A 56,819-nucleotide genomic window follows, 5' to 3' on the forward strand; every position below is an offset into this window, starting at 1 on the left:
CACGTGCTTCTTCGCCGACCGCGCCTCCGAGATCAACCTCGTCAACCTCCACAACGACAAGCTGTACGTCGAGGCCAGCAATCTGCTGGCCACGGACGCCGGGCTGCGTACGGGCACGACCTTCACGGGGATGCGCGGCGCGACCTCGGGCAACGGCCTGTTCACCACGACCATCGAGGGCACGGGCCAGGCGGCCCTGATGTCCGACGGTCCGGCCGTGGTGCTCCGCGTCTCGCCGCAGTACCCGCTGATCGTCGACCCGGGCGCGTACATCGCGCACCAGGGGAACGTCCGCCAGTCCTTCCAGTCCGGCGTGACCTTCCGCACCTTCATGGGCGAGGGCGGCGGCGAGGCCTTCCAGGTCCGCTTCGAGGGCGACGGGCTCGTGTACGTGCAGCCGAGCGAGCGGAACACCATCGGAGGAGACGTCTGATGCCGTTCCGCGAGATCAACTCCAAGATGATCGAGGCCACGGTCGGCCCCGGCCAGAAGCTCTTCTCCCAGCGCGGCGCGATGCTCGCGTACAAGGGAGAGGTCTCCTTCACGCCCAACATCCAGGGCGGGCAGGGCGGTATCGGCTCGATGATCGGGCGGCGCGTGGCCGGCGAGGCCACCCCGCTGATGACCGTCGAGGGCAGCGGCACCGTGATGTTCGGCCACGGCGGCCACCACATCCAGGTGATCAACCTGACCGGCGACACCTTGTACGTCGAGGCCGACCGGCTGCTCGCCTTCGACGGGACGCTCCAGCAGGGCACGATGTTCATGGGCTCGCAGGGCGGGGTCATGGGCATGGTGCGCGGCCAGGTGACCGGCCAGGGTCTGTTCACGACCACCCTCAAGGGGCACGGCGCGGTCGCGGTGATGGCGCACGGCGGGGTCATCGAGATCCCGATCACCCCGCAGCGCCCGGTGCACGTGGACCCGCAGGCCTACGTCGCCCACCACGGCGACGTACGCAACAAGCTGTCCACGGCGCTCGGCTGGCGGGACATGGTGGGGCGCGGCTCGGGTGAGGCGTTCCAGCTGGAGCTGTCCGGCAGCGGTGCGGTGTACGTCCAGGCCTCGGAGGAGAAGCTGTGAACACCCCTATGGGCGCGGGGCCCGTGGTCCACGACCCGATGACGCTGCCGAGCGACGACAACGTGAACGCGTACACCTTCTGCGTGGAGCTCAAGGGCAGCCAGTGGTTCCTCCAGAAGGGCAAGATGATCGCCTATTACGGGTCGATCGAGTTCAACGGGATCGGGCACGGACGGCTCGACCGCCTGGTCCGTACGTCCTTCCACTCGCCGCTGCACGCGAGCGACTGGGTGGTGGCCGAGGGCAGCGGCAAGATGCTGCTCGCCGACCGGTCCTTCGACGTGAACTCGTACGACCTGGACAACGGCAACCTGACGATCCGCTCCGGGAACCTGCTCGCGTACCAGCCGACCCTGGCGCTCAAGCAGTCGATCGTGCCGGGCTTCCTGACGCTGATCGGCACGGGCAAGTTCGTGGCCGCGTCCAACGGTCCGGTGGTCTTCATGGAGCCGCCGATCCGCGTGGACCCGCAGGCGCTGGTCGGCTGGGCGGACTGCCCCTCCCCGTGCCACCACTACGACCACGGGTACATGTCGGGCGTGATGGGCGGCGTCCGGGCGCTGACCGGGATCGGCGGGGCCTCAGGTGAGGAGCACCAGTTCGAGTTCGTCGGGGCCGGGACCGTGCTGCTCCAGTCCAGCGAGGCGCTGATGGCCGAGCAGGCGACGGGGCACGTGCCGCACCAGGCGGGCGTGCCGGGTGGGGGCGGCACTCCGGGGCAGGCCGGCATTCCGCGGATGCCGGGGCAGCTCGGGGATCTGCAGCGGCGGTTCGGGCTCTGATGTCCGCAGCTGCGGCTCGGCCTTGACGGCCGGGGATCCGCAGCGCGCTTCGGGCGCTGACGGCCGGAGATCTGCAGTGGCGCTTGGGGCTCTGACGGCCGGAGATCTGCGGTGACCGTCAAGGCTCGGAGCGTGAACGGTAGTCTGCGGAGTGTGACGTCGAACGCGTGCGCCCACGCGCGCGTGCACCCCCTGCCACCCTCCACGGAACCGAATCCATTGGTTCAGTATTCAACTTTCTAGGTAGAATCGATTCATGGAGACCGACAACGCCACCCCCCGCTGGCTCACCGAGGACGAGCAGTGCGCCTGGCGCACCCATCTCGCCGTGAACCGGCTCCTCACCTATCAGCTGGAAAAGGATCTCCAGCCGTTCGGCCTGACCTACAACGACTACGAGATCCTCGTGAACCTCTCGGAGTCCGAGTCCCTGCGGATGCGGATGAGCGACCTGGCCACCGCGACCCTTCAGTCCAAGAGCCGGCTCTCGCACCAGATCACCCGCATGGAGAACGCGGGCCTGGTCCGCCGCGAGAACTGCGAGTCCGACCGCCGCGGCCTGTACGCGGTGCTCACCGACGAGGGGCTCGCGACCATGCAGAAGGTCGCGCCGCACCATGTCGCCTCGGTGCGCAAGCACTACATCGACCTGATGACCCCCGAGGCGCTCGCCACCCTGCGGGCCACGCTCGGACCGATCGCCGACCACCTGCACGCGCAGCGCGGCAAGGCGTGACCCGCGGCCGGCGGGGCCTACCGGCCTTCGTCGAGCGGCAGTTCCACCCGGAAGAGCGCTCCGCCCTCCTCTGAGACGCCGACACTCAGCAGGCCGCCGTGGCGCTCCACCACATCACGGGCGATCGCGAGCCCGAGTCCGGCGCCGCCTTCGTCGCGCGTGCGGGCGTCGTCGAGGCGCACGAACCGCTCGAAGATCCGGGCGCGTTCGGCCTCGGGCACGCCCGCGCCGTCGTCGGCGACGGTGAGCACGGCGTGCGCGCCCTCCTGCCGCAGCGCCACGGTGATCCGCGTACGGGCGTGCCGCTGCGCGTTGTCCACCAGGTTGCCGAGCACACGCGCCAACTGGCCGCGCGATCCGGCCACTTCGAGGACCGCCTCACGGCTTTCCCCGGCCTCCACCCGTACCGGAATCCTGTCCGCCACCCGCTGCGAGACCTCCTCGCGCACCAGGGCCGCGAGGTCCACCCGCGCGTCTCCGGGCCGCTCCCCCGCGTCGAGGCGGGCGAGCAGGAGCAGGTCGGCGGCCAGGTCCTGGAGCCGTACGGTGTCCTCCACCGCGCCGTCGAGGTCGAGCAACTCCGGGTGTGCGGCGGCCACTTCGAGCTGGGTCCTGAGCGAGGCGATGGGGCTGCGCAGCTCGTGCGAGGCGTCGGCCACGAAACGGCGCTGGCGCTCGACGCTCGCCTCGAGGGCGGCCAGCGTCTCGTTGGTGGTCCGCGCGAGCCGGGCGATCTCGTCGTGCGTGTCCGGCTCGGGGACGCGCCGGCTGAGGTCCTCGGACGCGGTGATCGCGGCCATCTCCTGACGGATGCCCTCGACCGGACGCAGGGCGCGCTGGGTGGCGAGCCAGGTGACACCGCCGACGATCAGCACCAGGGCGGGCAGGCCGATCAGCATCGAGGTCAGGGCGGTGCTCGCGGCGCCCTCCGTGGCGCTGAGCGGCGCGCCCGCGTACACCTCGACGGTGGTGTCCTCGCGGGTGGTCACCTCGACGGCCGCGAACTGGTAGTCCCCCTTCTCGCCGTCCACGGTCGCGCTGCCGCGGCCGAACCACACCCGGTCGGAGATCTCCCCGACCTCCGGGTCGTCCTGGTCGCGGTCGTCCTCCTCCTCGTCCTGGTCGGGCGCGAGGGACGGGCGCGGCTTCACCGCGGCGATCCCGGTGCCGCTGATCGCCTCCAGGTCCTCGCTCGCCGCCCGCAGCCGGTCCTCGCGGTCGATGACCTGGATCGGGTGGTCCTCGCTGTCGGGGAGTTCGAGATTCTCGTACGGGGTGCCGGCGGCGAGCTGGGCGGCGACGCGGCGGGCGGCGGCCTCGGCGGAGGCGGAGGCCTGCTGGGTCAGGTTGGCGCGCAGGGACAGGAAGACCGCGGCACCGGCGCCGATCAGGGCGACCGCCACGACGACGGTGGCGCCGATGGTCGCGCGGGCGCGCACGGAGGAGAAGAGGCGCCTCACCGTGCGGCCTCCAGGCGGTAGCCGGCCCCGCGCACGGTCTTGATCAGGGCGGCGCCGAGCTTGCGGCGCAGGGTGCTGACGTACACCTCGACGATGTTGGGATCGCCCTCGTACGCGAAGTCCCAGACGTGTTCGAGGATCTCGCTCTTGGAGACCACCTCGCCGGCCCTGAGGGACAGCTGCTCCAAGACCGCGAACTCCTTGGCGGTGAGGACGATCTCCTCCTCGCCGCGGTGCACCCGCCGGGCGGCGGTGTCGACGCGGAACTCGCCGAGCTCGATCACGGGCGAGGCGCTTCCGGCGCTTCCCCGCCGACGCAGCAGCGCCTTGATGCGCGCCACGAGCACCACGTACGAGAACGGCTTGGTGAGGTAGTCGTCGGCGCCGGTGTCGAGCCCCTCGGCCTCGTCGTACTCGCCGTCCTTGGCGGTGAGCATGAGGATCGGCACGTCGTTGCCGGCGGCACGCAGGGTTGCGCAGACCCGGTAGCCGTTCATGCCGGGCAGCATGATGTCGAGGATGAGCAGGTCGTACGGGTTCTCGCTCGCCATGTGCAGGCCCTCGAGCCCGTCGTGCACGACGTCCACGGCGTATCCCTCGGCGGTGAGGCCCTTGGCCAGGGAGAGTGCGAGACGTTTTTCGTCCTCGACGATGAGCAGGCGCATGCGCCAAGGATCGCAAAGGACGCCTGAAGGGATCTTCAGGCTTTCGGCCGGGGCTGGGTGCGGGGCGGTGGGGGTGCGGGTGGGGCGCCTGCGGCGGGCCTTTTCCCCTACCCGCCCCTTCCCGAAACCGAGGGCTGCGCCCCCGGACCCCCGTATCGCGCCTTAAGGGCGCTCGTCCTCAATCGCCGGACGGGCTGAAATTTCAGCCCGTCCGGCGATTGAGGACATTCGAGCGAAGCTCGGATGCGGGGTCCGGGGCGCGCCCCGGTTTCGGGAAGGGGCGGGGCGGGGAAAACTCAGCCCTGCGTCAGGCCCGCCACCAGCTCGTCCGCAGCCGCATACGGGTCCAGCGCGCCCGAGGCGACCCGGTCCGCGAGGGCGGACAGGCGCTGATCGCCGCGCAGATCCGCGATCCGCTCACGGAGCGCCGTGACCGCGATCGTCTCGACCTCGCGGGCGGCGCGGGCCGTGCGGCGCTCGGCCAGCACGCCCCGCTCCTCCATCCAGGCGCGGTGCTTCTCCAGCGCCTCGACCACCTCGTCGACGCCCTCCGCACGGGACGCGACCGTCTTCACGATCGGGGGGCGCCAGTCGCCGGGGCCGCGGGACTCGCCCAGGCCCAGCATGTGGTTCAGCTCGCGGACCGTGGCATCCGCACCGTCACGGTCCGCCTTGTTGACGACGTACACATCGCCGATCTCCAGGATTCCGGCCTTCGCCGCCTGGATCCCGTCGCCCATGCCGGGCGCGAGCAGCACCACCGACGTGTCCGCCTGCGAGGCGATCTCGACCTCGGACTGGCCCACGCCGACCGTCTCGACGAGGACCACGTCGCAGCCCGCCGCGTCGAGGACGCGGATGGCCTGGGGCGCGGCCCACGCGAGGCCGCCCAGATGACCGCGCGTGGCCATCGAGCGGATGTAGACCCCGGGGTCCGAGGCGTGGTCCGCCATCCGGATCCGGTCGCCGAGGAGCGCCCCGCCCGAGAAGGGCGAGGACGGGTCCACGGCGAGGACGCCGACGCGCTTGCCCGCCCGCCGGTACGCCGTCACCAGCGCCGACGTCGAGGTCGACTTGCCGACACCGGGCGAACCCGTCAGACCGACCACGTAGGCGTGGCCGGTCAGCGGGGCCAGCGCGGCCATCACTTCACGCAGCTGCGGCGACGCCCCCTCGACCAGCGAGATCAGCCGGGCCACGGCCCGCGGCCGGCCCTCCCTTGCCTGAGCCACCAGCGAGGGGACGTCGTGCATCACAGCTCCAGTTCGTTCGTACGCAGTCGGTGAACCGAGATACGTCAGGCCTTGGGCACCCGCACGATCAGCGCGTCACCCTGACCGCCGCCGCCGCACAGCGCCGCCGCGCCCACGCCGCCGCCACGGCGCTTGAGCTCGAGCGCCAGGTGGAGCACCAGACGCGCGCCGGACATGCCGATGGGGTGGCCGAGGGCGATGGCGCCGCCGTTGACGTTCACCTTTTCCGGGGTCACGCCGAGGTCCTTCATTGACTGGACCGCGACCGCCGCGAAGGCCTCGTTGATCTCGATGAGGTCGAGGTCCTCGACCGAGATCCCCTCCTTCTTCACGGCGTGCTGGATGGCGTTGGACGGCTGCGACTGGAGCGAGTTGTCCGGGCCCGCGACATTGCCGTGCGCGCCGATCTCCGCGATCCACTCCAGACCCAGCTCGATGGCCTTGGTCTTCGACATCACGACCACCGCGGCCGCACCGTCGGAGATCTGCGAGGCCGTGCCCGCGGTGATGGTGCCGTCCTTGGCGAAGGCCGGACGCAGCTTGCCGAGGGACTCGGCGGTGGTCTCGGGGCGGATGCCCTCGTCCTTCGAGAAGATCACCGCGTCGCCCTTGCGCTGCGGGATCTCGACCGGGGTGATCTCGGCCTCGAAGATGCCGTTGGCCTGCGCGGCGGCGGCGCGCTGGTGCGAAAGGGCGCCGATCTCGTCCTGCTCGGCGCGGCCGAGGCCCAGGCGGGTGTTGTGCTTCTCCGTGGACTCGCCCATGGCGATGCCCTCGAAGGAGTCGGTGAGGCCGTCGTGGGCCATCGAGTCGAGCATTTCGATCGCGCCGTACTTGAAGCCCTCTCGAGACTTCGGCAGCACGTGCGGGGCGTTGGTCATCGACTCCTGGCCGCCCGCGACCACGATGTCGAACTCGCCGGCGCGGATCAGCTGGTCGGCGAGCGCGATGGCGTCGAGGCCGGAGAGACAGACCTTGTTGATCGTCAGCGCGGGAACGTTCATGGGAATGCCGGCCTTCACGGCCGCCTGGCGCGCCGGGATCTGCCCTGCCCCGGCCTGGAGAACCTGTCCCATGATCACGTATTGGACCTGGTCACCGCCGATACCGGCCCGCTCGAGGGCCGCCTTGATCGCGAAGCCGCCGAGGTCGGCACCGGAGAAGGACTTCAGCGAACCGAGGAGTCGCCCCATGGGCGTGCGCGCCCCGGAGACGATCACTGAGGTCGTGCTGTTCGTTCCAGACATGAGGCGTGGCCCCTTGCGAGATGAGGAGTGAACGAGGGTTTACTCGCAATGTACTGACCGGTACCCGCCTCGGTCACCGGGCGAAGAGTGTGATCGCGCGCACGTTGCGTAATCGCGGCCGAAGGCGCTGCACTAAGTGAATGCTGACGCGCATCGACCACATCGGGATCGCCTGCCACGACCTGGAGAAGACCGTGGAGTTCTACACCTCCACGTACGGCTTCGAGGTCTTCCACACCGAGGTCAACGAGGAGCAGGGCGTACGCGAGGCCATGCTCAAGATCAACGAGACCTCCGACGGCGGCGCTTCGTATCTGCAGCTCCTCGAGCCCATCCGCGAGGACTCCACCGTCGCGAAGTGGCTCGCCAAGAACGGGGAGGGAGTTCATCACATCGCGTTCGGCACGGCCGACGTGGACGCGGACGCCGCCTCCGTACGCGAAAAGGGCGTCCGTGTCCTTTATGACGAGCCGCGCAAGGGCTCGATGGGGTCGCGGATCACCTTCCTGCACCCCAAGGACTGTCACGGAGTCCTCACGGAACTCGTCACTTCCGCACCGGCGGAGTCCCAGGACCACTGACCTCGCCATTCGTCGCCCGGTAGGGTTAGGGGCGGCCGTCTGCCTTGCCGGGGGCGGCCGCTTGCCGGGGTCTCGATGCGGGGGACGGACGTCGGGGCAGCCGCCCCTGCTCCGCCGATGATCTGACACCATTCCCCGGGGGCCCCGTTCGGCGGATGGACAGGGCCCGGTTTGGAGAGTGTTGCGACCAGGGGACGGATGGGACCGCGCAGTGCGGGGCTACGAAGGCCAGGAGAGCAGGCGGCCGGCTGAGACCGACTCCCTCTCGCGGTTCGAAGCCGAGATGGACCGGCTGAAGAAGGACCGTGAGAAGGCGGTCCAGCACGCCGAGGACCTCGGCTACCAGGTCGAGGTGTTGCGCGCCAAGCTCCACGAGGCGCGCCGCAACCTCGCGAGCCGCCCTGCCTACGACACCGCTGACATCGGCTACCAGGCCGAGCAGCTCCTCCGTAATGCCCAGATCCAGGCCGACCAGCTGCGCATGGACGCCGAGCGCGAGCTGCGCGAGGCCCGCGCCCAGACCCAGCGCATCCTCCAGGAGCACGCCGAGCAGCAGGCCCGCCTGCAGTCCGAGCTGCACTCCGAGGCCGTGTCGCGCCGCCAGCAGCTCGACCAGGAGCTGGCCGAGCGCCGCAAGACCGTCGAGAACCACGTCAACGAGAACGTGGCCTGGGCCGAGCAGCTGCGCGCCCGCACCGAGCAGCAGGCCCGCCGGCTGCTCGACGAGTCCCGCGCCGAGGCCGACCAGGCCCTCGCGGCCGCCCGCGCCGAGGCCGAGCGGATCAACGCCGAGGCGCGCCAGCGCCTGACCGACGAGGCCGAGGCCGCGCGCACCGAGGCGCAGGAGATCCTGCGCCGGGCGCGCGCCGACGCCGAGCGCCTCCTGAACGCGGCGTCCACCCAGGCCCAGGAGGCCACCGACCACGCCGAGCAGCTGCGCTCCAGCACCGCCAGCGAGTCGGACCAGGCCCGCCGCCAGGCCACCGAGCTGAGCCGCGCCGCCGAGCAGCGGATGCAGGAGGCCGAGACGGCGCTGCGCGAGGCGCGCGCCGAGGCCGAGAAGCTGGTCGCGGAGGCGAAGGAGGCCGCCGAGAAGCGGATCGCCGGCGCCGAGTCCTCCAACGAGCAGCGCACCCGCGTAGCCAAGGAGCAGGTCGCCCGGCTCGTCAGCGAGGCCACCAAGGAGGCCGAGGCGACGAAGGCGCAGGCCGAGCAGCTGCTCGCCGACGCCCGCGCCGAGGCCGAGAAGCTGACCGCGGAGGCCGCCGAGAAGGCCCGCACCATCACGGCCGAGGAGTCGGCCTCCCAGCTGTCGAAGGCGGCCAAGACCGCCGAGGACGTCCTGACCAAGGCGTCCGAGAACGCGCAGGCGACCACCAAGGCCGCCCAGGAGGAGGCCGAGCGGATCCGCCGCGAGGCCGAGGCCGAGGCGGACCGGCTGCGCGGTCAGGCGCAGGAGATCGCCGAGCAGCTCAAGGGCGCGGCCAAGGACGACACCAAGGAGTACCGGGCCAAGACCCAGGAGCTGCAGGAGGAGGCGCGCCGGCTGCGCGGCGAGGCCGAGCAGCTGCGCGCCGAGGCCGTGGCCGAGGGCGAGCGGATCCGCGGCGAGGCGCGGCGCGAGGCCGTCCAGCAGATCGAGGAGGCGGCCAACTCCGCGGAGGAGCTGCTCGGCAAGGCCCGCGCGGACGCCGACGAGCTGCGCGGTGCGGCGACCACCGAGGCCGAGCGGGTCCGTACCGAAGCGATCGAGCGCGCCACGACCCTGCGCAAGCAGGCCGAGGAAACGCTTGAGCGCACCCGCGCCGAGGCCGAGCGGCACCGCACCGAGGTCGAGGAGCAGGCCGAGCGGATCAGGACCGAGGCCGAGGCGGCCGCGGCCAAGCTGCGCGAGGACGCCGAACGGGCCGTGGCGCAGCGGCAGTCGGAGGCGGCCGAGGAGCTGACCCGGCTGCACACCGAGGCCGAGCAGCGCATCACCGCCGCCGAGGCGGCCCTGGTCGAGGCCCGCGCCGAGGCCGAGCGGATCCGCCGCGAGGCCGCCGAGGAGACCGAGCGGCTCCGTACGGAGGCGGCCGAGCGCATCCGTACCTTGCAGACGCAGGCCGAGACGGAGGCGGAGCGGCTGCGCACCGAGGCCGCGTCCGACGCCTCGCAGAGCCGCGCCGACGCCGAGGCGTATGCCGTACGGCTGCGGACCGAAGCGGCCACCGAGGCCGAGCAGTTGAAGACCGAGGCGCAGGAGAGCGCCGACCGGATCCGCGCCGAGGCGCAGACCGCCGCCGAGCGCGTGGGCGCGGAGGCCGCCGAGGCGCTGCGCGAGGCGCAGGAGGAGGCGGGCCGGCGCCGGCGCGAGGCCGAGGAGCTGCTTGCGGCCGCGCGCGGCGAGGCCGACCAGGAGCGTGAGCGGGCCCGCGAGCAGGCCGAGGAGCTGCTCGCCTCCGCGCGCAAGCGCGTCGAGGAGGCGCAGGCCGAGGCCGTACGTCTGGTCGAGGAGGCCGACCGCCGCGCCACCGACCTCGTGGCCGCCGCCGAGCTGACGGCCCAGCAGGTACGGGACTCCGTCGCCGGGTTGCACGAGCAGGCCCAGGAGGAGATCACCGGTCTGCGCTCGGCCGCCGAGCACGCGGCGGAGCGCACGAGGACCGAGGCGCAGGAGGAGGCGGACCGGGTCCGTTCCGACGCCTACGCCGAGCGCGAGCGGGCCGCGGAGGACGCCGCGCGGCTGCGGTGTGAGGCGCAGGAGGAGTCGGAGGCCGCCAAGGCGCTGGCCGAGCGCACCACGGCCGAGGCCATCGCGGAGGCCGAGCGGCTGCGCACCGAGACCGCCGAGCACGCCCAGCGGCTGCGTACGGAGGCCTCGGACGCCATCGCGTCCGCCGAGCAGGACGCGGCGCGTACGCGTGCCGAGGCGCGCGAGGACGCCAACCGGATCCGCAGCGACGCGGCCGCGCAGGCCGACCAGTTGATCGGCGAGGCGACGGGCGAGGCCGAGCGGCTGCGCGCCGAGGCGGCCGAGACGGTCGGCTCCGCGCAGCAGCACGCCGAGCGCACCCGCAGCGCCGCCGAGCAGATCAAGGCCGACGCGGCGGCCGAGGCCGAACGGATCCGCAGCGAGGCCCAGTCGGAGGCCGAGCGCACCCTCGACGAGGCGCGCCAGGCCGCCAACAAGCGGCGCAGCGAGGCCGCCGAGCAGGTGGACAAGCTCGTCACGGAAGCGGTGGCCGAGGCCGAGAAGCTCACGGCGGACGCCGCCGAGAAGGCGCTCAAGACCGCCACGGACGCCGAGGCGCAGGCCGACACGATGGTCGGTGCGGCGCGGAACGAGGCGGAGCGTCTGGTCTCCGAGGCGACCGTCGAGGGCAACTCACTGGTGGAGAAGGCCCGTACGGACGCCGACGAGCTGCTGGTGGGCGCGCGCCGGGACGCCACCGCCATAAGGGAGCGGGCCGAGGAGCTGCGCGACCGGATCACGGGCGAGATCGAGGAGCTGCACGAGCGGGCGCGGCGCGAGTCGGCCGAGCAGATGAAGTCGGCGGGCGAGCGCTGCGACGCGCTCGTGAAGGCCGCCGAGGAGCAGCTCGCCGAGGCGCAGGCGAAGGCCAAGGACCTGGTCTCGGAGGCCAACTCCGAGGCGGGCAAGGTCCGTATCGCCGCCGTCAAGAAGGCCGAGCAGCTGCTCAAGGAGGCCGAGCAGAAGAAGGCCGAGACGCTGCGCGAGGCCGAGCGGGTCAAGGCGGAGGCCGAGGCCGAGGCGGAGCGCATGGTCGAGGAGGGCAAGCGCGAGCTGGACGTCCTGGTGCGCCGGCGCGAGGACATCAACGCCGAGATCTCCCGTGTCCAGGACGTGCTCGAGGCGTTGGAGTCTTTTGAGGCGCCGGTCGGCGGCAAGGACAGCGGCGTCAAGGCGGGGGCGAGCGTCGGGGCACCTCGTTCGGGTGGCAAGTCCTCGGACGGGTAGCGGGGCCGGGGCCGCGGGAGTTGGGTGCGCGGTGTGAAGGACCCGCGCTCCAGGCCACGTTCGGGTGACAATCCGGCGGCATGTCCGTGATGGCCTCGTTCGGGTGGCCTGCCCCGCAGTCGGTGGCGGGAGGCGCAAACCCCCTGCTCGGCAAGGACGTTCGACCCTGGCGCTGGCAAGCGGTCTCGGGCTCAGCCACTCAAAAGGGTGGGCATTCTCCAGATCAAACCGGCATACGCTCGATGACACGCCGCCCGGACCCCTAGGATTCCCTCTATCACCTCACCGGTCTCATTCGACAGGAACCCCATGAGCGACACTTCCCCCTACGGCTTCGAGCTTGTGCGGCGTGGGTACGACCGCGCTCAGGTGGACGAACGTATCTCCAAGCTCGTCTCCGACCGTGACAGTGCTCTGGCTCGTATCACTGCTCTGGAGAAGCGCATCGAGGAGCTCCACCTCGAGACGCAGAACGCCCAGGCCCAGGTAGCCGACGCCGAGCCGTCGTATGCCGGTCTCGGCGCGCGCGTCGAGAAGATCCTGCGCCTCGCCGAGGAGGAGGCCAAGGATCTGCGCGAGGAGGCCCGCCGCGCCGCCGAGCAGCACCGCGAGCTCGCCGAGTCGGCGGCCCAGCAGGTGCGCAATGACGCGGAGTCCTTCGCCGCCGACCGCAAGGCCAAGGCCGAGGACGAGGGCGTCCGGATCGTCGAGAAGGCCAAGAGCGATGCGGCCGGTCTGCGGGCCGAGGCGCAGAAGGACGCGCAGCAGAAGCGCGAGGAGGCGGACGCCCTCTTCGAGGAGACCCGCGCCAAGGCCGCCCAGGCCGCCGCGGACTTCGAGACCAACCTGGCCAAGCGCCGCGAGCAGTCCGAGCGCGACCTGGCCTCGCGTCAGGCCAAGGCAGAGAAGCGTCTCGCGGAGATCGAGCACCGCGCGGAGCAGCTGCGCCTGGAGGCCGAGAAGCTGCGCACCGACGCCGAACGCCGCGCCCGCCAGACGGTGGAGACCGCGCAGCGCCAGGCCGAGGACATCGTGGCGGACGCCAACGCGAAGGCCGACCGGATCCGTTCGGAATCGGAGCGCGAGCTGGCGGCGCTCACGAACCGCCGCGACTCGATCAACGCACAGCTGACCAACGTCCGCGAGATGCTCGCCACGCTCACCGGCGCGGCCGTGGCCGCCGCCGGCGCCCCGGAGGACGAGCCGGTCACGCGCGGCGTCCCGGCCCAGCAGTCCCGCTGACGCCAGGGTCGGACGTCGTCAGCACGGCTGACGTCAGAGCCGAACCTCGTCAGTCCGGCTGACCCCAGGGTCGTAGATCGTCGGGGAGCGCCCCCTGCCGCAGGGTTTCTGCGGTGGGGGGCGCTTTGTGTTGTGTGCGGGGAGGTACTTGGCGAGGTGCTCGGGCAGTAGGCCTGGGGGCTTCGGAAGCACTTCGGGTGCCGAACGACGGGCAGGGACCTGCGGGGGTGCAGGGGGCGGAGCCCCCGCAAAGGGTCCAGTGGGGCGAAGCCCGGCCATGCACCCGCGTCGCGGAGCGGCGCAGCGCCTCGGGGGTTCAGGGGGCGAAGCCCGCGGAGGGCGGGCGGAGCCTCCGCGAAGGGCCCGGGTAGGGCGAAGCCCGCCCATGCACTCGGCGTCGCGGAGCGGCGCAGCGCCTCGGGGGTGCAGGGGGCGAAGCCCCCGCGAAGGGCCGGTGGGGCGAAGCCCCGCCCATGTACCCGCGCCGCGGAGCGGCGCAGCAGCTCGGGGGTGCCCCCGCGAAGGGTCCGGTGGTGCCGAGCCGCGCCCACACCCAGGGCGGCGCGGAGCGGCGCAGCAGCTCGGCCCTGCGGGTCACGGCAACCCAAGTGGCAGCCCGGATCGTCCCGTTTTAGCGTGGCCGCATGATCGAGCTCGAGGGGCTGACCAAGCGGTACGGCGAGAAGGTGGCCGTCAACGACCTCACCTTCGCCGTGCGGCCCGGCATCGTCACCGGCTTTCTCGGGCCGAACGGTGCGGGCAAGTCCACGACCATGCGCATGATGCTGGGGCTCGACAACCCGACCGCCGGCGACGTCCGCATCGACGGCCGGCACTACGCGCAGATCAAGCACCCGCTGAAGTACATCGGCGCCCTGCTCGACGCGAAGGCCATGCACGGCGGCCGCAGCGCGTACAACCATCTGCTCTGTCTCGCGCAGTCCAACGGGATCCCCGACAGCCGCGTACGAGAAGTGCTCGACACCGTCGGTCTGACCGCCGTGGCCAAGAAGAAGGCCAAGGGGTTCAGCCTCGGCATGGGCCAGCGGCTCGGGATCGCCGGCGCACTGCTCGGCGACCCGCAGATCCTGATGTTCGACGAGCCGGTCAACGGGCTCGACCCCGAGGGCATCCACTGGATCCGCAACCTGATGAAGGGCCTCGCGGCCCAGGGCCGTACCGTCTTCGTCTCCTCGCACCTGATGAGCGAGATGGCGCTGACCGCCGACCACCTGGTCGTCATCGGCCAGGGACGGCTGCTCGCGGACATGTCCATGGCCGACTTCATCCGGCAGAACTCGCGCTCGTACGTACGGCTGCGCTCACCGCAGCAGGAGCGGCTCCGCGACGTGCTGCACGCCGAGGGCATCACCGCCGTCGAGGCCGGCAACGGCACCCTCGAAGTGGACGGCACCCCGGTGGAACGGCTCGGCGAGCTGGCCGCCCGGCACAGCCTCGTACTCCATGAGCTCAGCCCGCAGCAGGCCTCGCTCGAAGAGGCGTTCATGCAGCTCACCGCCGAATCCGTGGAGTACCACGCGCACTCCGACACCCGCGCGCCCGACACCTCCGGCTGGCAGCAGTCGAATCAGCAGTGGTCGCAGAAGAGGGAGCAGTGACCGATGTCTTCGACGCGTGTGCTGAAGTCGGAGTGGACCAAGATCAGGTCGGTCTCGTCCACGCCCTGGACCCTGCTGCTCGCCATGGTCTTCACCATCGGCCTCGGCATGCTGATCTCGTACTTCGCGTCGAACGACTTCGACAACATGGACGCGAGGGACAAGCTGACCTTCGACTCCACCGCGATCAGCTTCGCGGGCATGGGACTCGGGCAGCTGGCGATGATCGTGTTCGGTGTGCTCGTGGTGTCGAACGAGTACAGCACCGGCATGATCCGCACCTCGCTCGCGGCGGTTCCGCAGCGCGGCCGGTTCCTGTTCAGCAAGGTAGCCGTGGCGACCGCGCTCGCGCTGGTCGTCGGCATGGTCACCGCCTTCGCGGCCTTCTTCCTCGGCCAGGCGATGATGGGCGACCACAAGGTCTCCCTCGGTGACGACGGCGTCCTGCGCGCGGTCATCGGCGGCGGGCTCTACATGACGCTCATCGCGGTGTTCTCGATGGGCGTCGCCTCCATCCTGCGCAGCCCCATGCTGTCGCTCGGCATCCTGATGCCGCTGTTCTTCCTCGTCTCGCCCATCCTCGGCTCCGTATCCGCGACGAAGAAGGTCGCGCGGTATCTGCCCGACCAGGCGGGCCAGAAGGTCATGCAGGTGGTCGCGCCCTTCGACGACGACACCCCGTACGGCCCGTGGGGCGGGCTCGCCATCATGCTCGTCTGGGTCGTGGTGGCGCTGGCGGTCGGCTACCTGCTCCTGAAGAAGCGCGACGCCTAGAGCCCCTGCTGTCCCGCTCGAAGACCGGTCGCCTATCGCGTTGCGCCTGTGACCCCTGAGGTTCCCCGGATATCCGTCGGGCCGAACCTTCACAGATGGCCGGAACCGTCAACCGCTCGTTATCCTCCTTAGCTCCAAGGGGGACGAACTTTTCCGTGTGCCCCGACGACCTGTTCCTGACCTGTCGATGGGTGCAGCATGATCGAGGCAGTCGGCCTGACGAAGCGCTACGGCGCCAAGACGGCCGTGTACAACCTTTCCTTCCAGGTACGGCCCGGCGCCGTCACCGGCTTCCTGGGCCCCAACGGCTCGGGCAAGTCGACGACGATGCGCATGATCCTCGGCCTGGACAACCCGACGGCCGGTCATGTCACCATCGCCGGCCACCCGTACCGCAAACTCCCGAACGCGCCGCGCCAGGTCGGCGCCCTGCTCGACGCCAAGGCGGTGCACGGCGGCCGGCACGCCCGCAACCACCTCCTGTGCCTGGCCCAGCTCTCCGGCATCCCCGCGCGGCGCGTGGACGAGGTGCTCGGCGTCGTCGGCCTCCAGGACGTGGCCAAGAAGCGCTCCAAGGGGTTCTCGCTCGGTATGGGCCAGCGGCTCGGCATCGCCGCGGCCCTGCTCGGCGACCCGCAGGTGCTGCTCTTCGACGAGCCGGTGAACGGCCTGGACCCCGAGGGCATCCTGTGGGTCCGCAACCTCATGAAGGCGCTGGCCGCCGAGGGCCGTACGGTCTTCGTCTCCTCGCACCTGATGAGCGAGATGGCGCTGACCGCCGACCACCTCATCGTGATCGGGCGCGGGCAGCTGCTCGCCGACATGAGCGTGCGGGACTTCATCTCGGCCAACTCCGCCGACTTCGCCCGCGTCCGCACCCCCGACACCGAGCCGCAGGCCCGTGAGAAGCTCTCGGCCGCGCTCACGGAGGCGGGCGGGCACGTGATGCCCGAGACCGACGGCGCGCTGCGGGTCACGGGACTTCCCCTGCCGCGCATCAGCGACCTCGCCCACGAGTCGGACGTACGGCTGTGGGAGCTCTCCCCGCACCAGGCCTCGCTGGAAGAGGCGTACATGCGGATGACGCAGGGCGCGGTGGACTACCGCTCCACGGCCGACCAGAAGGCCGGCCTTCAGCAGCAACTGCCGGTGCAGCAGCCGCAGTTCCAGCCGCCGGTGCCCGGCCAGGGCCAGCACGGCTGGTACGCGCCTCCGCCGCCGCAGCAGGGTGGCCAGCCGTTCGCGATGCCGCAGGGCGCGCCGGGACAGCCCGGTGCTCAGGCGCCGAACCCGTACGCGCAGCCCGCCGGCGCCCCCGCGCCCCAGGCACCCGCCGCCCCGGCTCCCGCGGCCCAGGCTCCCGCCCCCACGGTGACCGCTCCCCCGGCGGCAGCTCCCTCCGTGCCGGCCGCCCCCGCGGCGCCCGCGCCCGCCGCGCCACCCGCCGACCTGACCAAGCCCGAGAACGACGAGAACGGGGCCGCCCGATGAGTAGCCCGATCAGCAGCCAGCCCCCGCAGCAGGCCCCGGCCGCCCCGACGCACCCGGCGCCCCAGGCACCGGCCGCGCAGCCGCAGGCCCCCCAGTGGCAGGGCGGCGTCCCCGCGCCGACCACGTACACCTCGCCGATCCCGATCCGCTCCACGCACCTCGGGCACGCCCTCGCCTCGGAGTGGACCAAGATCCGCTCGGTGCGCTCCACGATGTGGACGCTCGGCGTGATGTTCCTGCTCGTCATCGGTATCGGCCTGATGACCGCGGTCGGACTCGCCAGCTCCGAGTACACGCAGGTGCCGCTGCTCTCGGGCGGCCTGTTCGGTCTGATGCTTGGCCAGATCTGCATCGTGACGCTCGGCGTCCTGGTGATCACCTCCGAGTACGGCACCGGCATGATCCGTACGACGATGACCGCCTGCCCCGCGCGCGGCCGGGTGCTCGCCGCGAAGGCCGTGGTGTTCTTCGGCCTGTCCTTCACGATGACGCTGATCGCCACCACGCTGACCGCGCTGATCCAGTCGGCGATGCTCGGCGGGCGGCCGGCGGGCGAGTTCTCCAGCCTGCCCCAGGAGTCCATCGTCAACGGCGAGGTCATCGCCACCAACAGCGAGTGGCTGGCCGCGACCGTGGGCGCCGCGCTCTATGTCGCGCTGCTCGGTCTGCTCGCGCTCGCCGTGGGCGCGATGCTGCGCCACTCCGCGGGTGCGATCACGACGATGCTCGGCGTCATCCTGCTGCCGCTGCTCCTGGCCCTGTTCATGCAGATGGAGAGCCTGCGCGACCTCCAGGAGTTCCTGGTCGAGTACTCGCCGCTCAACGGTCTGGCCACGCTGTACCAGCTGCCGTTCATGGGCGAGGAGGGCTCGGGCAACGGCTGGGGCCTGCTCGGCGGCCTGGCCGTGGTGACCGTCGCGGCCCTGGCCGGCGCCTTCGCGCTCACCCACAAGCGGGACGTGTAACTCCCGCCCCGAGCCGGGCAGTTCGACGCCGGTACACCGGAACCGGCACTCCCGCGTCAGTACTTCGGCGCGTTACGGGACCGCTGCACCCTGGAGGTGCGGCGGTCCCTCGCGTTCCAGCACGCCTTGTGCCAGTGCCTGCGGTCGTCCACGCCGCCGTGCTGCGGCCAGGCCACCACATGCGGCACGCCCGAGGGGATCTCCTGGTCGCAGCCCGGGCACCGGTACGTCTTGCCCGCCGCGCTCGCGCCCGCCACGTGCCGTACGCGGTACTCCTCGCCCTGATGGTGCTCCGCGTGCTCGAACCCGCCGTAGCGCGTCCCGCTCTCCTCGTCGCCGCCTCGGCCGGATCCGCCTGAGTTCTTGGGGCGGTTCTTACGCGGGGACACCAGAACACCTCACCGGCTGGCTCGCGGCGGCCGCCCTCCCGGGCACCACCCGGAGCGGACGCCGCGGAAACGACGAATGACGAATACGGACCGCGGCCAAGCCTACGCGTCGAACAGGCGGGTACCCGCCCCGCACGAGGCATCCGATCACGGGCCGGCGGCCCCACAATGACGCACAAAGACCCCCGCATGTCCCCGGCAACTTCCCCGGACATCCGGTCCTGCGTAGCACAAGGAACCGGACGCTCGCACAACAAAGCACATCCGGCCTGGCCCACACGACGTTCATACGAAAATGGGCCAACCTTTATGCCAGGCCGTGCCTTTGGCACGTGTCATGCGTTGTTGCCAGGCAGGGGGAGTACCGCGTCGGCGCCAAGGAGGCAGAGCAGCGATGCGTGTGGGAAGTTTCGTTCTCGCGGCCCAGTTCCCGGGCCAAGGCCAGGGGGAGGCGCTGCACCGCGCGGTGCGCAGCGCGGAGGTGGCCGAGGAGGCCGGCCTCGACTCGGTGTGGCTGGCCGAGCACCATTTCGTGCCGTACGGGGTCTGCCCCTCGGCCACCACGCTGGCGGCGCTGCTGCTCGGCCGCACCCGGCGGATCCGGGTGGGCACCGCGGTCAGCGTGCTGCCCACCCAGCATCCGGTCCAGCTCGGCGAGCAGGCCGCGCTCCTGCACCTCACGAGCGGCGGGCGGTTCACGCTCGGTGTGGGGCGCGGCGGGCCGTGGGTGGACCTCGAGGTGTTCGGCGCGGGCATCGAGGCGTACGAGAAGGGGTTCCCGGAAGCCCTGGACGTGCTGCACCGCTGGCTCACCGAACCGCGGGTGGGCGCGGACGGCGAGCGGTTCCGCTTCCGTGAGGTGCCGGTGGTGCCGGCGCCGGACCAGGCGCTGCACGGTGCGCCGGGCCCGGAGCTGATCGTGGCCTGCACCTCGCCGTCGAGCGTCCGGCTCGCGGCCGGGCGCGGGCTCGCGATGCTGCTCGGGATGCACATCGGCGACGAGGAGAAGGCCGAGATGGTCGCGCTCTACCGGTCGGCCGCCCTCGATGCCGGGCGGACGCCGGACGAGGTGGCCGCGACGCAGCATGTGTCCGCGGGCGTGGCGCAGATCGCGGACCGTACGGTCGAGGCGGCCGAGACGCTGCTCAAGGCGATGCCGGGCTGGCTGAAGCAGGGCCTGGACGCGCATGTCACGGTGGACGGGCGGGAGCGGAAGATGCGCGACCCGCTCGCGTACACCCGGCTGCTGTGCTCGCTGCACCCGGTGGGCACGCCGAAGCTGTGCGCGGACCGGCTCGCGGCGACGGCGGAGCGTACGGGCATCACGCGCTTCGCGCTGCTCACGGAGGGCTCGGGAGATCTGGACTCGACCGAGGAGAACCTGCGGCGGCTCGGGGGCGAGGTGCTCCCCCAGCTGGCTTGAAAGCGGCCCTCTTCACGGGCCATTGGCGACCGGAGACCGGTGGGGGCTGCCGCCCCGGATACACCTCCCGCGTACGAGGCGGCAGCAACAGGCGTCAGCAGTCCCGCAGTTCAGGTGACTGGTTCAGCAACTGGCCGCGGATCGAGGTGAAGCGGGCCAGCCTTTCGTCGGCCTCGGGGCCGGCGGGGAACACGGCGACACGGTGGCAGTTCTGGAATGCCAGGCGCACTCCGAAGTGGCGCTGGAGCGCACCACGTATCGCGTCGCTTGCCAGGGCGCGCAGCAGCTGACCGCGCTCCTGCTCACTCGGCGGCGGGGTCTGGTTGTCGGCGAACTCTCCTCCGTCGACCTCCAGCTGAGCCACCAACGAGCTGATCATCTCCCATGCGTACGGCAGGGAAGTCCGGACGCAGTCGACGAATTCCGCTTCATCGACCTCGCCTCGCTCGGCCTGTGCCAACAGAGCCGGTGAGACGTCGAGCGACATGGGTTCTCCTCTCGCGCCCCCGGGGAGCGGGGGCTCACGGATAGGTGCGGAAATCGCCTACGCAGCGTGCACGCTTCGCGACCTCCTGCTTCCACGGTAGGCAACGCATCGGTCGCGCACCAGGAGAAGGCGGCCACAACCGGCCAATAATCAACCAAGGTTGAACAGGGGCAAGCCGGGAGATACCCCGGCGCACCGGAGCGCCGCGCTTCCGGGACGCCTCGTGCCCGGTTCCTGTCCGCCTCCGGTTTCCGGGGCGAATCGCGCGAACCGTGCCGCGTCGAGTAGCGTTGCCGACCATGCGTCTCGTCATCGCCCGCTGCTCCGTGGACTACGCGGGCCGGCTCACCGCCCACCTCCCGTCGGCTCCCCGCCTCATCCTCGTGAAGGCGGACGGCAGTGTCTCCATCCACGCGGACGACCGCGCCTACAAGCCGCTGAACTGGATGTCGCCGCCGTGCACCCTCAAGGAGGACGAGGATGTGTGGACGGTCATCAACAAAGCGGGCGAGAAACTGATCATCACGATGGAGGAGATCCTGCACGACTCCTCCCACGAGCTCGGTGTGGACCCCGGCCTCATCAAGGACGGCGTCGAGGCGCACCTTCAGGAGCTGCTCGCCGACCGCATCGAGACGCTCGGCGAGGGCTACACCCTGATCCGCCGCGAATACCCCACCGCCATCGGGCCGGTGGACATCCTGTGCCGCGACGCCGAGGGTCAGACGGTCGCGGTGGAGATCAAGCGGCGCGGTGAGATCGACGGTGTCGAGCAGCTCACGCGCTACCTCGAACTGCTCAACCGCGACCCGCACTTGGCGCCCGTGCGCGGTGTCTTCGCGGCCCAGGAGATCAAGCCGCAGGCCCGCGTCCTCGCCACGGACCGCGGCATCGGCTGCACCGTGCTCGACTACGACGCGCTGCGCGGCATCGAGGACGACAAGCTGCGGCTGTTCTAGGGCCGCTCTTTCCTGTACGCAATCTGAACGCACAAAGCGCCGTGTCCCCCGGAGGTTCCGGGAGGCACGGCGCTCTGCCGTGTGGACGCAGCCTCAGGCCACGGTCCGCCTCAGGCCACGGTGGACGCGCTCGGCGAGTCCGAGGCAGGGCTGCTGGCCGACTCGCTCCTGGACGGGGAGCTCGAGACCGGGGCGCTGGCCGTGTCGGAGTTCTGCGGCGAGGACGGCTCCTCGGTGGGCGGATCCGTCGGCGGGTCCGTCGGAGGGTCGGTCGGCGGATCCGTGGGCGGGTCCGTCGGCGGATCGGTCGGCGGGTTCGAGGACGTCGGCGGCTTCGTCGTGGGCTTGTCCGTCGGCTTCGTCGGCTTGTCCGAAGGCTTGGTCGGGCTGTCCGAGGGCTTGTCGCTCGCCGACGGACCGTCCGAGGGCTCGTCGCTCGACTCCGGCGGCGTCGGGTCGTCGGAGGTCCCGATCACCCCGTCCTCGCCCGGATCGGTGGGCCGCCGCGTGGAGTCGGCCGCCTCGTCGTCCTTGTCGGGCTGGTCGGCGGGCAGTCCGTCACCGCCGTCCTGCTCACTGGCGGTCTGGTTGGGCCGTACCCGGTTCGACGGGTCGTCGTTCGAGGTGGCGCCGAGCGTCACGACGGTGCCGAGCACGGCTGCGAGCAGCGCGCCCGCACCCGCCGCGACGAGGTTGCGCCGGGTGCCGCTGAGCACGGCGCGTCCCGCACCGGACTTGGGGCGCGGGCCGCCCGCGACCGGAGTGACCGGCCGGCTGATCATCGTCGGCGGCTCGGACTCGGGTCCGGGCAGCGCGAACGCCGCCGGTACGCCACCGGGCGGCGAGGCCGACTCCTCGTAGCGCGCGTCCGGCACCTCTTCACCGGCCGGCGTACGGCCGCCGTGCAGCACTCCCCCGGACCGGTCCGCGACCAGCGCCAGGGCTCTGCGCCCGGCGACCGTGCCGCGCTTGTCGGCGAGCGCGCCGCGCAGCCCGATGGAGGCCTCCAGCTCGGCGCGGGCCCGGTCGAGCTGGCCGCCGAGCAGCGCGAAGATCCCCAACTCGTGGTGGAAATACGCCTCTTCGGCCACTTCGCCGGATACGCGGGCCGCCTCCTGCCCGGCCCGCAGCACCCGCTCCCACGCGCCCCAGTCGAGCCCCGCGGCATAGGCGGGAGCCGCGGTGCGGGCGAGCAGGACGGCGGAACTGGCATGGCCGGAGTCGGGCGCGGCGAGCAGGAGCGCGAGCGCCGCGAGCGCCGCCTCGGCCTCGGCCGCGGCCCGTTCGGGCGTGACCGAGGGGTGGCCGGCCCACCAGGCGTAGTGCTGGGCGGCGGTGTGCGCGAGCTCCACGCGCTCCTGCTGCGTCGCGGCGTAGCCCGCCGCGGTCAACTGGGCCTGTACGCCTGCCGCGAGCCGCCAGCGCGGGCCGACGGGCGTGACGAGGGCGACGGCGGCCAGCTCGCCGAGCGCGGCGTCCGCGTGCGTGTCGCCCACGAGGGCGGGCAGATGGGCCTGGTGCGGCACCTCGCCGCCGAGCGCGACGGCGAACTTCAAGGTGGTGCGGGCGGATTCGCTGAGCCGCGAGGCGAGCAGCTCGGCGGGCGCCGCGCCCTCGGCGAGGGTCGGCAGCGGTACGTCGTGGCCGTCCTCGGCGTCGAAGGGCGCGTCGACGGGGGCCTCGGCGTAGTACCCGTACTCGTCGAAGGCGGTGGGGTCGGCGCGCAGCAGGTCGCGCTGCCGCAGCAGGGCGCCGGCCTGCACGAAGCGCAGCGGCAGCCCCTCGGACTCGAACCAGAGGTCACCGGCCCAGCCGGCCTCGTCGTCGGTGAGCGCACGGCCGACCGCGCGCTCCAGGAGCTCGAGGCCGGCGCTGCGGCTGAGCCCGCCGAGGAAGACCTCCTCGATGTGCGAGTCGGCCGAGGGCGCGGGTATCTCGGGGGTCGCGGCGAGCAGGAAGGCGCACTCGGGCGTGGCCTCCAGGAACTCGTCGAGCGCGCTGCCGCCGAACTCCAGGTCGTCGACCACGACCACGGCGCCGATGTCACGGACGAGATCGAGCAGCTGGGCGCGATCGGGGCGGTGCAGCGGCGACTTGTAGACGGCTGCGTACAGATCGAAGAGCAGCTCGGCGGGGCCGCGCTTGTGCCCGTTGAGCCGGATGACCCCGTCGGGCGCGAGGTCCAGGCAGTCCTCGGCCACGGTCGTGAGCAGCGCGGTACGGCCGGATCCGGAGGGTCCGGTGAGCCGTACGGAGCGCCCGCGGGCGAGCAGCCGGACGAGCCGCTCGCGCTCCTCCTGGCGCTCCAGGAGCACGCGGCGCGGCTGTTCGGGGCCGGGCGGTGCCGGCGGTACGGCGGCGCGGGCCAGTTCGGTGCGCTCGGCGAGCGTGAACTTGACCGGGCGCGGCGGCAGTTCTCCCGGCGGGCAGGGTTCGATCTCGCTGCCGTCCACCGGGTTGACCGTGAGGAGGAAGTCGCCGGACACCAGCTGCACCGTGCGCGCGGGCACGGGGCTGCCGAAGTCGGGCGTGATGGCATCGCGGGGCGGGCGCTGCGGTGTGCCGCCGCCCCCCGCGTCGTAGCGGTCCTCGTATCGGTCCTCGTCGTGACCGAAGTCCTGCGGTCCCCGGTTCGTCGGGTCCATGGTCAAAGCCCCCCAAAAGCGGATGTGCCTCGGCTTCCCCGGCCTTTCGCACACCACACTGTCGCTTCTGGTCCGGTGCTCTCTTGTGAGTGAGCGACCGAACCTTAGACCTTCGCTCAGTATCGCGGAACAGCCGGGGTGCCGCGCCGTCCAGGACGTCACAGTCTCGTGAGGATTGTGCGAGTGCGGTGACTTGTCCGGGCTTATCGGACGCGCGCCTGCTTGTCGGACGCGTGCAGCTTGTCGGACGCGCGCAGCTTGCCGGACGAGTGCAGCTTGCCGGACCCACGCCTCTTGCCGGACGGGAGCTGCTTGCCGTACGCGCGCTGCTTCTCGGACCGCCGGGGCACGGACCTACAGAGGATGCGCCCCGATCCCGCCTTCGATCGCGAGGATGCGGTGCAGGCGCGTGGCCACCAGGAGGCGCTGCATCTGCGGCGGCACATTGCGCAGGACGAGCCGCCTGCCGCAGCGTCCGGCCTGGCGGTGCGCGCCCATGATCACACCGAGTCCGGTGGCGTCGAGCGCGTCGAGGCCCGCGAGGTCGAGCACGAGATCGCCGGCCCCTTCGTCCAGGGCGGAGTGCAGGACGGTCCGGGCGTCCGCCGCGCTGCGGACGTCGAGGCTGCCCCCGACGGCCAGCTCGGCATGGTCGCCCCTGATGTACATATGCGCTCCCCGGAGTGGTCCGTCATGGCGTGCGCAGCGACCTCATGCCCACGCGCCGTCTGCCTGACTGTTCAACCCAACTGACCGGCTTACGGTCACGGCAGTTGCCGTCCGTAAGCGAACCGATACCCAATTCACTCGTCCGAGCGACACGGGAGCCGCCGCGCGTTCGATCACCGAAGCGGCCCCGTGCGCACGGCGGTTCAGTGCTTGTAGAAGCCCTGACCGCTCTTGCGCCCGATGTCCCCGGCGTCGACCATCCGGCGCATGAGCTCCGGCGGCGCGAACTTCTCGTCCTGGGACTCGGTGTAGATGTTGCTGGTGGCGTGGAGCAGGATGTCCACGCCCGTGAGGTCCGCGGTGGCCAGCGGGCCCATGGCGTGACCGAAGCCCAACTTGCAGGCGATGTCGATGTCTTCGGCGCTCGCCACACCCGACTCGTAGAGCTTGGCGGCCTCGACGACGAGCGCCGAGATCAGGCGGGTGGTGACGAAGCCGGCCACATCGCGGTTGACGACGATGCAGGTCTTGCCGACCGACTCGGCGAACTCCCGCGTCCTGGCGAGGGTTTCGTCACTCGTCTTGTAGCCGCGGACGAGCTCGCACAGCTGCATCATCGGCACGGGCGAGAAGAAGTGGGCACCGACCACGCGCTCGGGGCGCTCGGTGACCGCCGCGATCTTCGTGATCGGGATCGCCGAGGTGTTGGAGGCGAGCACCGCGTCCTCGCGCGCGATCTTGTCGAGCGCGCGGAAGATCTCGTGCTTGACCTCGAGCTTCTCGAAGACGGCCTCGACGACGATGTCGGCGTCGGCGGCCGCGTCCAGGTCGGTGGTCGTGGTGATGCGGGCGAGCGCGGCCTCGGCGTCCTCGGCCGAGAGCTTGCCCTTGCTCACGAACTTCTCGTACGACTTCTTGATGCCGTCCGTGCCGCGGGTCAGGGCTTCGTCGGTGATGTCGCGCAGGACCACGTCCCAGCCGGCCTGGGCAGAGACCTGAGCAATTCCGGAGCCCATGAGTCCGGCTCCGACGACGGCGAGCTTCCTGGCCACTGTGCTTTTCTCCTGTCCCGGCATACGCACGGCGCTGTGCGTACGACGCTGCGCTGATGGTTCCGCGTGCTGACGATTCCGATGGAACCGAGGAAACTTACGGACTGTTCACGGTTCTCCTCGGCGGACACTAGCGGCCGTGAGCCCGGGATGGGGGCCTACGAGATGCGCGTCACGCCCGATACGACGCACATCACACCGGGCCGGTCCATCAACCGGTGCGCACCGCGTAGTTGAGGACCTTTTCGCTCAATAGGTCCTCGATCTCGTCGAGCAGGACGAGCGCGTCCCGCGAGACCGCGGCGCCGTCGCGGCGGGCGACCATCTCGCGGTTGATGTAGCCGACGACGGCCCCCTCGATCCAGGCGAGCTGCCCGCCGACGAGCAGCGGCAGCGGGTCGTCCGGGGCCGCGCCGGTCTCCTCGCGCAGGGTGGCCACGGTGTTCTCGACCACCTCCTGCTGGAGGAACCACAGCCGCGCCTTGAGGGTGGGCGCTCCGTCGATCACCGCCATGAAGCGGTGGAAGTCGTCGTTGAGTCCGTACGCGGGCGAGACCGCCTCGATGCCGTCGTGCAGTTCGCGCAGCACGGCGCGGGCGGCGGACTCCCCCTTGGCGCGCCCCCGGATGAACCCGGAGAGCCGCTGCTTGACGGCGTCGATCCGGTCGAGGAAGAGGTCCTCCTTGGCCGGGAAGTAGTTGTAGACGGTGTTCACGGACACGTCGGCGGCCTCGGCCACGTCGGCGACCGTCACGGCGGTGAAGCCCTGCTCCAGGAAGAGCCCGGTGGCGATGTCGGAGATCCGCTGCCGCGTCTCGCGCTTCTTGCGCTCCCTCAGTCCCTCGGCCATGGGCCCATCGTAGGCGATCAGTGGGCTTCCTGAAATTTTGGGGTGGTTGCAAAATTTCAGTGACCCTGTTTTTCTGGGGTCATGGCAATCATCAGTACGGCCGGTCTGGCCCGTACCTTCCGGACGAAGCGGGGCCCGGTCGAGGCGGTCCGCGGCATCGACCTCACCGTGGCGCCCGGCGAGATCCTGGGCTTCCTCGGCCCGAACGGCGCGGGCAAGACCACCACGCTGCGCATGCTCACCACGCTGCTCCCGCCCACCGGCGGCGCGGCCACGGTCGCGGGCTGCGATCTCGTACGGGATCCGGCGGGCGTCCGCGAGAAGTGCGGATACGTGGCGCAGTCGGGCGGCGTGGACCCGAACATCTCCGTCCGCGAGGAGCTGGTCACGCAGGGGCGGCTCTACCGCCTGACGAAGGCCCAAGCGGCCGCCCGCGCCGAGGAGTTGGCGTCCGAGCTGGGCCTGGACGGCCTGCTCGACCGCAAGTGCGCGGCGCTCTCCGGCGGTCAGCGGCGGCGGCTCGACATCGCCATGGCCCTCACCCACCGGCCCGCGCTGCTCTTCCTCGACGAGCCCACGACCGGGCTCGACCCGGCCGGGCGCGCCGACCTGTGGGACCTGGTGCGCTCACTGCGCGACCGGCACGGCACGACCGTGTTCCTGACCACGCACTACCTGGACGAGGCGGATGCGCTGGCGGACCGCCTGGTGGTGGTGGACCACGGCACCGTCGTGGCCCAGGGCACGCCTGCCGCGCTCAAGGAGCGGTACGCGGGCTCGGCGACCGCGTCGCTTCAGGAGACCTTCCTCGCGATCACCGGCCGGGGCCCGGCCCCGGTGGACACGACCCCGGTCGCCGTCTGACGCGCCTGCCGCGCACCCTGCGACGACTCCGCACTCCCCGACCCACCCCCTCCCCCAGGACCCCCGATGCTCCTCCACGACACCGCGATCGTCTTCGGGCGCTACGCCCGCCAGACCCTCTCCTCCAAGTTCCAGATCCTCTTCGGCCTCCTGATGCCGCTCCTCTACCTCTTCTTCTTCGGTCCGCTCCTGACCGGCCTGCCACTCGGCTCCGAGGGGAGTTCCTGGCAGGTGCTCGTGCCCGGACTGCTGCTCCAACTCGGTCTGTTCGGCGCCTCGTTCTGCGGGTTCGGGATCATCGTCGAGAAGACGTACGGGGTCGTGGACCGCATGCGGGTCACCCCGGTCAGCCGGCTCGCCCTGCTCCTCGGGCGCGTCCTGCGCGACGCCCTGCTCTTCGCGTTCCAGTCGGTGCTGCTCGTCCTCGCCGCCCTGGTCATGGGCCTGCGCGCACCACTCGCCGGCATCGTGGTCGGCTTCCTGTTCGTCGGTGTGCTGTCGATGTCGCTCGCGTCGCTGTCGTACGCGCTCGGCATGAAGGCGAACACCCCGGCCGAATTCGGCCCGGTGATCAACGCGCTGACGATGCCGGCCATGCTGCTCTCCGGCCTGATGCTGCCCATGGCGCTGGCGCCCGGCTGGCTCGACGTCCTGTCGCACTTCGTGCCGCTGCGCTATCTCGTGGACGCGGTCAGGGCGGCGTACGTGGGCGACTTCGCGAGCACGCAGATGCTCTACGGGACCCTCGCGGCGCTCGCCCTTTCCGCGGTGTCCGTGACGATCGGCACACGGCTGTTCGCCAGGTCCGGAGCCTGAACGGCGGGGCGTAGTCTCGGCTCATGGTCAACCTGACGCGTATCTACACCCGTACCGGCGACAAGGGCACCACCGCGCTCGGCGACATGAGCCGGACGAAGAAGACCGATCTGCGGATCTCCGCCTACGCCGACGCCAACGAGGCCAATGCCGTGCTCGGCACCGCCCTCGCGCTCGGCGGTCTGGACGAGGAGATCAAGACCGTGCTCGTACGGGTGCAGAACGATCTCTTCGACGTGGGTGCCGACCTGGCCACCCCCGTCGTGGAGAACCCGGAGTTCCCGCCGCTGCGCGTCGAGCAGTTCTACATCGACCGTCTCGAAGCGGACTGCGACCGCTTCAACGAGGAGCTGGAGAAGCTCCGTTCGTTCATCCTGCCCGGCGGTACGCCCGGCGCCGCGCTCCTCCACCAGGCCTGCACGGTGGTACGGCGGGCCGAGCGCTCCACGTGGGCGGCGCTCGAGGAGCACGGCGAGACGATGAACCCGCTCACCGCCACGTACCTCAACCGCCTCTCCGACCTCCTGTTCATCCTGGCCCGTACGGCCAACAAGGAGGTCGGGGACGTGCTGTGGGTGCCGGGCGGTGAGCGGGGCTAGCCCTTCGGGCCCCGGGCTCAGAGCTTCGTCAGTTCCTTGGCGTCCTTCGCGTCCCCGGGCTCCTGCCCGGCCGGCGCCTTCTTCGGCCAGATCGTGTAGCTGAGCGCGATCAGGCCGTGGATGGCCACGGCACGCCAGGCGATGGCCTGCCAGGTCTCCAGCGGAGCCGTACGGCTGGAGTCGTCGATGTACAGCATCGCGAGGAACAGCAGCCCCGACGCAACCGCCGCCGCGACCACCGTGCCCAGCCACACCTTGCCCTCGTGGCGGGCGCGGGCCAGGCCGTAGCGCGGCGGGCGGTTCAGCGGGGCGCCGTCGAAGCGGTGGGCGGCGTGCCGGTCGAGCCACTTCACGGTGCGGTGGCCGTGGCCGACGGTGTAGCCGATGTAGAGCGCCGCGATGCCGTGCTTGGCGCTCGGGTCGGCGCCGTTCTTCAGGTCGATCGCGGTGACGATGAGCAGGAGCACCTCGAGGAGCGGCTCGCACAGCAGGATCGCCGCACCCGTGCGCGGCATCCGCAGCAGGTAGCGGAACGCGAGACCGCCCGCGAGCAGCACCCAGAAGGCGACCTCGCAGACGATGATGAGCGTGACGATCACTTCGGACTCCTCGGCTCGGCCTCTCGGTCCCTTCCAGGCTCCCGTGGAAATCCGCCCGTTTCGTCGTCGCGGGTGACGAACCGCGAGTACATCGAAGGATGCAGTCCCGGTTCGGCCCCGGTACGGAGGGCGCGGCGGCCCGCTGCGTGTTGGATGGACCCATGAACCGAGCCCGACCGCACCCGCACGATGTGCTGATCGCCGGGGCCAGCCTTGCCTGCGGGCTGATCTTCTGGGGCCTCGGGCTCACCATGAACCAGGGCACCCGGCTCCTGCACGGGGCGTGGGTGCTGCTGCCGCTGTGCGCCATCGCCGTCCTGGAGCTCGGCCGCCGCATGTACCCGCGCACCGCGCTGCTGCTCGGCACGGTCTGTCTGGTGGCCGACCAGTTCACGGACGGCAATCTGCTGACCGCCGTGATGTTCGCGGATCTCGTCTACGCGGCCGTCCTGTACGGCACGGACGCCTCGGCCCGGCGTATCCCCGTCGTCACCGGCGTGGTCACGGCCCTGTCGACCATCGCCTTCCTGATCGCCTTCCGCCAGGCCGAGGCCCTCCTCGTCGGTGCGGTGATCGCCCTGATCACGGTGACCCCCGCCATCACCGGCTCCGCCGTCCGCAACCACCGCAAGGCCGCCGAAGCCGCCGAGCTGCGCGCCGAGCAGACCGCGCTGCTCGCCGAGATGGACCGCACCCAGGCCGTCACCGCCGAACGCGCCCGGATGGCCCGCGAGCTGCACGACATGGTCGCCAACCACCTCTCCGCGATCGCCATCCACTCCACGGCCGCGCTCTCCCTCGACGACCCGAAGACCACCCGGGACGCGCTCGCGGTCATCCGCGAGAACAGCGTCGAGGGCCTCGCCGAGATGCGCCGCCTGATCGGCATCCTGCGCGACGACAGCGGCGACCTCGAACCGGCGGCCGCACCCACCCTCGACGGTCTCGGCACCCTGCTCGAACAGGCCCGCACCAATGGTCTGGACGTCACGCTCGACGACACCCGGGTCCCGCCCGAAGGCCCCCGCGCCGCCGTGTCGCTGCCCGCCCCGGTGGAGCTGGCCGCGTACCGGATCGTGCAGGAGTCCCTGACCAATGCGCTCAAGCACGCCGCACGCGGCGAGGTGCGGGTGCGGCTCGCCCAGGCGGAGGCCCTGCTGACGGTGGAGGTCACCAGCCCGGTCGGCGCCGTGGACGGACCACGCGCGCCCGGGTCCGGCGCGGGGCTCGTGGGGATGCGCGAACGGGCCGCCCTGCTCGGCGGCACCTTCTCCGCGGGCCCGGAGGATTCCGCGTACGGCAAGATCTGGCGGGTACGGGCCGAACTCCCCGTACCGGAAAGGGAGTCCGCATGATCCGCGTCCTGGTCGCCGAGGACCAGTCTGCCGTCCGCGCCGGCCTGGTCCTGATCCTGCGCAGCGCACCCGACATAGAGGTGGCCGGGGAGGCGTCCGACGGCGAGCAGGCGGTCGCGCTCGCCCGCGAACTGCGCCCGGACCTGGTCCTGATGGACATCCAGATGCCCCGTCTCGACGGCGTCTCGGCCACCCGCCAGGTGGTCTCCGAGGGCCTCGCCGACGTCCTGGTCCTGACCACCTTCGACCTCGACGAGTACGTCTTCGGGGCGCTGCGGGCCGGCGCCTCGGGCTTCCTCCTGAAGAACACCGAGGCCAAGGACCTCCTGGAGGCCGTGCGGACGGTGGCGCGCGGCGAGGGTCTGATCGCGCCGGCGGTGACCCGCCGGCTGATCGCCGAGTTCGCCGCGAAGCCGCCGGTACGGGGCGGGGGCACGGCCCACGATCCGGCGGTGCTCGACGCCCTCACGCGGCGCGAGCGCGAGGTCCTGTCCTGCCTGGGCCAGGGGCTGTCCAACGCGGAGATCGCGGCCCGCCTCGACATGGCCGAGGCGACGGTGAAGACCCACGTCAGCCGGCTCCTGGGCAAGCTGGAGCTGCGCAGCCGGGTCCAAGCGGCCGTACTGGCACAGGAGTTGGGCATCTGACGGGAGCACCACCCCGCCCCGTACCGCCTTACGGAAAATCTCTGCCGAAAACGGCCGGAACTCAACTCCCCAGTGGTCCAGACCTATTGACGTAAGGTCCAGACCTTTCTACGCTCGCCTCACTTTGCGGTGAGCACACGTCCCACCGTGCTCAGGGCAGCGCAGGTCCCACCCCCACCCGTCCGGACCTCACGTCAGGAGGCGCGCGATGCGCTTCAGACCCACCCCCCGTGTACGCCACAGACTGATCGCAGGGCTCACCACCCTCGTCCTCCCCTTCGCCGCACTCGTCGGCCTGTCCACACCGGCCGCCGCGGCCGAGGCCACCGCCACGTACGCCAAGACCCAGGACTGGGGCAGCGGCTTCGAGGGGAAGTGGACCGTCAAGAACACCGGCACCACCTCCATATCCTCGTGGACCGTCGAATGGGACTTCCCGGCCGGCACCAAGGTCACCTCCGCCTGGGACGCCACCGTCACCAACTCGGGCGACCACTGGACCGCCAAGAACCTGGGTTGGAACGGCACACTCGCCCCCGGCGCCTCGGTCTCCTTCGGCTTCAACGGTTCGGGCTCCGGCTCCCCCGCCAACTGCAAGCTGAACGGCGCCAGTTGTGACGGCGGACCCACCGTCCCCGGCGACAACCCGCCGAGCGCGCCCGGCACCCCCACCGCATCGGACATCACCGACACCTCGGTGAAGCTCAGCTGGAGCGCGGCCACCGACGACAAGGGCATCAAGAACTACGACGTCCTACGCGACGGTTCCGTGGTGGCCACGGTCACCGGCACCACGTACACCAACACCGGACTGACCGCCGGCACGGACTACTCGTACTCCGTGCAGGCCCGTGACACCGGCAACCAGACCGGTCCGGTCAGCGGCGCCCGCGCGGTGCGCACCACCGGCGGCGTCGTCGACCCGCCCGGCCCGGCCGGCAAGACCAGCCTCGGCTACTTCGTCGAGTGGGGCGTCTACGGCCGCAACTACCACGTGAAGAACCTGGTCTCCTCCGGCTCGGCGTCGAAGATCACGCACATCAACTACGCCTTCGCCAACGTCAAGAACGGCCAGTGCACGATGGACGACTCCTTCGCGGCCATCGACAAGGCGTACACGGCCGACCAGTCCGTGGACGGCGTGGCGGACACCTGGGACCAGCCGCTGCGCGGCAACTTCAACCAGCTGCGCAAGCTGAAGGCCAAGTACCCGCACATCAAGATCCTGTACTCGGTGGGCGGCTGGACCTACTCCGGCGGCTTCGGCCAGGCCGCACAGAACCCGGCGGCCTTCGCCGAGTCCTGCTACAAGCTGGTCGAGGACCCGCGCTGGGCCGATGTCTTCGACGGCATCGACATCGACTGGGAGTACCCGAACGCCTGCGGTCTGACCTGTGACAGCAGCGGCCCGGCGGCCTTCAAGAACCTGATGTCGGCGCTGCGCACCAAGTTCGGCCCGAACAACCTGGTCACGGCCGCCATCACGGCGGACGCCACCGCCGGCGGCAAGATCGACGCGGCCGACTACGGCGGCGCCGCGGCCTCGGTCGACTGGTACAACGTGATGACGTACGACTTCTTCGGCGCCTGGGCCAAGAACGGCCCGACCGCCCCGCACTCCCCGCTCACCCCGTACGCGGGCATCCCGCAGGACGGCTTCACGTCCTCGCAGGCCATCGCCAAGCTCAAGGCGAAGGGCGTCCCGGCCTCGAAGCTCCTGCTCGGCATCGGCTTCTACGGCCGCGGCTGGACGGGCGTCACGCAGGCGGCCCCCGGCGGCACGGCGACCGGCCCCGCGGCCGGCACCTACGAGGCGGGCATCGAGGACTACAAGGTCCTGAAGACCAAGTGCCCGGCGAACGGCACGGTGGCGGGCACGGCGTACGCCCACTGCGGCAGCGACTGGTGGTCGTACGACACCCCGGCGACCATCGCCTCGAAGATGACCTGGGCCAAGAACCAGGGCCTGGGCGGCGCGTTCTTCTGGGAGTTCAGCGGAGACACGGCGAACGGTGAGCTGGTCTCGGCGATCAGAAGCGGCCTCGGCTAACCCCAGCCCCCTCCATACGGAAGCCGGAACGGCAGGTCTGCCCCCTGTCGTTCCGGCTTCTTTGTTGGGGCGGGTGCCGGCGGGGCGTTTCTGTCGCGCAGGTCCCAGCGGGGGTGCAGGCGGCGCAGCCCCCGCGTCCGGCCGCGGCGATCCGGCCCCTGTTCTCTCCTCCACCCCGCCCCTTCCCGAAACCGGGGCTCTGCCCCGGACCCCTCATCCGACCTTCGGTCGGATCTCCTCAAGCGCCGGAGGGGCTGATAGTGGGGGTCCGGGGGTGGAGCCCCCGGTTTCGGGAAGGGGCGGGTAGGGGAAAACGGCCCGCCGCAGGCGCAACCCAGCCGCACCCGAAGACGAACCGCACCGAACCCCTACGCCACATTCACCCGCTGCCCAGGAGGCGCAGCCTCCAGCCAGGCCAGGAACCCGGTCAGCGCATCCTCCGACATCGCCAGCTCAAGGCGCGTACCCCGGTGGGTACAGCCGAGCACGATCGCGTCGGACAGGAGCGCGACCTCCTCGTCCCCGTCCGGGGACCGCCGGTCGACGACCTCGATCGCGGACCGCTCGAGGATCCGCCGGGGCCGAGGCGCGTACGAGAAGACGCGGAACCACTCGATCCGGTCACCGCTGTAGCGCGCGACCCCGTAACTCCACCCCTTGCCGGAGGTGTCACCGGACGCGGGCGCATCCCATCTCAGCGAGCAGTCGAACGTGCCGCCCGAGCGCTGGATGAGCCGCCGGCGCAGGCCGAACACGAACAGTCCGACCAGGACCACGGCGACCACCAGGCCGCAGACAAGCAGAGCGAGGACCATGTGCACCGACCTCCTCGACTCGTCACGATACGCAACCGGCTCGGGACGGTGTTTGTCCCGCATTCACCTCAGCCGCGGCCGGTACTGGCATCCACCAGTCCCGGCCGCGGCTGAGTCAAGCATTCAAACGGATACGGCGCTCCCGCGTCCCGTCAGCGCGTGGCGACGGCGCGCAGACGCACATCCGCGCGGCGCTCCGCACCGGCGTCGGCCTCCGCCTTCGCACGCTCCAGGGCGCGCTCCGCACGCTGGACATCGATCTCGTCCGCCAGCTCGACGATCTCGGCCAGCAGCGAGAGCTTGTTGTCCGCGAACGAGATGAACCCGCCGTGCACAGCGGCCACGACGGTCTCACCCGCGCTCGTACGGATGGTCACCGGGCCCGATTCCAGCACACCGAGCAGCGGCTGGTGACCGGGCATGACGCCGATGTCGCCGGACGTGGTGCGCGCCACGACCAGGGTGGCCTCGCCGGACCAGACCTGGCGGTCGGCGGCGACCAGCTCGACGTGCAGCTCAGCAGCCAAGGTTGGCTCCTCGGATCACCACCCGGCGGTGATGCCGGGTGTTGGGTCGAATTCTAGTGGGCGTGGTGCAGGGGGCGGGACGTACCCGCCCCCTGCGGACATCACTGCAGCTCACCAGCGGTGAGCCGAGCGGCGTCAGGAGACGCCCAGCTCCTTGGCGGCCTTCTTCAGGTCGTCGATGCCACCGCACATGAAGAACGCCTGCTCCGGGAAGTGGTCGTACTCGCCGTCGCAGATCGCGTTGAACGCCGCGATCGACTCGTCGAGGGACACGTCCGAACCGTCGACGCCGGTGAACTGCTTGGCGACGTGCGTGTTCTGGGACAGGAAGCGCTCCACGCGACGGGCACGGTGGACGACGAGCTTGTCCTCCTCGCCGAGCTCGTCGATACCGAGGATCGCGATGATGTCCTGGAGGTCCTTGTACTTCTGGAGGATCCCCTTGACGCGCATGGCGGTCTGGTAGTGGTCCTGCGCGATGTAGCGCGGGTCCAGGATGCGGGACGTGGAGTCCAGCGGGTCCACGGCCGGGTAGATGCCCTTCTCGGAGATCGGACGGGAGAGAACCGTCGTCGCGTCGAGGTGGGCGAAGGTGGTGGCCGGGGCCGGGTCGGTCAGGTCGTCCGCGGGGACGTAGATCGCCTGCATCGAGGTGATCGAGTGACCACGGGTCGAGGTGATGCGCTCCTGGAGGAGACCCATCTCGTCGGCCAGGTTCGGCTGGTAGCCCACCGCGGAGGGCATACGGCCGAGCAGGGTCGAGACTTCGGAACCGGCCTGCGTGAAGCGGAAGATGTTGTCGATGAAGAACAGCACGTCCTGCTTCTGCACATCGCGGAAGTACTCCGCCATGGTCAGACCGGCCAGGGCCACGCGCAGACGGGTGCCCGGCGGCTCGTCCATCTGACCGAAGACCAGCGCGGTCTTGTCGATGACGCCCGACTCGCTCATCTCGTCGATGAGGTCGTTGCCCTCACGGGTGCGCTCACCCACGCCGGCGAACACGGACACACCGTCGTGGTTGTTGGCGACGCGGTAGATCATCTCCTGGATGAGCACCGTCTTGCCGACGCCGGCACCACCGAACAGACCGATCTTTCCACCCTTGACGTACGGGGTGAGAAGGTCGATGACCTTGACGCCGGTCTCGAACATCTCGGTCTTCGACTCGAGCTCGTCGAAGTTCGGGGCCTTGCGGTGGATGGACCAGCGCTCGCCCTCGTACTTCTCGTCGACGTTCAGGACCTCGCCGAGGGTGTTGAACACCTTGCCCTTGGTGAAGTCGCCGACCGGGACGGTGATGCCGTCGCCGGTGTCGGTCACCGGGGCCTGGCGGACCAGGCCGTCGGTGGGCTGCATCGAGATCGCGCGGACCACGCCGTCACCCAGGTGCTGGGCGACCTCGAGGGTCAGCGTCTTCTTCTCGCCCGCGTTGGCCGGGTCGGAGACCTCGACGTGCAGGGCGTTGTAGATGTCGGGCATCGCGTCGACGGGGAACTCCACGTCGACGACCGGGCCGATGACCCGGGCGACGCGGCCCGTAGCCGTGGCCGTCTCAACAGTGGTCGTCATTACTTGTCACTCCCCGCGGTCGCGTCGGCCAGGGCTGCGGAGCCACCGACGATCTCGCTGATTTCCTGGGTGATTTCGGCCTGGCGGGCCGCGTTGGCAAGCCGGGAAAGGTTGTTGATCAGATCCCCGGCGTTGTCGGTGGCCGACTTCATCGCGCGGCGCGTGGCGGCGTGCTTGGAAGCAGCCGACTGCAGCAGCGCGTTGTAGATACGGCTCTCGACGTAGCGCGGCAGAAGGGCGTCGAGGACGTCCTCCGCCGACGGCTCGAAGTCGTACAGCGGGCGGATCTCGTCCTTGGTGCCCGCCTCCTTCGCGACCTCGTCGAGGCTGAGCGGAAGCAGTCGGGCCTCGACCGCGTTCTGCGTCATCATCGAGACGAACTCGGTGTAGACGATGTGGAGTTCATCCACGCCGCCCTCCGCCGTCTCCTTCTCGATGGCCTCGATCAGCGGCGCCGCGATCTCCTTGGCGTCGCCGTAGGAGGGCTCGTCCGTGAAGCCCGTCCACGTGCCGGCGATCTTGCGCTCACGGAAGTTGTAGTGCGCGATGCCACGGCGGCCGACGATATACGTGTCGACCTCCTTGCCCTCGCCCTGCAGCTTCTCGGTGAGCTGCTCCGCGGCCTTGATGGCGTTGGAGTTGAAGGCGCCGGCCAGGCCGCGGTCGCTCGACAGGAGCAGGACAGCGGCCCGGGTCGGGTTCTCCGCCTCGGTGGTCAGCGGATGCTTGTCGTTCGCACCCGTGGCCACCGCGGTGACCGCGCGGGTCAGCTCGGTCGCGTACGGCGTGGAGGCCGCCACCTTGCGCTGCGCCTTGACGACGCGCGAGGCGGCGATCATCTCCATCGCCTTGGTGATCTTCTTCGTCGCGGTGACGGACCGGATGCGACGCTTGTAGACCCGGAGCTGGGCTCCCATGAGTCAGGTCCCTTCCGTCGTCACTTGGAGACGTTGACGGCAGCCGGAGCGTCCTCGCCGATCAGCTTGCCGTCCGAGGTCTCGAACTGCTTCTTGAACTCGGTGATCGCGTCCGCGACGGCGGTGAGCGTGTCGTCCGACATCTTGCCGCCCTCCTTGATGGAGGTCATGAGGCCCTGCTCCTTGCGGTGCAGGAACTCCAGGAGCTCCTTCTCGAAGCGGCGGATGTCCTCGACCGGGACGTCGTCCATCTTGCCGGTGGTGCCGGCCCACACGGAGACGACCTGGTCCTCGGTGGCCATCGGCTGGTACTGAGCCTGCTTGAGCAGCTCGACCATGCGCTGACCGCGCTCCAACTGGGCCTTCGAGGCGGCGTCCAGGTCGGAACCGAAGGCGGCGAAGGCCTCGAGCTCACGGAACTGGGCGAGGTCCACACGGAGGCGGCCGGAGACCTGCTTCATCGCCTTGTGCTGCGCGGAACCACCGACTCGGGAGACGGAGATACCGACGTTCAGCGCGGGGCGCTGACCGGCGTTGAAGAGGTCCGACTCCAGGAAGCACTGGCCGTCGGTGATGGAGATGACGTTGGTCGGGATGAACGCCGAGACGTCGTTGGCCTTGGTCTCGACGATCGGCAGACCGGTCATCGAGCCCTTGCCCATGTCGTCCGAGAGCTTCGCGCAGCGCTCGAGCAGACGGGAGTGCAGGTAGAAGACGTCACCCGGGTAGGCCTCGCGCCCCGGCGGGCGACGGAGCAGCAGGGACACGGCGCGGTAGGCGTCGGCCTGCTTCGAGAGGTCGTCGAAGATGATGAGGACGTGCTTGCCCTCGTACATCCAGTGCTGGCCGATGGCCGAACCGGTGTAGGGCGCCAGGTACTTGAAGCCCGCCGGGTCGGACGCCGGGGCGGCGACGATGGTGGTGTACTCGAGGGCGCCGTTCTCCTCCAGCGCGCGGCGGACCGACGCGATGGTCGAGCCCTTCTGGCCGATGGCGACGTAGATGCAGCGCACCTGCTTGTTCACGTCGCCCGTGCGCCAGTTGTCGCGCTGGTTGATGATCGTGTCGACGGCCAGGGCGGTCTTGCCGGTCTGGCGGTCACCGATGATCAGCTGACGCTGACCACGGCCGATCGGGGTCATCGCGTCGACGGCCTTGTAGCCGGTCTCCATCGGCTCGTGCACCGACTTGCGCTGCATGACCGTGGGGGCCTGCAGCTCGAGGGCGCGGCGGCCGACGGTCTCGATCTCGCCGAGGCCGTCGATCGGGTTGCCGAGCGGGTCGACAACGCGGCCGAGGTAGCCGTCACCGACGGCGACAGAGAGGACCTCACCGGTGCGCTGCACCGGCTGACCCTCCTCGATGCCGCTGAACTCGCCGAGGACGATGGCACCGATCTCACGCTCTTCGAGGTTGAGCGCGAGGCCGAGGGTGCCGTCCTCGAACTTCAGCAGTTCGTTGGCCATGGCCGAGGGAAGACCCTCGACCTTCGCGATGCCGTCGCCGGCAAGGGTGACCGTACCGACCTCCTCGCGCGAGGCCGCGTCCGGCTCGTACGCCTGGACAAAGTTCTCCAGCGCGTCCCGGATCTCCTCCGGCCGGATCGTGAGCTCCGCCATCTGGGTTCCCTGCTCTCCTTGTTGGGCCCGAAGTTTCACTTGGGGGGTGTTCCTGATCGGACTCCCCCCACAAAGAGGTGAATCCTCTGCACGGCCCAACCGGGCCGTCGGTCTTGCTAGTTCAGTTTGGTGAGGCGTCAGCCGGTCACGCGGCGGGCGGCGTCGTCGATACGGTCCTGGATCGAACCGTTGATGACCTCGTCGCCGACCTGCACCCGGATCCCGCCGAGGACCGCGGGGTCCACGTCGAGGTTGAGGTGCATCTCGCGGCCGTACAGCTTCGCGAGTGCACCGCCCAGGCGCTGCTTCTGCGCGTCGGACAGCGGCACCGCCGAGGTGACGACCGCGACCATGCGGTTACGGCGCTCCGCGGCGAGCTTGGACAGGGACTCGAGTCCCGCTTCCAGGCTACGTCCACGCGGCGCGGTCACCAGACGCGTCACCAGACGCTCGGTGACCGGTTCCGCACGACCGCCGAGCAGGCTGCGAAGAAGCTCGCTCTTGGCCGACTTCGGGGCGGTGCGGTTGGTGAGGGCCGCACGCAGGTCGGTGTTCGAGGAGACGATCCGGCCGAACCGGAACAGCTCGTCCTCGACGCCGTCGAGCTTGCCCGTCTTCTGCGCGCCGGTCAGGTCCGCGGTGTTCGCGAGCTCTTCGAGCCCGTCGACCAGGTCGCGGGGGGCCGACCAGCGGGACCGCACGAGGCCCGCCACCAGGTCGGCGGTCTCACCGCTGACCTGGGAGCCGAGCAGACGCCCGACCAGCTGGGCCTTGGCCTCTCCGGACTGCGCCGGGTCGGTCAGGACCCGACGCAGCGAGACCTCGCGGTCGAGCAGCGCGGTGACCGAGGCCAGCTCGTCGGCGAGCTTCGCCGCGTCGACCGAGGTGTTGTCGGTCAGTGCGTCGAGACGCTCGCGTCCGGCGGCCAGTGCCTCGCGGCTGGCTCCGTGCGCAGTCATCGAGTCGCCTCGGCCTTCTCCTCGAGCTCGTCGAGGAAGCGGTCGATCACGCGGCTCTGACGGGCGTGGTCGTCGAGGGACTCGCCCACGAGCTTGCCGGCCAGGGTGGTGGCCAGCGCACCGACGTCCTGACGCAGCGCGGAGGACGCGGCCTTGCGGTCCGCCTCGATCTGGGCGTGACCCGCGGCGACGATCTCCTCGCGCTGCCGCTGGCCTTCCGCCCGCATCTCGGCGATGAGCTGGGCACCCTGCTCCTGCGCCTCCTGGCGCAGACGCGCGGCCTCGTGGCGGGCCTCGGCGAGCTGGGCCTTGTACTGCTCGAGAACGGACTGGGCCTCGGCCTGCATGGCCTCGGCGTTCTCAATGCCGCCTTCGATCTTCTCGCGGCGCTCTTCCAGAACCTTGTTGATGTTCGGGAGGAGCTTCTTCCAGAAGAAGAAGAACACGATGGCGAAGGCGATGGTGCCGACCAGCAGCTCGGGGCCGGGCGGGATGAGCGGGTTCTGCTCTTCCGCGTGCCCGCCTTCCGCAGCCAGCTGCACAAGGGTGGCGATCACATCAGTGCCTTTCGTCGGATGGGGCTGTTCGTCTCAGGCGATCAGGAGCCGTAGACGAACGGCATGACGATGCCGATGAGGGCGAGCGCCTCACAGAAGGCGAAACCGAGGATCTGGTTGGCACGGATCAGGCCGGCAGCTTCGGGCTGACGGGCCAGGGCCTCGGTGCCCTTACCGAACACGATGCCGACGCCGACGCCGGGGCCGATGGCCGCGAGGCCGTAGCCGATGGAGCCGAGGGCCTTGATGTCACCGGTGAGGGCGGCGAGCTCGAGAGTCGCGGACATGCCGTTACTTCCTTCTCTTTCATGGACCGGTGGGGGTTGGCCACCGGGCGTCTAGGGGGTTGTGGTGGGGCTGGCTCAGTGGTGCTCGGAGACGGCGCCCTGGATGTACGAGCAGGCGAGGAGCACGAAGACGTACGCCTGGACGGCCTGCACGAAAAGCTCGAAGACGATCATGCCCATGGTCATGATGAACGAGACGCCGGCCGCGGGGATCAGCCAGCTGTTCAGGAGGTACCAGGACGCGACCGTGAACATGACCAGCATCAGGTGGCCGGCGAACATGTTGGCGAAGAGTCGCACCGCGTGCGTGAACGGACGCACAAGCAGGTTCGAGAAGAACTCGATGAAAGAGACCAGCCACTTGATCGGGCCGAGCGACGGGTCGTAACCCGTGACGTTCTTCCAACCACCCACGAAGCCGTGGCGCTTGAAGGTCAGCGGGACCCACACCAGGTACACGATGGCGGCGAGCACGGCCGGGAAGGCGATGGACGCGGCGACCGGGAACTGGGCCAGCGGAATCACGGACCAGATGTTCATGATCCAGATGAAGAAGAACAGCGAGACCATCAGGGGGACGTACTTCTCGCCCTCCTTCTTGCCGAGGGTCTCGTACACGATGCCGCGACGGACGAAGTCGTAACCCATCTCGCCGAGCAGCTGGAGCTTGCCCGGGACGATCTTCGCCTTGCCGAAGGCCAGGGTGAAGAAGGTGACGACAACCAGCGTGCTGAGCAGCGCCAGCAGCATGATCTTGTTGAACTCGAACCCGCCGATCGTGAAGATCGGCTTGAAGAGGAACGAGTGAAGGCCCGGTGCCGGGAAGCCGCAGCCGTTGTCGGCCATGATGCGGCAGCTCCAGTCGAAGGCGAGCTGGGTCTGATCAGCACTCACCGCGGGCTCCTTCGGCGTGACGCATAGGTACGGCAACCTCGTTGTGTCGGCGCGGCGCGCAGCCGCGAGTCGGCACCGGACTGGTGTTTCGGATGTGGGGGCGGCAATCAGGCGTTGAGCCTCGCGATGGAACAGGCGTCAGCTCAATTGCCCGCGCCCGCAGTGCCGCAGTTGGCACCGGACGATAGCAGGGTCTGCGACGGGTCTTTATCCCGGCCCTACCCCTCACGAGGAAGAGCCCGTCTTCTCGCCCTTCGAAGCATCGGAGTGCCCGGGGTCGATGTAGAAGATCTTGGCCTTCTTGTGCGCGAACGCCATGGCCACGACCCAGGTGAGGGTGCAGACGACGATGGCGGCCGCGAAGACTTTGGGGTTGAACGCCGTGGTGTCCTTGAAGACGGCCACGAAGACGAACAGGACGAGCAGCAGCGTCACATAGAGCGCGAGCCCCATGGCCTGGAACAGCGACGGCCAGTGCTTGGCCGTGTACTGCAGGCCGAGGATTCCGGCACCCATGAAGACGATGACGACGAGAGCGCCGACGACGCCGCCGAGAGCCCCCGTACCGCCGTCGACCACACCACCGACGACCGCGGTGACAGCACCTGCGGCGGCGGTCGGAAGGGCGATGGGCAGGAGGATGCGTGCGTCGAGAGACGGCATGGCGGCAGCTCCGCTACTTGCTGGGGACGAGTGTCGTCATGGTCGAGCGTAGACCCGGGCGAAGAACGAGCTTTCTGCCAACGGACCGTCGCACTACGGTCTTTCGGCTCTACCCCGGGATCTCGTGAACCGTATCACAAACTATTTGATGAGGTCTTTACCTGCGGAGTGTGCTGGCCGTCACACATGAGAGGTAATGCGCGCGTCTGGGCGGGACTTTGGGCTCAATGTCTGCTATTGCGCAATTTCTCGTGCCCGTTTTGATGTGACTTCTGAGGTGGGCGAGACGCGTGGGTGTGGCATTCCCTACGTTGCCCAAGTGGCCTGTGTGGCCTGGTCAGCGGCGCGATGCACCGGTGCGGTGACGGTCGCCGAAACGGTCCGTGAAGCGGGCCCGGCCGCCCACCGCCGTGGCCCCGTTGACCCGGCCCGCGCCGGCCGCGACCGGGGTGCGCTCCGCCTCGTCCCCGGCGGCCGCGGGCTGCGGCCCGCTCACCGGCCGTTCGCTCTCGTACACGACGGAACTCGCCCTGCGGCGGCGGTAACGCGGCGGTACGAAGGCCTCGGCCCAGCTCGGGGTGCGCGGCGTGAAGCGCGGCAGCAGGAGCAGCACGAGACCGACCGCGCTCAGTGCCACGATCAGGAGCACAATCCACATGGACGCCGAGTGAACGGAGTACGCGACCGCGCCGAAGGCGATCAGGGCCGACCAGAAGTACATGATCAGGACCGCGCGGCTGTGCGAGTGTCCGATCTCCAGGAGCCGGTGGTGCAGGTGGCCGCGGTCGGCGGCGAAGGGCGACTGGCCGTTCCAGGTCCGGCGCACGACTGCGAGGACCAGGTCGGCCATGGGCACCGCGATGATCGTGAGCGGCAGCAGCAGCGGGATGTAGACGGGGACCATCTCGTGCACGGCCTGGCGCTCGGATCCCGCGGAGCCCTGGAGCAGGTCCGGGTCGACCTGACCGGTGATGGAGATCGCTCCGGCGGCGAGGACGAGGCCGATGAGCATCGAGCCCGAGTCGCCCATGAAGATCCGGGCCGGATGCATGTTGTGCGGCAGGAAGCCGAGGCACATGCCCATCAGGATCGCCGCGAAGAGGGTGGCGGGCGCGGCGGCCTCGATGCCGTAGCCGTACCACATCCGATACGCGTACATGAAGAACGCGGTGGCGGCGATGCAGACCATGCCGGCCGCGAGTCCGTCGAGGCCGTCCACGAAGTTGACGGCGTTGATGGTGATGACGACGAGGGCGACGGTGAGCAGGGTGCCCTGCCACTGCGTCAGGGAGACCGAGCCGACACCCGGGATCGGCAGCCACAGGATCGTCAGACCCTGCATGACCATCACGCCGGCCGCGATCATCTGGGCGCCCAGCTTGATCAGGGCGTCGATCTCGAACTTGTCGTCCAGGACACCGATCAGCCAGATCAGGGCCGCGCCGGAGAGCAGGGCCCTGGGCTCGTTGGAGGTCTCGAAGACCTCGTGGAGTCCGGTCAGATGGTCGGCGACGAGCAGGCCGGCGCACAGGCCGAAGAACATGGCGATGCCGCCGAGCCGCGGCGTCGGCTCCCGGTGCACGTCGCGCGCGCGGATCTCGGGCATCGCCCCGGCGACGATGGCGAACTTCCGCACCGGCCCGGTCAGCAGATAGGTCACCGCGGCCGTGACGCACAGCGTCAGCAAGTATTCACGCACGGGCTTCCCCACAGGTATCGCTGGCCATCTCAGCCCCACACACTAGCTTCGCGCGCATATGGTTGGGGACTTTCGGGTAGCGACGATGGTTGCACGCCTGACTGTGACTGCCGGTGCGTCTACCCCGTACTAGCCCGGATACGGCGGGAACCTGCGCACCAGTTCCTGCACTTCCTCACGTACGGTGCGGCCCTCGCCCTCCCCCGATCCGCGCAGTGTGCGCCCGAAGAGTCCGGCGATCCTGGCCATCTCCGCCTCGCCCATGCCCTGCGTTGTGACGGCCGCCGTGCCCAGGCGCAGCCCCCGCAGGTCGCCGTGGGGCAGCGCGCAGGTGTCGAGGACCATGCCCGCGCCGGCAAGCAGCCCGCGGGCGGCCTTGGCGTCCAGGCCGAGCGGTGCGGGGTCGGCGATCACGAGATGGGTGTCGGTGCCCCCTGTGGTGACGGCGAAGCCCTCGGCGGTCAGGCACTCGGCGAGCACCCGTGCGTTGGCGACCACCTGATGGGCGTACGCGGTGAACGCCGGTGTTGCCGCCTCGCCGAACGCGACGGCCTTCGCGGCGATGGTGTGCATCTGCGCACCGCCCTGCGTGAACGGGAACACCGCACGGTCCACCCGCTCGGCCAGCTCGGCGCCGCACAGGAGCATTCCGCCGCGCGGCCCGCGCAGCACCTTGTGCGTGGTGGCACAGACCACGTCCGCGTACGGGACGGGGTTGGGCGCCGCTCCCCCGGCGACCAGGCCGATGGGGTGCGCGGCGTCCGCGATCAGATAGGCGCCCACCTCGTCGGCGATCTCGCGGAAGGCCGCGTAGTCGACATGGCGCGGGTACGAGATGGAGCCGCAGACGATGGCCTTGGGCCGGTGCGTGACGGCGAGCTCGCGGACCCGCCGGTAGTCGAGGAGCTCGCTCTCCTCGTCCACGCCGTAGCCGATGAAGTCGAACCAGCGGCCCGAGAAGTTCGCGGGCGAGCCGTGCGTGAGGTGGCCGCCGTGCGGCAGGCCCATCGCCAGCACCTTGTCGCCGGGGCGCAGCAGCGCGGCGTACGCGGCGAGGACGGCCGAGGAGCCGGAGTGCGGCTGCACGTTGGCGTGCTCGGCGCCGAACAGCGCCTTCGCCCGGTCCACCGCGATCCGCTCGGCCACGTCGACCAGTTCGCAGCCGCCGTGGTGGCGGGCGCCGGGGTAGCCCTCGGCGTACTTGTTGGCGAGCGGGGAGCCGAGCGTGGTGAGGACCGCGGGCGAGGTGAAGTTCTCGGCGGCGATCAGCTGGAGCGAGGTGGACTGGCGCTCCAGCTCGCCGAGGAGGATCTCGGCGAGCTCGGGATCCTGCCGGCGCAGGGCCTCGACCCCCGCGAGCGACGCGCTGGCACTGGCTGCAGTGGTGACCGACATGTGCGGCTCCGGGCCCGACGGACGAGTGTGGCGGCTCTTCCAATGTAGGGCCGGCCACGGGAGCGCGCCCCACCAACGGGGGGACCCGTACGGGAGGACGGACCGGGCCGCTGCGAGGGACGGGCGGGGCCCGCTGCGAGGTCACCCGCGCCGGACCGAGTCCGCCCCCGCGCTCGCCTACCGTCAGGCCCGCGCCGGAAGCCCCGTCAGGGCCGTCACCACGGGCTCCAGGGCCTGGTTGATCTCGTCGCCCACCGAGCGGAAGTACGTGAGCGGGGCACCGTAGGGGTCGTGCACCTCGTCCGCCTCGATGGAGGGGGCGAGCAGCCACCCGCGCAGCGCGGCGGCGGCCCGGACCAGGGCGCGGGCCCGCTCGACCACACCGTCGTCCAGCGGGTCCGGCAGCGTCGCCGGATCTATGGCCCGTACGAGACGGGTGAACTCCTTCAGGGTGAAGGTCCGCAGCCCCGCGGAGTGGCCCATCGAGATGACCTGGGCGCGGTGGTCGCGCGTGGCCGTGAGCACCAGGTCGGCGCGGATCACGTGCTCGTCGAGCAGCTCGCGCCCCACGAACTCCGAGGCGTCCGCACCGAACTCGCCGAGCACCGTGGCCGCGTGCGCCTCCATCGGCGCCCCTTCGTGGCCCCAGGTGCCCGCGCTCTCCACGATGAGGCCGCCCACGGCCTCCAGGCCGAGGCGGTGCGTCAGGGCATGCCGCGTCAGCCGCTCGGTCATCGGCGAGCGGCACACGTTGCCGGTGCTGACGTGGAGGATGCGGAAGGTTTCTGCAGGGTCCGACAGGCCGGTGAGGCCCGAAAGGCTCGGAGAAGCCGCTATGCCACGCCCCTCAGGGGCCGTCAATTCGCCACCTCGAGGTCGGGGACGACCTTGCGCAGCTCCTCGGCGCTCAGGGCGCCCGCGCGCAGCAGCACCGGCACCTTGCCGGTCACGTCCACGATCGAGGAGGGCACGATGCCCGGGGTCGGACCGCCGTCGAGGTACACGGAGACGGAGTCGCCGAGCATCTCCTGCGCGGCGTCGCAGTCCTCGGGCGCGGGGTGCCCGCTGAGGTTGGCGGAGGAGACGGCCATCGGGCCGACCTCGGTGAGCAGCTCGATGGCGACCGGGTGCAGCGGCATCCGGATCGCGACGGTGCCGCGGGTGTCGCCGAGGTCCCACTGGAGCGAGGGCTGGTGCCGGGCGACCAGCGTCAGGGCGCCGGGCCAGAACGCGTCGACGAGCTCCCAGGCCTGCTCGGAGAAGTCGGTGACCAGGCCGTGCAGGGTATTCGGGGAGCCGATGAGGACGGGCGTGGGCATGTTGCGGCCGCGGCCCTTGGCGGCGAGCAGGTCGACCACGGCCTCCGAGCTGAAGGCGTCCGCGCCGATCCCGTACACCGTGTCGGTGGGCAGCACGACCAGTTCGCCGCGGCGCACCGCGGCGGCGGCCTCGCGCAGGCCGGTGGCGCGGTCGGTGGCGTCGTTGGTGTCGTATCGACGTGCCATTACTCCCCAGCCCTCTCGTCGTACGTGTGCGGGACATCCATGGGCGGAAACTCCGCGTGCGGAAAAACGGTCGTGACGGTCGTGTGCAAAGAGATCGCCGCCCCTACGGCAGGGCCTTGCGCGCGGTGGCGAAGCGCGGCCGCTTGTTGAGGTCGGGGTGGTCGGCGGCGTCCGCCCAGCCCCGCTCCTCGGTGAAGATCCACGGCACCTGCCCGCCCTGGGTGTCGGCGTGCTCGATGACGACGACACCGCCGGGGCGGAGCAGCCGGTGTGCGGTGCGCTCGATCCCGCGGATCAGGTCGAGTCCGTCCTCGCCGGAGAAGAGCGCGAGTTCGGGATCGTAGTCCCGCGCCTCGGGCGCCACGTGCTCCCACTCGGTGAGCGGGATGTAGGGCGGGTTGGAGATGACGAGGTCGACCTGGCCGTCGAGGTCGGGGAAGGCGTCACGGGCGTCGCCCTGGCGCAGGTCCACGCGGGAGCCCTCGACGTTCTTACGGGTCCACACGAGCGCGTCCTCGGACAGCTCGACCGCGTGCACCCGCGAGCGCGGCACCTCCTGCGCCATGGCGAGCGCGATGGCCCCGGAGCCGGTGCACAGGTCGACGATCAGCGGCTCGACCACGTCCATGGCGCGCACGGCGTCTATGGCCCAGCCGACCACGGACTCGGTCTCGGGGCGCGGCACGAACACCCCGGGGCCGACCTGCAGTTCGAGATAGCGGAAGAAGGCGCGACCGGTGATGTGCTGCAGCGGTTCGCGGGCCTCGCGGCGGGAGATGACCTCCCAGTAGCGCGCGTCGAAGTCACCGTCCTTGACGTTGTGCAGCTCTCCGCGCTTCACGCCGTGCACGAACGCGGCGAGCTCCTCCGCGTCGAAGCGCGGCGAGGGCACACCGGCGTCGGCGAGACGCTGGGTGGCCTGGGCCACCTCGGCGAGCAGAAGGTTCACGCGCCGTCCTTCCTGGGATTCACAGCCGTATCGCGAATGCCGTAACAAGCAGCGGGTGCCGGGTCCTTACGAGGCGTCGGCCAGCTTGGCCGCGGCGTCCGCGTCGACACAGGCCTGGATGACCGCGTCGAGGTCGCCGTCGAGCACCTGGTCCAGGTTGTACGCCTTGAAGCCCACGCGGTGGTCGGAGATCCGGTTCTCCGGGAAGTTGTACGTGCGGATCTTCTCGGAGCGGTCCACGGTGCGGACCTGGCTGCGGCGGGCGTCCGCCGCCTCGGCCTCGGCCTTCTCCTGAGCCGCGGCGAGCAGCCTGGAGCGCAGGATACGCATCGCCTGCTCCTTGTTCTGGAGCTGGCTCTTCTCGTTCTGGCAGGAGGCCACGACGCCGGTGGGCAGGTGCGTGATGCGGACGGCGGAGTCCGTGGTGTTGACGGACTGGCCGCCGGGGCCGGAGGAGCGGTAGACGTCGATCCGCAGATCGTTCATGTTGATCTCGACATCGACCTCCTCGGCCTCGGGCGTGACGAGCACACCGGCCGCGGAGGTGTGGATACGGCCCTGGGACTCGGTGGCGGGCACGCGCTGCACGCGGTGCACCCCGCCCTCGTACTTGAGGCGGGCCCAGACGCCCTGGCCGGGCTCGGTCGCCCCGTTGCCGCCCTTGGTCTTCACGGCGACCTGGACGTCCTTGTAGCCGCCGAGCTCGGACTCGGTGGAGTCGATGATCTCGGTCTTCCAGCCCACGCGCTCCGCGTACCGCAGGTACATGCGCAGGAGGTCGCCGGCGAACAGCGCGGACTCGTCGCCGCCCGCACCGGCCTTGATCTCCAGGAGCACGTCCTTGTCGTCGGACGGGTCGCGCGGGACGAGGAGCAGCCGCAGCTTCTCGGTGACTTCCTCGCGCTGCTCGGTGAGCACCTTGACCTCGGCCGCGAAGTCCGGGTCGTCGGCCGCGAACTCACGCGCGGTCTCGATGTCGTCGCCGAGCTGCTTCCAGGAGCGGTACGTGGCGACGATCGGCGTCAGCTCGGCGTAGCGCTTGTTGAGCTTGCGCGCGTTGGCCTGGTCCGCGTGCACGGACGGGTCGGCGAGCTGCTTCTCCAGATCGGCGTGCTCACCGATGAGGTCCTCGACCGCCTCGAACATCTCCGGGCTCCTGATACTCGTACGAGATCTGCATATGCCGGGGGGCTGTCCCCGGACCCCGGCCTGACAAGCCGGGTGACGAGCAAAACGCCGGTCCTCAGCCGCCCCCTGGACAGGAGCGGCCGAGGACCGGCGCTGTGGCTCGCTACTTCTTGGCGGAGCCGGCCTTGCCGAAGCGGGCCTCGAAGCGGGCCACGCGGCCACCGGTGTCGAGGATCTTCTGCTTGCCCGTGTAGAACGGGTGGCACTCGGAGCAGACCTCGGCGCGGATGGTGCCGCCGGAGATGGTGCTACGGGTGGTGAACGACGCGCCACAGGTGCAGCTGACCTGCGTCTCGACGTACTCGGGGTGGATGTCGCGCTTCAAGGTGTCTCCTAGGTTCATGGAGGGCGCCGGGTCGCTGCCGCGGGATGCGGAGCGTGAACCGGAGCCGACGTACCAGTCTGCCAGCACTGGCCGCATCTCCCAAAACCGGGTCGGGGGCTCAGGTATTCCCGGGGGCGTTTTGCCTGGTCAGGCGCTCTTGACGGCTGATGTGCCGATACGGGGATACGGGATGCGGGGCGTGGGATGCGGGGATACGGGCGTACGGGGATCAGTTGCTGTCGACGTACGAGCCCGCGTCGCCCTTGTCGCCGGCCGAGTCCTTGGTGGCGGCTGCGGGGATCGGCCGGTCGGCCTTGAGCGCGTCCCAGACCATCTGCGACTGCTTCTCGAGCGGCACCACGCGGTTGGGGTCCGCTTGGTCGTAGACGACCGGCAGCGTGACCATCTTCATGTCGTGGGCGTCGATGGACTTCAGACCGTTGGCGAAGCCGACCAGGCGGTTCACGGAGTCGAGGTCGGAGTCGACGGTGGTGGCCTTGGTGGCGGTGTCGGCGAGGTCGAAGAGCTTCTTGGGGCTGGAGAACACCCCGACGTCCTTGATCTGGTTGATCAGCGCCTTGATGAAGGCCTGCTGGAGCTGTATTCGGCCGAGGTCGCCGCCGTCACCCACCGCGTGGCGGGTGCGGACCAGGCCGAGCGCCTGCTCGCCGTTGAGCGTGTGCTCGCCGGCGGGGAGGTTCAGATGGCTGTCGGGGTCGGATATCGCCTTGCTGGTGGTGATGTCCACACCGCCGAGGGTGTCGATCAGCTTCTTGAAGCCGGAGAAGTCCACCTCGACGTAGTGGTCCATGCGGATCCCGGACATGGACTCGACGGTCTTCACGGCACAGGCCGGACCGCCGACCGAGTACGACTCGTTGAACATGCGGCGCTCGCCGCCGGGGTCGGTGCCGCCGTTGTTCGTGGTGCACTCGGGCCGGGTGACCAGGGTGTCCCTGGGGATGGAGACGACGCTCGCCTTCTTGTGGCCCTCGTACACGTGCAGGATCATCGCCGTGTCCGAGCGGGCGGACTCGCCGTCGCCGCCGCCGTACTTGGAGTTGTCGCCGGCACGGGAGTCGGAGCCGAGGACGAGGATGTCCATCGAGCCGTTGTCCACGTCCTCGGGGCGGTCGGTGCCGAGCGCAGCGTTGATGTCGACGCCGTGCAGGTTCCCGTTGAACTTGTAATAGAGGTAGCCGAGCCCCGCGCCGCCGAGCACGACCACGCCGGCCGCGGTCCACGCGGTGATCACGAGGGCCTTGCGGCGGGTGCTGCGGGGCTTGCGCCGACGGCCCTTGCCCCCGCGGCGGCCGCTGGCCGTGGCGGAGTCCTCGGGCTGGTGCTGGCTGGCGTCGGGCATGTGCTCCTCAGTCCTCGTGGGGTCGGGTACCCCCTTCACGCGGGGTAGTGCTCTGGCTCCATCCGACATTCGGTCAGACGGTCGATCGCCGGAAAGGGTTGCACAGTGACGTAAGAGGTTTCTAAGAGCAAGCCGTGCAAAGGACCTGCGCAGGCCCGGTCGGGCGTTCTGGCCGCACTCCCCCGTATCTCGGCCCGTATCGCTTCTCACCTGCGAATTTACGCCGTCCGTGGAGGTTGCGCACCCGGCGCGGAACGGGCCGTTCCTGTGTCGAAGGTCTCTCCGTGGCCGTCCCATGACCGGCGGACGGGCCCAAAGACCCGGGCCGGGCGGTGAGCGGGGTACGGGCAGGCCGGCCACCGCCACAGCAATGCGTGCCACGACCGTCGTCACCGGACATACGACGGCGCCCCCGCCACGCGCGTGGTGGCAGGGGCGCCAGGAGACGTACGGAGCGCGGAGAACGTCAGTCGTTGTTGCCGTTGCCCATGCCGGGGGTCGTCTTCTGGATCTGGAGCAGGAACTCCGCGTTGGACTTCGTCTGCTTCATCTTGTCCAGGAGGAGCTCGATCGCCTGCTGCTGGTCGAGGGCGTGAAGGACGCGGCGCAGCTTCCAGACGACGTTCAACTCCTCGCCGCTGAGCAGGATTTCTTCCTTACGGGTACCGGACGCGTCCACGTCCACCGCCGGGAAGATCCGCTTGTCGGCGAGCTTGCGGTCGAGCTTGAGCTCCATGTTGCCGGTGCCCTTGAACTCCTCGAAGATCACCTCGTCCATGCGGGACCCGGTGTCCACCAGGGCGGTGGCGAGGATGGTCAGCGAGCCGCCGTCCTCGATGTTGCGGGCCGCACCGAAGAAGCGCTTCGGCGGGTACAGGGCGGTCGAGTCGACACCACCGGACAGGATGCGGCCGGAGGCCGGTGCGGCCAGGTTGTACGCACGGCCCAGGCGGGTGATCGAGTCGAGCAGGACGACCACGTCGTGGCCCAGCTCCACCAGACGCTTGGCGCGCTCGATGGCGAGCTCGGCGACCGTGGTGTGGTCCTCGGCCGGGCGGTCGAAGGTCGAGGAGATGACCTCGCCCTTGACCGACCGCTGCATGTCGGTGACCTCTTCCGGACGCTCGTCGACCAGGACGACCATCAGGTGGCACTCGGGGTTGTTGTGCGTGATCGCGTTGGCGACCGCCTGCATGATCATGGTCTTGCCGGTCTTCGGCGGGGCCACGATCAGACCGCGCTGGCCCTTACCGATCGGCGACACGAGGTCGATGATGCGGGTGGTGAGCACGCCCGGGTCCGTCTCCAGACGGAGGCGGTCCTGCGGGTACAGCGGAGTGAGCTTGTTGAACTCCGGGCGGCCGCGGCCCGATTCGGGCGCCATGCCGTTCACGGAGTCCAGACGCACCAGCGCGTTGAACTTCTCGCGGCGCTCGCCTTCCTTGGGCTGGCGCACGGCACCGGTGACGTGGTCACCCTTGCGCAGACCGTTCTTACGGACCTGGGCGAGGGAGACGTACACGTCGTTGGGACCCGGCAGGTAGCCCGACGTACGGATGAAGGCGTAGTTGTCGAGGATGTCGAGGATGCCCGCGACGGGGATCAGGACGTCGTCCTCGGAGACCTGCGGCTCGCCGCCCATCTCGTCGCGGCCGCGACGGCCACGACGGTCGCGGTAGCGGCCGCGGCGCCCACGGCGTCCGCCCTCGAAGTCGTCGTCGTCCTGCGGGCCGTTGTTGCGGTCCTGCCGGTCCTGACGGCCGCCCTGCTGCTGACGGTCCTGCCGGTCCTGGCGGCCGCTCTGCTGCTTGCCGTCCTGGCCGTCGCGGCCCCGGTCGCGGCCGCGGTCACGGCGGTTGCCGCGCTCCCGGCGGCCCTCGGCGCCGTCCTCGCCCTTGGCCTCGGACTTGTCGCCGCCCTGCTCGGTCTTCGCCTCGGCCTTGGTCTCGCCCTTGGCCTCGGCGGTCACGGTCTCGGGGCTGCCGGCCTCCGCGGTGGCACGACGGCGGCGGCGCTCGGCCGGGGCGTCGTCGGACGCGGGCTGACCGGGGATCTCGATCTGCTTCGGAGCGGAGGCCTCGACGGCCTTCTCCTCGGCGGCCGGCTTCTCGGCGGCCGCGTCCGTACGGGCCTTCGAGGTCGCCCGGCGCTTCGGCTTGGACTCGGTGGTGCTGTCCCCCGACGACGCCTTCGCCGGGGCGCTGCTGCCGCCACCGGCCTGAGCTTCCTTGATGACCTCGATCAGCTGGCTCTTGCGCATCCGCGCAGTGCCCTTGATCCCGAGGCCCGATGCGACCTGCTGCAGCTCGGCCAGCACCATGCCCTCGAGGCCGGTACCGCGGCGCCGCCGCGTGGTGGGCGCGGCAGGGGCGTCCGTGGCGGGCGCGGCGCTGTCAGTCACGCCCATCAGATCGGTGGTGTCGCTCACGAAGGGTCCTTCCCTGGAGCGGACGTCGGCCTGTCTGGCTCGGCGACCGGTTGTGCTGTCCGGCTGTTGGTCCGTAAGGATCGGACCGGCCGGGGCGGTGGTCCCGCCTCAAGGGGCGGAAGAGTCTGTGATGACGGTGCGTCCCGTAGCTGTGCCACCGAACGTGCTGTGTCACGGGGCTGGGTCACACCGGTTCCGGAGCGTGCTCGCCAAAGGTCAGTGCGGTGCACGGATCAGTTGGGGAAGCTCCCGGAAGAAGGGTTGTCCCGAAGCGGGACAGGAAGCACCTCGCCATGCATACGTCGGGTGCAGACTTGAGGTTAACACTACCGGATCCAACAAACATTCCCCCTCTCCTGCTCCGGCATACGTGTGTCAGGACGCAAGCGGCAACACGCTCGCTCCGTCGGAATCAAGGGCCAGACGGTTGGCCGCCCACCCTTCACCCGCGACCTGGGCGACCTTGTCGGCCGCCGCTTCGTCGACCAGGGCGAGCACCGTGGGGCCCGCGCCGGAGATCACTGCGGGCACGCCGTCGGCGCGCAGCCGCTCCACCAGGGCGGCGCTCTCCGGCATGGCCGGGGCGCGGTACTCCTGGTGCAGTTTGTCCTCGGTGGCGGGCAGCAGCAGCTCGGGGCGCCGGGTCAGGGCCTCGACGAGCAGGGCCGCACGGCCCGCGTTGGCGGCGGCGTCCACATGCGGGACGCTGCGGGGCAGCAGGCCGCGGGCCGTTTCGGTGAGGACGGGCTTGCCGGGCACGAAGACCACCGGAACGACGGAATCCGCGACGTCCATCCTGATCGCGCGCGCGGCGCCGGCCTCCATCCAGGCGAGCGTGAAGCCGCCGAGCAGGCAGGGCGCGACATTGTCCGGGTGGCCCTCGATCTCGGTGGCGAGCTCGAGCAGCGCGGTGTCGTCGAGCTTGGCGTCGCCGCCTATGGTCACCGCGCGCGCGGCCATGATGCCCGCGCAGATGGCGGCCGAGGAGGAGCCGAGGCCGCGGCCGTGCGGGATGCGGTTGGCGCAGACGATCTCGAGGCCGCGGGGCTGTCCGCCGAGCAGGTCGAACGCGGTGCGCAGCGACCGTACGAGCAGATGCGACTCGTCGCGCGGCAGGGTCTCGGCGCCCTCGCCCGCGATGTCGATGTGCAGACCGGAGTCGGCCACGCGCACGACGACGTCGTCGTAGAGCCCCAGCGCCAGGCCGAGGGCGTCGAAGCCCGGGCCGAGGTTCGCGCTGGTGGCGGGGACGCGCACCCTTACGGCGGCGGCGCGGAAGGCGGGACCGGCCATCGCTCGCTGACTCTCCTTGGTCGTACTGCGGGTTGCTGTGCTGCGCCGGCGCTCCCAGGAGGTCCGCTCTCGGGATTCCGTGAGGTGTACCGGCAGGTACTGACACCCGAAGGCCGCAGCAGGCGGCATCGGCCGCCTATGACTGGCATATGCGGCGGGCGGGTTTGGTACAGCCTATCGAAGGAAGGTTCTGTGGCGACATAGGGCGCACAGGAGGCGCACGATGCGTGTCGCAAGCCCCTTGTGCACCCCCTGCGCGTTGATGCGCGGAATGCCCCGGGATACGTGATCGCCCGGGGCATTCCCTCAAGTCCTAGGCGAGACCGAGCCGTTCGGCGGCGGCGGCCGCGTCGACCGGGACAGTGACCGGCTGCGGGGCGCCGGCGACGGCCCAGTCCGGGTCCTTCAGACCGTTGCCGGTGACGGTGCAGACGATGCGCTGGCCCGTGGCCACCTTGCCGTCCTCGGCGGCCTTGAGCAGACCGGCCACGGAGGCGGCCGACGCGGGCTCGACGAAGACACCCTCGCGGGAGGCCAACAGCTTGTAGGCGCGCAGGATCTGACGGTCGGTCACATCGTCGATGAACCCGCCCGACTCGTCGCGCGCGGCCTCGGCGAACTGCCAGGAGGCCGGGTTGCCGATGCGGATCGCGGTGGCGATCGTCGAGGGGTCCTTGACGACCTCCTTGCGCACGATCGGGTTGGCGCCGGAGGCCTGGAAGCCCCACATCTTGGGCGTGTGGGTGGCGACGCCGTCGGCCGCGTACTCCTTGTAGCCCTTCCAGTAGGCGGTGATGTTGCCCGCGTTGCCCACCGGAAGCACGTGGATGTCGGGCGCGTCGCCGAGGCGGTCCACGATCTCGAACGCGGCGGTCTTCTGGCCCTCGATACGCACCGGGTTGACCGAATTGACCAGCGCCACCGGGTAGTTCTCGGACAAGTTTCGCGCCAATACGAGGCAGTCGTCGAAGTTGCCGTCGACCTGGAGGATCTTCGCGCCGTGAACGAGAGCCTGGCCCATCTTGCCGAGCGCGATCTTGCCCTGGGGCACGAGGACGGCGCTGACCATGCCGGCCTTGCCGCCGTACGCGGCGGCCGAGGCGGAGGTGTTGCCGGTGGAGGCGCAGATGACGGCCTGCGCGCCCTCCTCCTTGGCCTTGGAGATCGCCATCGTCATGCCGCGGTCCTTGAAGGAGCCGGTCGGGTTGGCGCCCTCGACCTTCAGGTGGACCTCGCAGCCGGTGAGCTCGGAGAGCACTTCCGCGCGGACGAGCGGAGTGCCGCCCTCGCCGAGCGTGACCACGGGCGTCGCCGCACTGACGGGCAGGCGGTCGCGGTACTCCTCGATGATCCCGCGCCACTGGTGGGCGCCGGTTCGGGTGGCGGTCATGTCTGTTACTCCCCTTCGACCCGCATGATGCTGGCGACACCCCGCACGGTGTCGAGCTTGCGCAGCGCCTCGACAGTCCCGGTGAGGGAGGCGTCGGACGCGCGGTGGGTGACGACGACGAGGGAGGCCTCGCCGTCCTTCCCCGACTGACGGACCGTATCGATCGATACGCCGTGCTCGGCGAAGACCGTCGCGACCTGGGCGAGCACGCCCGGCTTGTCGGCCACGTCGAGGCTGATGTGGTACCGCGTGACGACCTCGCCCATCGGGCTGACCGGGAGGCGGGTGTACGCGGATTCGCCGGGCCCGTTGGACCCGTTGAGCTTGTTGCGGCAGACGGCCACGAGGTCGCCGAGGACGGCGGATGCGGTCGGGGCGCCGCCGGCGCCGGGCCCGTAGAACATCAGGCGCCCGGCGGCCTCGGACTCGACGAAGACCGCGTTGTACGCCTCGCGCACCGACGCGAGCGGGTGGCTGAGCGGGATCATCGCCGGGTGCACGCGGGCCGTGACGGACTCGCCGTCGGCGGCGCGCTCGCAGATCGCGAGCAGCTTGATGGTGCAGCCCATCTGGCGGGCCGAGGCGAAGTCGGCGGCGGTGACCTCGGTCATGCCCTCGCGGTACACGTCGTCGAGGCGTACGCGGGTGTGGAAGGCGATGCCGGCCAGGATCGCGGCCTTGGCGGCGGCGTCGAAGCCCTCGACGTCGGCGGTCGGGTCGGCCTCGGCGTATCCGAGCGCGGTGGCCTCGTCCAGGGCCTCCTGGTAGCCGGCGCCCGAGGAGTCCATCTTGTCGAGGATGAAGTTCGTGGTGCCGTTCACGATGCCGAGGACGCGGTTGACCTTGTCGCCCGCGAGGGATTCGCGCAGCGGGCGGATCAGCGGGATCGCGCCGGCCACGGCGGCCTCGTAGTAGAGGTCCTCGCCGTGGTCCTCGGCGGCCTTGTGCAGGGCCGCGCCGTCCTGGGCGAGCAGTGCCTTGTTGGCCGATACCACCGAGGCGCCGTGCTCGAACGCGGTGGTGATGAGGGTGCGGGCGGGCTCGATGCCGCCGATGACCTCGACCACGACGTCGATGTCGCCCCGTTTGACCAGGGCGGTCGCGTCGGTGGTGATCAGCGCGGGGTCGATGCCGACGCGCACGCGGTCGGGGCGGCGGACGGCCACACCGGCCAGCTCGACGGGCGCGCCGATCCTGGCTGTGAGGTCGTC

The 56,819-nt window shown here is 70.4% G+C and carries 53 protein-coding genes (2 of these 53 cut by a window edge); 19 read left to right on the plus strand and 34 right to left on the minus strand.

All coding sequences use genetic code 11. The annotated features are described in order from the left end of the window. From BLT97_RS08605 to BLT97_RS08620, 4 genes are all read left to right on the plus strand, one after another. A protein-coding gene (locus tag BLT97_RS08605) for an AIM24 family protein (RefSeq protein WP_093608165.1) crosses the window boundary here: on the plus strand, positions 1 to 433 show its 3' portion. It extends 206 nt beyond the left edge of the window; the window shows 433 of its 639 coding nt (coding positions 207-639); the start codon falls outside the window, past its left edge; it ends in the stop codon at positions 431 to 433. Next, positions 433 to 1,083: an AIM24 family protein gene (locus BLT97_RS08610; protein WP_093608166.1), complete on the plus strand. Its 651-nt coding sequence runs from the start codon at positions 433 to 435 to the stop codon at positions 1,081 to 1,083. Before BLT97_RS08605 ends, BLT97_RS08610 begins: the two co-directional genes overlap by 1 nt. An 8-nt stretch (positions 1,084 to 1,091) precedes the next feature. Next, positions 1,092 to 1,865: an AIM24 family protein gene (locus BLT97_RS08615; RefSeq protein WP_425442676.1), complete on the plus strand. Its 774-nt coding sequence runs from the start codon at positions 1,092 to 1,094 to the stop codon at positions 1,863 to 1,865. 256 nt (positions 1,866 to 2,121) lie between these two features. Beyond that, the gene (locus BLT97_RS08620) at positions 2,122 to 2,601 is read left to right on the plus strand and encodes a MarR family winged helix-turn-helix transcriptional regulator (RefSeq protein ID WP_093608168.1); all 480 of its coding nucleotides are present in this window, start codon (positions 2,122 to 2,124) and stop codon (positions 2,599 to 2,601) included. A gap of 17 nt (positions 2,602 to 2,618) precedes the next feature. On the opposite strand, the gene BLT97_RS08625 is transcribed toward BLT97_RS08620, so the two are convergent. From BLT97_RS08625 to BLT97_RS08640, 4 genes are all read right to left on the minus strand, one after another. Further along, the gene (locus BLT97_RS08625) at positions 2,619 to 4,061 is read right to left on the minus strand and encodes a sensor histidine kinase (protein ID WP_093608169.1); all 1,443 of its coding nucleotides are present in this window, start codon (positions 4,059 to 4,061) and stop codon (positions 2,619 to 2,621) included. After that, positions 4,058 to 4,726 carry a response regulator transcription factor gene (locus BLT97_RS08630; RefSeq protein WP_093608170.1) on the minus strand — a complete coding sequence of 223 codons (669 nt, stop codon included), beginning with the start codon at positions 4,724 to 4,726 and terminating at the stop codon, positions 4,058 to 4,060. The genes BLT97_RS08625 and BLT97_RS08630 overlap by 4 nt, the downstream gene beginning before the upstream one ends. A gap of 296 nt (positions 4,727 to 5,022) precedes the next feature. Beyond that, the gene (gene meaB / locus BLT97_RS08635) at positions 5,023 to 5,979 is read right to left on the minus strand and encodes a methylmalonyl Co-A mutase-associated GTPase MeaB (RefSeq protein WP_093608171.1); all 957 of its coding nucleotides are present in this window, start codon (positions 5,977 to 5,979) and stop codon (positions 5,023 to 5,025) included. A 44-nt stretch (positions 5,980 to 6,023) separates the two neighbouring features. Continuing rightward, entirely contained in the window at positions 6,024 to 7,226 is a 1,203-nt protein-coding gene (locus tag BLT97_RS08640) for an acetyl-CoA C-acetyltransferase (protein ID WP_093608172.1), read from the minus strand. A 140-nt stretch (positions 7,227 to 7,366) separates the two neighbouring features. On the opposite strand from BLT97_RS08640, the gene mce reads away from it, so the two are divergent. From mce to BLT97_RS08675, 7 genes are all read left to right on the plus strand, one after another. Continuing rightward, a complete protein-coding gene (gene mce / locus BLT97_RS08645) occupies positions 7,367 to 7,807 on the plus strand; it encodes a methylmalonyl-CoA epimerase (RefSeq protein ID WP_093608173.1) in 441 nt (146 codons plus the stop codon). A gap of 211 nt (positions 7,808 to 8,018) precedes the next feature. Further along, the gene (gene scy, locus BLT97_RS08650; RefSeq protein WP_093608174.1) at positions 8,019 to 11,768 is read left to right on the plus strand and encodes a polarized growth protein Scy; all 3,750 of its coding nucleotides are present in this window, start codon (positions 8,019 to 8,021) and stop codon (positions 11,766 to 11,768) included. Positions 11,769 to 12,077: 309 nt separating this feature from the next. Further along, positions 12,078 to 13,010, plus strand: a complete 933-nt coding sequence (locus tag BLT97_RS08655; RefSeq protein ID WP_093608175.1) for a coiled-coil domain-containing protein — start codon at positions 12,078 to 12,080, stop codon at positions 13,008 to 13,010. A 644-nt stretch (positions 13,011 to 13,654) separates the two neighbouring features. Next, positions 13,655 to 14,629: an ABC transporter ATP-binding protein gene (locus BLT97_RS08660; protein WP_093608176.1), complete on the plus strand. Its 975-nt coding sequence runs from the start codon at positions 13,655 to 13,657 to the stop codon at positions 14,627 to 14,629. Between the two features lie 3 nt (positions 14,630 to 14,632). Beyond that, on the plus strand, positions 14,633 to 15,403 hold the full coding sequence (locus BLT97_RS08665; RefSeq protein WP_093608177.1) for an ABC transporter permease: 771 nt from the start codon (positions 14,633 to 14,635) through the stop codon (positions 15,401 to 15,403). A 198-nt stretch (positions 15,404 to 15,601) separates the two neighbouring features. Continuing rightward, the gene (locus BLT97_RS08670) at positions 15,602 to 16,894 is read left to right on the plus strand and encodes an ABC transporter ATP-binding protein (protein ID WP_093608178.1); all 1,293 of its coding nucleotides are present in this window, start codon (positions 15,602 to 15,604) and stop codon (positions 16,892 to 16,894) included. Further along, positions 16,891 to 17,859 carry an ABC transporter permease gene (locus BLT97_RS08675; RefSeq protein ID WP_093608179.1) on the plus strand — a complete coding sequence of 323 codons (969 nt, stop codon included), beginning with the start codon at positions 16,891 to 16,893 and terminating at the stop codon, positions 17,857 to 17,859. Before BLT97_RS08670 ends, BLT97_RS08675 begins: the two co-directional genes overlap by 4 nt. Before the next feature lie 56 nt (positions 17,860 to 17,915). Here the strand turns inward: BLT97_RS08675 and BLT97_RS08680 are convergent, their stop codons facing one another. Beyond that, positions 17,916 to 18,248: an ATP/GTP-binding protein gene (locus BLT97_RS08680; protein ID WP_093608180.1), complete on the minus strand. Its 333-nt coding sequence runs from the start codon at positions 18,246 to 18,248 to the stop codon at positions 17,916 to 17,918. Between the two features lie 394 nt (positions 18,249 to 18,642). On the opposite strand from BLT97_RS08680, the gene BLT97_RS08685 reads away from it, so the two are divergent. Next, the gene (locus BLT97_RS08685) at positions 18,643 to 19,671 is read left to right on the plus strand and encodes an LLM class flavin-dependent oxidoreductase (protein ID WP_093608181.1); all 1,029 of its coding nucleotides are present in this window, start codon (positions 18,643 to 18,645) and stop codon (positions 19,669 to 19,671) included. 94 nt (positions 19,672 to 19,765) lie between these two features. Here BLT97_RS08685 and BLT97_RS08690 read toward each other — a convergent pair whose 3' ends face one another. After that, the gene (locus tag BLT97_RS08690) at positions 19,766 to 20,158 is read right to left on the minus strand and encodes an SCO5389 family protein (protein ID WP_093608182.1); all 393 of its coding nucleotides are present in this window, start codon (positions 20,156 to 20,158) and stop codon (positions 19,766 to 19,768) included. A 299-nt stretch (positions 20,159 to 20,457) separates the two neighbouring features. Between BLT97_RS08690 and nucS the strand changes: the two genes are divergently transcribed. Next, entirely contained in the window at positions 20,458 to 21,117 is a 660-nt protein-coding gene (nucS, locus tag BLT97_RS08695) for an endonuclease NucS (RefSeq protein ID WP_176953699.1), read from the plus strand. 110 nt (positions 21,118 to 21,227) lie between these two features. Here nucS and BLT97_RS08700 read toward each other — a convergent pair whose 3' ends face one another. The 5 genes from BLT97_RS08700 to BLT97_RS08715 all read right to left on the minus strand — a co-directional run bounded on the left by BLT97_RS08700 (position 21,228) and on the right by BLT97_RS08715 (position 26,333). Next, positions 21,228 to 23,762, minus strand: a complete 2,535-nt coding sequence (locus BLT97_RS08700) for an ATP-binding protein (protein ID WP_093608184.1) — start codon at positions 23,760 to 23,762, stop codon at positions 21,228 to 21,230. A gap of 203 nt (positions 23,763 to 23,965) precedes the next feature. Then, positions 23,966 to 24,112: a hypothetical protein gene (locus BLT97_RS37805; RefSeq protein WP_176953700.1), complete on the minus strand. Its 147-nt coding sequence runs from the start codon at positions 24,110 to 24,112 to the stop codon at positions 23,966 to 23,968. Positions 24,113 to 24,116: 4 nt separating this feature from the next. Further along, complete coding sequence (locus BLT97_RS08705) at positions 24,117 to 24,431, minus strand: STAS domain-containing protein (RefSeq protein WP_093608185.1); 315 nt, start codon at positions 24,429 to 24,431, stop codon at positions 24,117 to 24,119. A 203-nt stretch (positions 24,432 to 24,634) separates the two neighbouring features. Beyond that, positions 24,635 to 25,483, minus strand: coding sequence for a 3-hydroxyacyl-CoA dehydrogenase family protein (locus BLT97_RS08710; RefSeq protein ID WP_093608186.1), 849 nt, complete (start codon positions 25,481 to 25,483; stop codon positions 24,635 to 24,637). 211 nt (positions 25,484 to 25,694) lie between these two features. Further along, on the minus strand, positions 25,695 to 26,333 hold the full coding sequence (locus BLT97_RS08715) for a TetR/AcrR family transcriptional regulator (RefSeq protein ID WP_093608187.1): 639 nt from the start codon (positions 26,331 to 26,333) through the stop codon (positions 25,695 to 25,697). 81 nt (positions 26,334 to 26,414) lie between these two features. Here BLT97_RS08715 and BLT97_RS08720 point away from each other — a divergent pair, with 81 nt between their 5' ends. The 3 genes from BLT97_RS08720 (at position 26,415) to BLT97_RS08730 (ending at position 28,612) form a co-directional block, all read left to right on the plus strand. Beyond that, on the plus strand, positions 26,415 to 27,197 hold the full coding sequence (locus tag BLT97_RS08720) for an ABC transporter ATP-binding protein (protein ID WP_093608188.1): 783 nt from the start codon (positions 26,415 to 26,417) through the stop codon (positions 27,195 to 27,197). A gap of 66 nt (positions 27,198 to 27,263) precedes the next feature. Further along, positions 27,264 to 28,013 carry an ABC transporter permease gene (locus tag BLT97_RS08725; protein ID WP_093608189.1) on the plus strand — a complete coding sequence of 250 codons (750 nt, stop codon included), beginning with the start codon at positions 27,264 to 27,266 and terminating at the stop codon, positions 28,011 to 28,013. Between the two features lie 23 nt (positions 28,014 to 28,036). After that, positions 28,037 to 28,612: a cob(I)yrinic acid a,c-diamide adenosyltransferase gene (locus BLT97_RS08730; RefSeq protein WP_093608190.1), complete on the plus strand. Its 576-nt coding sequence runs from the start codon at positions 28,037 to 28,039 to the stop codon at positions 28,610 to 28,612. Between the two features lie 17 nt (positions 28,613 to 28,629). Here the strand turns inward: BLT97_RS08730 and BLT97_RS08735 are convergent, their stop codons facing one another. Beyond that, positions 28,630 to 29,211, minus strand: a complete 582-nt coding sequence (locus tag BLT97_RS08735) for a hypothetical protein (RefSeq protein ID WP_093608191.1) — start codon at positions 29,209 to 29,211, stop codon at positions 28,630 to 28,632. 161 nt (positions 29,212 to 29,372) lie between these two features. Here BLT97_RS08735 and BLT97_RS08740 point away from each other — a divergent pair, with 161 nt between their 5' ends. The 3 genes from BLT97_RS08740 to BLT97_RS08750 all read left to right on the plus strand — a co-directional run bounded on the left by BLT97_RS08740 (position 29,373) and on the right by BLT97_RS08750 (position 33,263). Then, entirely contained in the window at positions 29,373 to 30,566 is a 1,194-nt protein-coding gene (locus tag BLT97_RS08740) for a sensor histidine kinase (protein ID WP_093608192.1), read from the plus strand. After that, positions 30,563 to 31,213, plus strand: a complete 651-nt coding sequence (locus BLT97_RS08745) for a response regulator (protein WP_093608193.1) — start codon at positions 30,563 to 30,565, stop codon at positions 31,211 to 31,213. The genes BLT97_RS08740 and BLT97_RS08745 overlap by 4 nt, the downstream gene beginning before the upstream one ends. 208 nt (positions 31,214 to 31,421) lie before the next feature. Beyond that, complete coding sequence (locus tag BLT97_RS08750; RefSeq protein ID WP_093608194.1) at positions 31,422 to 33,263, plus strand: glycoside hydrolase family 18 chitinase; 1,842 nt, start codon at positions 31,422 to 31,424, stop codon at positions 33,261 to 33,263. Positions 33,264 to 33,631: 368 nt separating this feature from the next. On the opposite strand, the gene BLT97_RS08755 is transcribed toward BLT97_RS08750, so the two are convergent. The 22 genes from BLT97_RS08755 to BLT97_RS08860 all read right to left on the minus strand — a co-directional run. Continuing rightward, a complete protein-coding gene (locus BLT97_RS08755; RefSeq protein WP_093608195.1) occupies positions 33,632 to 34,078 on the minus strand; it encodes a DUF2550 domain-containing protein in 447 nt (148 codons plus the stop codon). Positions 34,079 to 34,230: 152 nt separating this feature from the next. Further along, complete coding sequence (locus BLT97_RS08760; protein WP_093608196.1) at positions 34,231 to 34,605, minus strand: F0F1 ATP synthase subunit epsilon; 375 nt, start codon at positions 34,603 to 34,605, stop codon at positions 34,231 to 34,233. A 135-nt stretch (positions 34,606 to 34,740) separates the two neighbouring features. Continuing rightward, positions 34,741 to 36,177 carry a F0F1 ATP synthase subunit beta gene (atpD, locus tag BLT97_RS08765; RefSeq protein WP_093608197.1) on the minus strand — a complete coding sequence of 479 codons (1,437 nt, stop codon included), beginning with the start codon at positions 36,175 to 36,177 and terminating at the stop codon, positions 34,741 to 34,743. Further along, positions 36,177 to 37,094, minus strand: a complete 918-nt coding sequence (locus tag BLT97_RS08770; protein WP_093608198.1) for a F0F1 ATP synthase subunit gamma — start codon at positions 37,092 to 37,094, stop codon at positions 36,177 to 36,179. Before BLT97_RS08770 ends, atpD begins: the two co-directional genes overlap by 1 nt. 20 nt (positions 37,095 to 37,114) lie before the next feature. Further along, complete coding sequence (gene atpA / locus BLT97_RS08775; RefSeq protein WP_093608199.1) at positions 37,115 to 38,713, minus strand: F0F1 ATP synthase subunit alpha; 1,599 nt, start codon at positions 38,711 to 38,713, stop codon at positions 37,115 to 37,117. 137 nt (positions 38,714 to 38,850) lie between these two features. Beyond that, entirely contained in the window at positions 38,851 to 39,672 is an 822-nt protein-coding gene (locus tag BLT97_RS08780; protein WP_093608200.1) for a F0F1 ATP synthase subunit delta, read from the minus strand. After that, a complete protein-coding gene (locus BLT97_RS08785) occupies positions 39,669 to 40,229 on the minus strand; it encodes a F0F1 ATP synthase subunit B (protein WP_093608201.1) in 561 nt (186 codons plus the stop codon). Before BLT97_RS08785 ends, BLT97_RS08780 begins: the two co-directional genes overlap by 4 nt. Before the next feature lie 41 nt (positions 40,230 to 40,270). Next, positions 40,271 to 40,516, minus strand: a complete 246-nt coding sequence (gene atpE / locus BLT97_RS08790) for an ATP synthase F0 subunit C (RefSeq protein WP_052579491.1) — start codon at positions 40,514 to 40,516, stop codon at positions 40,271 to 40,273. Positions 40,517 to 40,591: 75 nt separating this feature from the next. Next, positions 40,592 to 41,410 carry a FoF1 ATP synthase subunit A gene (gene atpB, locus BLT97_RS08795; protein WP_483883497.1) on the minus strand — a complete coding sequence of 273 codons (819 nt, stop codon included), beginning with the start codon at positions 41,408 to 41,410 and terminating at the stop codon, positions 40,592 to 40,594. A 225-nt stretch (positions 41,411 to 41,635) separates the two neighbouring features. After that, positions 41,636 to 42,073, minus strand: coding sequence for a Cg1360 family ATP-synthase-associated protein (locus BLT97_RS08800; RefSeq protein ID WP_093608202.1), 438 nt, complete (start codon positions 42,071 to 42,073; stop codon positions 41,636 to 41,638). A gap of 337 nt (positions 42,074 to 42,410) precedes the next feature. Next, entirely contained in the window at positions 42,411 to 43,772 is a 1,362-nt protein-coding gene (locus BLT97_RS08805; protein ID WP_093608203.1) for an MraY family glycosyltransferase, read from the minus strand. 129 nt (positions 43,773 to 43,901) lie between these two features. Beyond that, complete coding sequence (locus BLT97_RS08810) at positions 43,902 to 45,167, minus strand: serine hydroxymethyltransferase (RefSeq protein WP_093608204.1); 1,266 nt, start codon at positions 45,165 to 45,167, stop codon at positions 43,902 to 43,904. A gap of 183 nt (positions 45,168 to 45,350) precedes the next feature. Next, positions 45,351 to 46,028 carry an arsenate reductase/protein-tyrosine-phosphatase family protein gene (locus BLT97_RS08815; RefSeq protein ID WP_093608205.1) on the minus strand — a complete coding sequence of 226 codons (678 nt, stop codon included), beginning with the start codon at positions 46,026 to 46,028 and terminating at the stop codon, positions 45,351 to 45,353. Beyond that, on the minus strand, positions 46,025 to 46,672 hold the full coding sequence (locus BLT97_RS08820) for an L-threonylcarbamoyladenylate synthase (protein ID WP_093608206.1): 648 nt from the start codon (positions 46,670 to 46,672) through the stop codon (positions 46,025 to 46,027). The genes BLT97_RS08815 and BLT97_RS08820 overlap by 4 nt, the downstream gene beginning before the upstream one ends. A 103-nt stretch (positions 46,673 to 46,775) precedes the next feature. Then, entirely contained in the window at positions 46,776 to 47,621 is an 846-nt protein-coding gene (prmC, locus tag BLT97_RS08825; RefSeq protein WP_093608207.1) for a peptide chain release factor N(5)-glutamine methyltransferase, read from the minus strand. 66 nt (positions 47,622 to 47,687) lie between these two features. Beyond that, positions 47,688 to 48,767, minus strand: a complete 1,080-nt coding sequence (gene prfA, locus BLT97_RS08830) for a peptide chain release factor 1 (RefSeq protein WP_093608208.1) — start codon at positions 48,765 to 48,767, stop codon at positions 47,688 to 47,690. Between the two features lie 145 nt (positions 48,768 to 48,912). Further along, on the minus strand, positions 48,913 to 49,134 hold the full coding sequence (gene rpmE, locus BLT97_RS08835) for a 50S ribosomal protein L31 (RefSeq protein ID WP_093608209.1): 222 nt from the start codon (positions 49,132 to 49,134) through the stop codon (positions 48,913 to 48,915). Positions 49,135 to 49,363: 229 nt separating this feature from the next. Continuing rightward, entirely contained in the window at positions 49,364 to 50,497 is a 1,134-nt protein-coding gene (locus BLT97_RS08840) for an LCP family protein (RefSeq protein WP_093608210.1), read from the minus strand. Positions 50,498 to 50,963: 466 nt separating this feature from the next. Further along, positions 50,964 to 52,925 (minus strand): transcription termination factor Rho, encoded by a 1,962-nt coding sequence (gene rho / locus BLT97_RS08845; RefSeq protein WP_093608211.1) that lies wholly within the window; start codon positions 52,923 to 52,925, stop codon positions 50,964 to 50,966. A 375-nt stretch (positions 52,926 to 53,300) separates the two neighbouring features. Further along, a complete protein-coding gene (gene thrB / locus BLT97_RS08850) occupies positions 53,301 to 54,218 on the minus strand; it encodes a homoserine kinase (RefSeq protein WP_093608212.1) in 918 nt (305 codons plus the stop codon). 313 nt (positions 54,219 to 54,531) lie between these two features. Next, positions 54,532 to 55,608, minus strand: a complete 1,077-nt coding sequence (gene thrC / locus BLT97_RS08855) for a threonine synthase (RefSeq protein WP_093608213.1) — start codon at positions 55,606 to 55,608, stop codon at positions 54,532 to 54,534. A gap of 5 nt (positions 55,609 to 55,613) precedes the next feature. Continuing rightward, on the minus strand, positions 55,614 to 56,819 hold the 3' portion of the coding sequence (locus tag BLT97_RS08860) for a homoserine dehydrogenase (protein WP_176953702.1). It continues 87 nt past the right edge of the window; only the last 1,206 of its 1,293 coding nucleotides appear in the window; its start codon lies beyond the right edge, outside the window — the gene reads right to left on this strand; the stop codon is at positions 55,614 to 55,616.

It is taken from the genome of Streptomyces indicus (assembly GCF_900100315.1).
In the GTDB taxonomy this organism is placed as follows: Bacteria; Actinomycetota; Actinomycetes; order Streptomycetales; family Streptomycetaceae; genus Streptomyces; species Streptomyces indicus.

Coding starts and splice junctions, on each gene's coding strand:
- BLT97_RS08630 (WP_093608170.1), bottom strand. CDS start 4,726: ATGCGCCTGCTCATCGTCGAGGACGAAAAACGTCTCGCACTCTCCCTG.
- BLT97_RS08685 (WP_093608181.1), top strand. CDS start 18,643: ATGCGTGTGGGAAGTTTCGTTCTCGCGGCCCAGTTCCCGGGCCAAGGC.
- atpE (WP_052579491.1), bottom strand. CDS start 40,516: ATGTCCGCGACTCTCGAGCTCGCCGCCCTCACCGGTGACATCAAGGCC.
- BLT97_RS08670 (WP_093608178.1), top strand. CDS start 15,602: ATGATCGAGGCAGTCGGCCTGACGAAGCGCTACGGCGCCAAGACGGCC.
- BLT97_RS08740 (WP_093608192.1), top strand. CDS start 29,373: ATGAACCGAGCCCGACCGCACCCGCACGATGTGCTGATCGCCGGGGCC.
- BLT97_RS08725 (WP_093608189.1), top strand. CDS start 27,264: ATGCTCCTCCACGACACCGCGATCGTCTTCGGGCGCTACGCCCGCCAG.
- BLT97_RS08745 (WP_093608193.1), top strand. CDS start 30,563: ATGATCCGCGTCCTGGTCGCCGAGGACCAGTCTGCCGTCCGCGCCGGC.
- prfA (WP_093608208.1), bottom strand. CDS start 48,767: ATGTTCGAGGCGGTCGAGGACCTCATCGGTGAGCACGCCGATCTGGAG.
- BLT97_RS08655 (WP_093608175.1), top strand. CDS start 12,078: ATGAGCGACACTTCCCCCTACGGCTTCGAGCTTGTGCGGCGTGGGTAC.
- BLT97_RS08820 (WP_093608206.1), bottom strand. CDS start 46,672: ATGGCACGTCGATACGACACCAACGACGCCACCGACCGCGCCACCGGC.
- meaB (WP_093608171.1), bottom strand. CDS start 5,979: ATGCACGACGTCCCCTCGCTGGTGGCTCAGGCAAGGGAGGGCCGGCCG.
- atpD (WP_093608197.1), bottom strand. CDS start 36,177: ATGACGACCACTGTTGAGACGGCCACGGCTACGGGCCGCGTCGCCCGG.
- BLT97_RS08705 (WP_093608185.1), bottom strand. CDS start 24,431: ATGTACATCAGGGGCGACCATGCCGAGCTGGCCGTCGGGGGCAGCCTC.
- BLT97_RS08840 (WP_093608210.1), bottom strand. CDS start 50,497: ATGCCCGACGCCAGCCAGCACCAGCCCGAGGACTCCGCCACGGCCAGC.
- BLT97_RS08620 (WP_093608168.1), top strand. CDS start 2,122: ATGGAGACCGACAACGCCACCCCCCGCTGGCTCACCGAGGACGAGCAG.
- BLT97_RS08660 (WP_093608176.1), top strand. CDS start 13,655: ATGATCGAGCTCGAGGGGCTGACCAAGCGGTACGGCGAGAAGGTGGCC.
- BLT97_RS08720 (WP_093608188.1), top strand. CDS start 26,415: ATGGCAATCATCAGTACGGCCGGTCTGGCCCGTACCTTCCGGACGAAG.
- BLT97_RS08675 (WP_093608179.1), top strand. CDS start 16,891: ATGAGTAGCCCGATCAGCAGCCAGCCCCCGCAGCAGGCCCCGGCCGCC.
- BLT97_RS08780 (WP_093608200.1), bottom strand. CDS start 39,672: ATGACTGCGCACGGAGCCAGCCGCGAGGCACTGGCCGCCGGACGCGAG.
- BLT97_RS08610 (WP_093608166.1), top strand. CDS start 433: ATGCCGTTCCGCGAGATCAACTCCAAGATGATCGAGGCCACGGTCGGC.
- BLT97_RS08615 (WP_425442676.1), top strand. CDS start 1,092: ATGGGCGCGGGGCCCGTGGTCCACGACCCGATGACGCTGCCGAGCGAC.
- BLT97_RS08715 (WP_093608187.1), bottom strand. CDS start 26,333: ATGGCCGAGGGACTGAGGGAGCGCAAGAAGCGCGAGACGCGGCAGCGG.
- BLT97_RS08800 (WP_093608202.1), bottom strand. CDS start 42,073: ATGCCGTCTCTCGACGCACGCATCCTCCTGCCCATCGCCCTTCCGACC.
- atpA (WP_093608199.1), bottom strand. CDS start 38,713: ATGGCGGAGCTCACGATCCGGCCGGAGGAGATCCGGGACGCGCTGGAG.
- BLT97_RS08750 (WP_093608194.1), top strand. CDS start 31,422: ATGCGCTTCAGACCCACCCCCCGTGTACGCCACAGACTGATCGCAGGG.
- BLT97_RS08665 (WP_093608177.1), top strand. CDS start 14,633: ATGTCTTCGACGCGTGTGCTGAAGTCGGAGTGGACCAAGATCAGGTCG.
- BLT97_RS08640 (WP_093608172.1), bottom strand. CDS start 7,226: ATGTCTGGAACGAACAGCACGACCTCAGTGATCGTCTCCGGGGCGCGC.
- thrC (WP_093608213.1), bottom strand. CDS start 55,608: ATGACCGCCACCCGAACCGGCGCCCACCAGTGGCGCGGGATCATCGAG.
- BLT97_RS08770 (WP_093608198.1), bottom strand. CDS start 37,094: ATGGGAGCCCAGCTCCGGGTCTACAAGCGTCGCATCCGGTCCGTCACC.
- BLT97_RS08690 (WP_093608182.1), bottom strand. CDS start 20,158: ATGTCGCTCGACGTCTCACCGGCTCTGTTGGCACAGGCCGAGCGAGGC.
- BLT97_RS08755 (WP_093608195.1), bottom strand. CDS start 34,078: ATGGTCCTCGCTCTGCTTGTCTGCGGCCTGGTGGTCGCCGTGGTCCTG.
- mce (WP_093608173.1), top strand. CDS start 7,367: ATGCTGACGCGCATCGACCACATCGGGATCGCCTGCCACGACCTGGAG.
- BLT97_RS08730 (WP_093608190.1), top strand. CDS start 28,037: ATGGTCAACCTGACGCGTATCTACACCCGTACCGGCGACAAGGGCACC.
- nucS (WP_176953699.1), top strand. CDS start 20,458: ATGCGTCTCGTCATCGCCCGCTGCTCCGTGGACTACGCGGGCCGGCTC.
- BLT97_RS08700 (WP_093608184.1), bottom strand. CDS start 23,762: ATGGACCCGACGAACCGGGGACCGCAGGACTTCGGTCACGACGAGGAC.
- thrB (WP_093608212.1), bottom strand. CDS start 54,218: ATGGCCGGTCCCGCCTTCCGCGCCGCCGCCGTAAGGGTGCGCGTCCCC.
- BLT97_RS08810 (WP_093608204.1), bottom strand. CDS start 45,167: ATGTCGGTCACCACTGCAGCCAGTGCCAGCGCGTCGCTCGCGGGGGTC.